The following is a 42,095-nucleotide window of genomic DNA, read 5'->3' on the forward strand; positions in this document are numbered from 1 at the left end:
CCCCCGCCCCCGCCCCCCCCCCCCCCGCCCGGCGCGCCGCGCCCCCCACAGTCTGGGCCCGGGGGCGCGGCCCCGCGCCCCGTTGGGCGCGCGCGCGCGGCGCCACGCCCGGCGTCTCGAAGCCGAACACCTGGCCGAGGAACGCGAGTTCGGCCTCCATGGTCCGAACCAGCGTCGATGCGCTGCGGAAGCCGTGCCCTTCGCCCTCGAACGCGAGATAGGCGTGCGGGACCCCGTTCGCGGCGAGGGCGTCCCGCACGGCCTCGGACTGCGACGGCGGCACGACGAGGTCGTCGAGGCCCTGCTCGATGAGCAAGGGCGTCCGGAGGCGATCGAGGTGCGACAGCGGCGACCGCTCGACGTACAGCGCCTCGGCTTCGGGAAGCGGCCCCACCATGCTGTCGAGGTAGCGGGCCTCGAAGTCGTGCGTGTCGTCGGCGAGCGTGCGGAGGTCGGCCACGCCGTAGCGGCTGATGCCTGCGCCGAACGCGTCGGAGTTCGTCAGTGCGCACAGCACCGTCCACCCGCCGGCCGACCCGCCGGCGATCGCAAGCCGGCGCTCGTCAGCCGTGCCCGCCTCCGCGAGGCCTCGCGCCGCGGCCACCACGTCGTCGACGTCGACGACGCCCCACTGCCCGAGCAGGCGCTCGCGGTACGCGCGGCCGTAGCCGCTCGACCCGCCGTAGTTGACGTCGAGCACGCCGATGCCGCGGCTGGTGAGATAGGCGATCTTCCCGGATGCTGCGCCCCCGACGTGATCGGTCGGTCCGCCGTGCACGAATACGACGTAGGGCGGCCGTTCGTCCTCGGGACCCACGACTCCAGGGTTCGTCGGCGGGTAGTCGAAGGCGTGCACCCGCCCGTGGGGCCCGGGCACGGTGACGGCGCGGGATCGCGGCATCCACTCGGCTCCCCACGGCGAAGCGCCGCCGACGATGAGCCGCGTCGCCGCGGGCTCGTCGACGTGGACCTCCCACAGTCCGGCGCCGCCGGAGCCGGCGCCCGAGAGCAGCACGCGTGCGCCGCGGGCGTCCTCGATCGAGAGGCGCGTGACGGCGTCGACGGGCAGTGCGCGGCTTCCGCCGGCGGTGTCGACGACCGCGAGCTCCTCCGCGCCGTTCGTGCGCACCGCGACGACACGGCCGTCGTCGAGCAGCGTGAACCACCGCGTGCCGAGCACCCACAGCGGACCGCCTGTATCGGCATCCACCGGCGCGACAATCTCGTGGCGGAGATCCGCCGTGAGCCGCAGGCGCCACAGGTTCCACCGGCCGCTGGGGTCGTCGGCGTACAGCAGGTCGTCCTCGCCGACCCACTGGGGCTGCAGGGGCGAGGACTGGCCGCCGGCGACCGTGGTCCATTCCGCGCCGTCTCCGCCCTCGAGCCGTCCGACGCGGAGCTCTGCGCGGTCCCACGCCATGTGGGGGTGGTCCCAGGCGATCCAGGCGAGTCGGGTCCCGTCGGGCGACAGCGCGGGGTGGGCGACGAAGTCGCTGCCACTCGCGAGAGACGCCGGACGCGCAGCATCCGGTCGCCTGCCGTTCAGGGCGACCTCCACGATGTCGCGTGCGGGTACGGCGCCGCCGCGGGTGTGGTCCTCGCGCACTGCGAGCAGCCTGCCGTGCTGCAGCGTGAGGCCGCCGAAGCGGACATCGCCGGCGTCGGGGGTGAGCGCGCGCGGCTCGCCGCCGGGCTCGAGTCGCCAGATGCGCTGGTCGGACTTCTCGACGAAGTACAGCACACCGTCGTCGTCGGCGGTCCAGGAGCCTCCGCCGTACTCGTGCACGCGCGATCGCGCGCTCCACGGTGCGGGCAGCACATCGACGACGGCCCCGGATGCCGCCCTCCGGCGCACCGCAGAACGGCCGCCTTCCTCGGGCACCGACTCTCCCCACCACACTTCCGGCTCATCCGCACCGACGAAGCGCGCACCCTCCAGACGCGGTGAGGCCGCCGAGACCTCCGCGGCGGAGATGGGAGAGGGCCAGCTGCCGTAGGGGAGAACGTCAGGTGTCGTCACGCACACCACGCTACGACGAAGCCGGCCGGCGCTGCGATCGAAACAGAACGTCACAGGCGGCACGGCGACCGCGACCTCCGCTACCGTGGACCCATCGTCGCCCGGTCGTCCACACGGACGCCCCGAACCTCGGGGCCCGGGCAGGAGCGACAGCCGAGCCCGGCACCCGCCCGCGAATGACACCCCTTCCGCCGTCCCGGTGGGTGGAGGTGCCGCGGCCGATCGGGCCTTCCCGTACGGCTCAGCCCTGTCCGCCGATCCCTGAGAAGCAGGCCATGTCGATCGACCTGAGCACTCCTCCCGTGCCGATCTCCTTCGAGGTGTATCCGCCGCGCTCCGACGCGGGCTTCGCCGCTCTCCACGAGACGATCCGTCACCTGGCTTCGGTCGATCCCCGCTTCATCTCCGTGACCTACGGCGCCGGCGGCTCCACCGGCGGTCGCTCGCTCGAGCTGCTGACCCACATCCTCCGCGAGACCCACGTCGAGCCTCTCGCGCATCTCACGTGCGTCGGGAACACCTACGCCGGTGCGAACACGCTGATTCGCGAATTCCTGGATGCCGGGATCACGAGCTTCCTCGCGCTCCGGGGCGATCCGCCGGCAGGCGTATCGGAGAACGACGTCTTCCTCGGCGATCTCGACAGCGCGGCGCAGCTCGTGCAGCTCATCGACTGCGTGCAGGCGGAGCGGGAGCCCTACAGCGAGGCGCCCATCCCCGGTGTGCCGGGTGCGGTGCGCCTCGCGGAGCGCCCCCGCGTCGACATCGCCGTGGCGGCGTTCCCCAACGGGCACCCGCGCTCGCGGCATCCGTTCGAGGACATCGACGCGCTGCTCGCGAAACAGGCCGCGGGCGCGACGCTCGCGATCACGCAGCTCTTCTTCCACGCCGACGACTACCTCGCCTTCGTGCAGCGGTCGCGGGAGGCCGGCGTCACCATCCCCATCCTCCCCGGCATCATGCCGATCACCTCGCCTACTCGACTGCTGCGCGTGCTCGAACTGACGGGAGAGCAGCGGCCGGCAGATCTCGCCATCGCGCTCGAGCTCGAGCCCACCGCCGCAGGGCAGCGCGAGGTGGGAGTGGCACACGCCGCACGCCTCGCGCGCGAGGTCGTGGACGGCGGCGCCCCCGGCGTCCACCTGTACGCGTTCAACAACCACGACACGGTCCTCGACGTGCTGCGTGACGCCGGGGTGCTCGCCTCGGCGACGCGAATGCCCGACGCCGTCCGCTGACACGGACGCCGCGAACCGTCGGATGCCCGACGGGTCTCTTCGGCGACCCCGAAAACCCCCACCCCGAGAAGAACGAAGCGAAAGAGAGAGCACGATGACCGAACCCCGCGCCACCTTCCCGCACGGCACGATCCTGGGCTATCCCCGCATCGGGCGCCGCCGCGAGCTCAAGCGTGCGGTCGAGGCGTACTGGTCGGGTACGACCGACGCCGAGACCCTCGAGCAGAGCGCCGCAGGGCTGCGCCGCGCGACGCGCGAGCGCCTCGCCGAGCTCGGCCTCGGCCGCGACGACTCGTCGATCCCGGAGTCGTTCTCGTTCTACGACCAGGTGCACGACGCGGCCGTCACCGTCGGGGCGCTGCCCGAGCGGTTCGCGCCGCTGCGCGCCGCCGACGGCGGCATCGGCCTGGACGCGTACTTCACGGCCGCGCGGGGCGCGGGCGAGGACGCCCCTCTGGAGATGACCAAGTGGTTCGACACCAACTACCACTACCTCGTCCCCGAGATCGGCCCCGAGACGGTCTTCGCCCTCTCGAGCGACCGGTTCGCGCGTCAGGTGGCCGAGGCGAAGGTCGACGGCTTCACCGTGCGCCCGGTGGTCGTCGGCCCGGTGACGCTGCTCGCTCTCGCGAAGGCGACGGATGCCGCGCCCGGGAGCTTCGACCCGCTTCAGCGCCTCGACGACCTGCTGCCGGTGTACGCCGAGCTTTTGACTGAACTGCGTGCCGCGGGCGCCGAATGGGTACAGCTCGACGAGCCCGCGCTCGTGAGCGAGAGCCTGCCGGCGGATCCGGCGGTGCTGGCGGATGCCGCGGCCCGCGCGTACGCCGCGTTGGGGGTTCGCGGGGACCGGCCTGCGATCCTCGTCGCCGCCGGCTACGCGCAGCTGTCGCCCGAGGCCTGGGCGGCGCTCGCGGCCGCTCCGATCGAGGCCGTCGCCATCGACCTCGCTCGGGGTGCGGTGCCCCAAGCCGTGCCGGGCCTGGCTCGCAAGACCCTCGTGGGCGGCGTCGTCGACGGACGGAACGTGTGGCGCGGCGACCTCGACGCCGCGTGGAAGCGGCTGCAGGAGCTGAGCGTCCTCGGCGCGTCCGAGATCAGTGCGGGCACCTCGACCTCGCTCCAGCACGTGCCGCACGACGTCGCGGACGAATCCGCGCTCGACCCGCGGCTCGCGTCGTGGCTTGCATTCGCCGACCAGAAGGTCGCGCAGGTGGTCGCACTCGCGACGGGGCTGGTCGACGGGCGTCCGGCCATCGCGGAGCCCCTGGCTGCAGCATCCGCCGCCCTCGTGGATCGGCAGAGCGCACCCGGCGTGCGCGACGGCGCGGTGCGCGAGCGGACCGTGGCGTTGAGCGCCGACGACTGGGAGCGCGGGGACTATGAGGTCCGAGTCGCCGCGCAGGACGCTGAGCTCGCGCTGCCCGTGCTGCCGACCACCACGATCGGGTCGTTCCCGCAGACCGGCGACATCCGCCGCGCGCGGGCGCGCCACGGTCGCGGCGAGCTGAGCGCCGACGAGTACGAGCGGTTCCTGCGCGATGAGATCGCGCGCGTGGTGACGCTCCAGGAGGACATAGGCCTCGACGTCCTCGTGCACGGCGAGGCCGAGCGCAACGACATGGTGCAGTACTTCGCCGAGAACCTCGACGGCTTCGCCGTCACCGAGAACGGCTGGGTGCAGTCGTACGGCTCGCGTGCCACCCGTCCGTCGATCCTCTGGGGCGACGTGGCGCGGCCCGCGCCGATCACGGTGGCATGGTCGACGTTCGCGCAGTCGCTCACCGACAAGCCCATGAAGGGCATGCTCACGGGTCCCGTGACGATCCTGGCGTGGTCTTTCGTGCGCGACGACCAGCCGCTCGGAGACACTGCGAACCAGGTCGCGCTGGCCCTGCGCGACGAGATCGCCGACCTCGAGCGCGCGGGCATCCGCGTCATCCAGGTCGACGAGCCGGCGCTGCGGGAGCTGCTCCCGCTGAAGGCGGCGGACCAGGCCGCGTACCTCGAGTGGTCGGTCGGCTCGTTCCGCCTCGCGACCGCGGGCGCGGCACCGGCGACGCAGGTGCACACGCACCTCTGCTACTCGGAGTTCGACGTGGTGATCGACGCCATCGCGGCGCTCGACGCCGACGTGACGTCGATCGAGGCGGCACGCAGCCGCGGCGAGGTGATCGGCGACATCGCGACGTCGGGCTTCGCCACCGGCATCGGGCCGGGGGTCTACGACATCCACTCGCCGCGGGTGCCGTCGGTCGAGGAGATCACCGACCTCCTCGACCGCACGGTCGCCGAGCTTCCGCTCCGCCGCGTCTGGGTCAACCCGGACTGCGGGCTCAAGACGCGCGGATACGACGAGACCGTCGCCTCACTCACGAACCTCGTCGAGGCGACCGGACTCGTGCGCGAGCGCGTGGCGGTCACCCTCTAGAGCGGGGCTTCTTCGCGGATGCCTCGGCCGGCGCGGTGACGTCGGCCGAGGCATCCACGGTCTCGGGGATGACCTCGGTGTCGTTCTCGTCGACGACGACCGTGTCGGCCTCGATCACGAGCGTGTCGGCGTTTCCGTCGGGGTCGGCGTCCTCAGGGACGTCGACGGCGGCCTGTGGGGCGACGGCCTCGTCGGGCCGCACCTGCAGGAGCTCGAGGATCCAGGTCAGGACCAGGGCGACCACGAGCACGAGGAAGACGTCGCCGGCCGAGAGCGGACGCAGGGCGAAGAGCCAGACGACCGCGAGCACGACGATGAGCGTGCGCACCAGCGTGCGGTAGCGGTACAGCCAGGTGCCGAAGCGTCCGGTGCGGAAGCCGTGGCTCGACAGCTGTCGGCGCGCCGAGGAGTTGAGGCTGCCGATCGCCTGCCGGGACCGCGCCGCCGGTGACCAGCGGCCGGCGAACCAGCCCAGGATCGCGATGACGACTCCGAGCAGCACGGCGATGGCGGCGGTCTGCTGCATCGCGCCGACGAGGCTCTGGTAGACCACGTCGAGGGCGGTGGCCGACAGCCCGAGCTGGACGGCGGTCTGCCCGACGACCGGGTAGCCGACGGCGAACGCCAGCGCCAGCGCGCCGCCGCCGAGTGCGAAGCCGATGCCCGAGCCGAGCACCGCGGTGCTGCGGCGGCGTGCGATCAGGATGCCGAGCACGTACAGGCCGATCGTGATGATCGGCAGCCACCAGCCGAGTGCGGTGGCGAGGGCGTACGTGGTCCGGATCGTGACGAGGGTGTCGCCGGTGCCGATGATGATGACCCTGTCGACGGCCGGAATCAGCTGGGCGATGCCGACGCCGCGGTCGATAAGGTTCTCCTTGACACGTTCGACGATCGCGCCGAGCTGGATGCCGAGACCGTCATCGCTCATGACGACGATGCCGCCGCCGTCCGACGTCGCCGCGGCGGTGAGCGCGCGGTGCGCGGCGCGCGTCGTGGCCGTCCAGGTATCGGCGAAGGCGTCCGATTCGACGACGCGCGTGACGGTCTGCCCCAGCAGGTTCTGGAGCCCCTCGGCAGCCGGCGCCTGCAGCAGCTGGAGGGCCTGCGAGGCGCGGGGCGGGAGTCCGAGCTGGTCGATCCCCTCGAAGACGTCGGCCGTGAGCTGTTCGAAGTCCACCTGCGCCTGCACGGCCTCGACGGTCTCGTCGATGATCATCTGCTGCACCGCGGGGTCGTCCGCGAGCGGCGCGAGCGTCTGCACGAACGCGGACTCGTCGACCAGCTCGAGTCGCGCCCAGGCGGTGACGATCGAGATCGGCACGAGGATCGACGCGATCACGATGCACAGTGCGGAGAAGAACGCCCGCCACCCGCTGCCGGCCGGACGATTCGCCGCCCTCCCGGTAGCCGGTGGGGGAGCGGCGCCCGCTCGGAGGAGGGCGTTCTCGGCCTCGAGCGCGTCCAGGCGGGCCTGGAGGTCGGGAACGTCTGGCGAGGGCGTCACGGCGGTCATTCCCCCCTTATAGCGCCTGCCCGTGACCCACCGCCACCCTCCTCGCCGGGCGGTGTCGAACTCCGGCTGAACGGCAGCAGGTGAAGCCTGGGCTGCGCGCACCGTGCCGGTGGCCTCAGACGGCGCGAAGGACCGCCACGACCTTGCCGAGCACGGTGGCGTCGTCGCCGAGGATCGGCTCGAACGCGGAGTTGCGGGGGAGCAGCCACGTGTGGCCGTCGCGCTGGCGGAACGTCTTGACGGTCGCCTCCCCGTCGAGCATCGCCGCGACGATCTCGCCGTTGTCGGCGGTCGCCTGCGACCGCACGACCACCCAGTCGCCGTCGCAGATCGCGGCGTCGATCATCGAATCGCCCGAGACCTTCAGCATGAACAGCTCGCCCTTGCCGACGAGCTGACGGGGGAGCGGGAAGATCTCCTCCACCTGCTGCTCGGCCGTGATCGGCACGCCCGCGGCGATGCGGCCGACCAGGGGGACGAGTGCGGCGTCGCCGACCGAGGGCGCGGTGTCGGCGGGGCTCTCGGTGGCGGTGCCCGGCAGATCGATGAGCACCTCCATCGCGCGGGTCTTGCCCGCGTCGCGACGCAGGTAGCCGCTCAGCTCGAGCTGGTTGAGCTGGTGCGTGACGCTCGAGAGGGACTTGAGGCCGACCGCGTCGCCGATCTCGCGCATGCTGGGCGGGTAGCCGTGGCGCGCGATGGAGCGCTGGATCACTTCGAGGATCGCGAGCTGCTTGTCGCTCAGGCTCTTGCGCCGGCGGGTCTGGGGCTTGTCTCGCCCGGCCGCGTCGCTCATCTTCCGGCTCCGTCCTGCGCTCGGCCGCCGAGCGCTGTTTCTTCGAATGTCGGAGGCCCGTGGTGGGGTTCTCGTATCGAAACCGTATCCGGATCCCGCGCGGGAGGCAGGCAACCTCTCCGCGTGTCGCGTTCGAGAGATCGACGTGGGAATCCGGTATTGACATCGTACAGACTCGAAGATAGCTTCGGAAGAGAGGTTCGCATTCTCCACTCCCGGCCGAGTGGAGAATGCGAATCTCTCCCCATCAGGAGGAGACGAGCATGACCGCGATCGACTTCACGACGTCCGTCCCATCGCCGGCCCGCGCCGCCGGTGCCGCCGCCCACCGCGCCTCGCGCGCGGTGGCGGGGCGATCCACGCGTCTCCGCCTGACGGTTCGTGGCCGACGCGTGCTGGCAGCGCTCGCAGCCCTTCCCGCGGTGATCGCGCTCACCGTCGCGGTGATGGGGGGCGGCGCAGCCCTCGCCTCCCGCGATGCCGGCGCTCCTGTCGGCTCGTTCCGCACCGTGACCGTCGCCGCCGGCGAATCGCTGTGGGCGATCGCCGAAGAGGTCGCGCCCGCTCACGACCCGCGCGACGTCGTCGACGCGATCGTCCGTCTCAACGCGCTCGACACGGTCCTCGTACAGGCGGGTCAGCGTCTCGCCATCCCGGCGGCCTACGACGACGGGCGCTGATCCCCGGCCGCTCACACCCCAGGCCCGCCGGTCGCGCCGCCGCGTCGCGGGATGTCACGCGGCGGGGTCCTCCCTCTGCGCGGGCCTACCATGGGAGGGGTGAGTGCACGTCTCGAAGACCTCCCCCTACGCGCCGATCTCCGCGGGCAGAAGCCCTATGGCGCGCCGCAGGCGCCGCTTCCGGTGGCCCTGAACGTCAACGAGAACACGCATCCGGTTCCGGCCGAGGTCGCCGATGACATCCTCGACTCGATCGCGCTCGCGCTGCGCGACGTCAACCGCTACCCCGACCGCGAGTTCACCGGGCTGCGCGAGGGCTTCGCCGACTACCTGGGCCACGGCCTCACCCGTGACCAGATCTGGGCGGCGAACGGCTCGAACGAGGTGCTCCAGCACATCCTGCAGGCGTTCGCGGGTCCAGGGCGCACCGCCTTCGGCTTCACGCCCACGTACTCCATGTACCCCCTGCTGACTCGCGGCACGGGCGCGGAGTGGATCTCGGGCACCCGATCCGATGACTACACGATCGACGCGGAGGACGCAGCATCCCAGATCTCGGATGCCTCGCCCGACGTGACGTTCCTCTGCTCGCCGAACAACCCGACCGGCACGCCGCTGGGCCTCGATGTGGTCGAGGCGGTGTACGAGGCCACCGACGGCGTCGTCATCGTCGACGAGGCGTACTTCGAGTTCGCCCCACACGACGAGCGTTCGGCGCTCACGCTGCTGCCCGGCCGCGAGCGCCTCGTCGTCTCGCGCACGATGAGCAAGGCGTTCGCGTTCGCCGGTGCGCGCGTCGGCTACCTGGCGGCGGATCCCGTCCTCGTGGACGCGCTGCGGCTGGTGCGCCTGCCGTACCACCTGAGCGCGCTGACCCAGGCTGCGGCGTCGGCGGCGCTGCGGCACGCTCCGATCATGCTGAGCATGGTGGACGAGATCGTCGCCCAGCGGGACCGCATCTCGGCCACGGTCGAGGCGCTCGGCTACACCGCCCACGAGTCGTGGACGAACTTCGTGCTGTTCGGCGGCGTCGCGGACCCGGCGGCGACCTGGCAGGCGCTCTACGACGAGGGCGTGCTCATCCGTGACGTCGGCATACCGTCGCACCTGCGGGTCACGGCGGGCACGGCGGACGAGACCACCGCGTTCCTCGACGCCCTCGCCTCGGTAGGATCGGCGGCATGAGCGCCGCACCACGCACCGCCTCGCTGCGCCGGTCCACGAGCGAGTCGACGGTCGAGCTCGAGCTCGACCTCGACGGCACCGGCCGCAGCCGCATCGACACCACGGTGCCGTTCTTCGACCACCTGCTGACCGCGTTCGCGAAGCACTCGCTCACGGACCTCACGGTCCGCGCGTCGGGCGACACCGACATCGACGCCCACCACACGGTGGAAGACATCTCGATCGTGCTCGGCCAGGCGATCCGCGAGGCGCTCGGCGACAAGTCGGGTATCTCCCGCTACGGGGACGCGCTCGTTCCGCTCGACGAGGCGCTCGCTCAGGCCGTGGTCGACATCAGCGGCCGCCCCTATCTGGTGCACACGGGCGAGCCCGCCGGGTTCGAGCACCACCTCATCGGCGGTCACTTCACGGGCTCGCTGGTGCGTCACACCTTCGAGGCGATCGCGTTCAACGCGGCGCTGACGGTCCACGTGCGCGTGCTCTCGGGCCGCGACCCGCACCACATCGCCGAGGCGGAGTACAAGGCGTTCGCTCGCGCGTTCCGGCAGGCGAAGGCGCTCGACCCGCTCGTCGAGGGCATCCCGAGCACGAAGGGCGCCCTGTGACCGCCAGCCCTCGCTCCGCGCAGGAGAAGCCGCTCGTCGCCGTCCTCGACTACGGGTCGGGCAACGTGCACTCGGCGGTCAAGGCGCTGATCGCGGCGGGTGCCGATGCGCGGCTGACCTCCGATCGCGGTCTCATCATGGACGCCGACGGATTGTTCGTGCCCGGCGTCGGCGCGTTCCGCGCAGTGGCCGAGGCGCTGCGCGCCAGCCGTGGCGACGAGCTCATCGAGCGCCGCCTCGCCGGCGGGCGTCCCGTGCTGGGCGTGTGCGTCGGCATGCAGATCTTCTTCGAGCGCGGCGTCGAGCGCGGCGTCGACACCGAGGGCATGGGCGAGTGGCCCGGCGTCGTCACCGAGCTCGACGCCCCCGTCCTGCCCCACATGGGCTGGAACACCGTCGAGCCCGGCGCGGGAACTCGCCTGTTCCGCGGCATCGAGAACGAGCGCTTCTACTTCGTCCACTCGTTCGGCGCGCAGAAGTGGCTGCTCGACGTGCAGCCTCCCTTCCCCGAGCCCGTCCTGACGTGGTGCGAGTACGGCACGCCGTTCCTCGCCGCGGTCGAGAACGGGCCGCTGTCGGCCACGCAGTTCCACCCGGAGAAGTCGGGGGATGCCGGCATCCGTCTCCTCACGAATTGGATCGACGGCCTCGGCGGGGCTACCCTCTGAGACCGTGCCGTCTGCGGGAGCGCGTGCTTCCGTGATCCGCCCCACAGCTTCCCCACGTCTGAGTCAGGATCCATGAACGATTTCGCGTCCACACCCAAGCTCGTCCTCCTGCCCGCCGTCGATGTGGCAGACGGCAAGGCCGTCCGCCTGACGCAGGGCGAGGCCGGCACCGAGACGAGCTACGGCGACCCCGTCGACGCGGCCCTCGACTTCGCGCGTCAGGGTGCCGAGTGGATCCACCTCGTCGACCTCGATGCGGCCTTCGGCCGCGGCAGCAACGCCGGTGTGCTGCGCAAGGTCATCAAGCAGGTCCGCGGCGTGCAGGTCGAGCTCTCGGGCGGCATCCGCGACGACCGCACGCTCGAGGCCGCGCTCGAGAGCGGCGCGGCGCGCATCAACCTCGGCACGGCCGCGCTGGAGAACCCCGAGTGGGCCGCCGACGTCATCGGCCGCTACGGCGACGCGATCGCCGTCGGCCTCGACGTGCGTGGCACGACGCTCGCCGCCCGGGGCTGGACGCGCGAGGGCGGCGACCTCTGGACGGTCCTCGATCGCCTCGAGTCGGCCGGCTGCAGCCGCTACGTCGTCACCGACGTCACCAAGGACGGCACCCTCCAGGGCCCGAACCTCGATCTCCTGCGCGAGCTCACCACCCGCACCCCTAAGCCGATCGTCGCCTCGGGCGGCGTGTCGAGCCTCGACGACATCGCGGCGCTGCGCGACCTCGTCCCGCTCGGCGTCGAGGGCGCGATCGTGGGCAAGGCGCTGTACGCCGGCGCGTTCACGCTCGCCGAGGCGCTGGATGTCGCCGGACACTGACCCGCACGCCGCTCATCACGGCCACGGGCACGGCGGCGACTCCGCCGGTGTGCCGTGGGAGGGGCGCAGCTTCCAGGCGAATCCGCACGCCTCCGACGACGGCTCCGCCGACCCGGCGCTGCTCGCCGCGCTCACCGCTTTCCGTGCGGGCACCGGCGGCCAGCGCGAGGTCGTCGACGCCTACCGTTCGGCGCGCCTGCTGATCCCGCTGGTCGCCGAGAAGGGCGACCACGGCATCGGGCCGCACGGCCTCGAGGTCGACAAGACGCAGGAGCTCTCCATCGTCACGGTGGCCGCCCCCGACGGCCGTCGCGTGCTGCCGGTGTTCACGTCGGTCGACACGATGAGGCGATGGGATGCTGCGGCCCGGCCGGTCCCGGCCGACGGCGTCCGCACCGCCCTGTCCGCGACGGCCGACGACACCGACCTCATCGTGGTCGACCCGGGCTCGGAGACCGAGTTCGTCATCCGTCGCCCCGCCGTGTGGGCGATCGGACAGGGGCAGCCGTGGGAGCCGAGCTTCCTCTCACCCGACGTGTACGCGGGCCTGCAGGCGAGCATCGGCGGCGAGCTGTCGGTCATCGACCTCGCGGTGGAGTCCGGCGACCCCGACGCGCGCCTGCGCGGCCCGGAGCTCGTGGTGCGCCTGCAGCTCATGGACGGCCTCGAGAAGGCCGAGCTCGACGCCGTGCTCGCACGCCTCGCGAAGCGCTGGGCCGCCGACGACCGCGTCGCCGTGCTCGTCGACTCCCTCACGGTCAAGCTCGTCCGCGCCTGACCCTCGAGCCTTGCGGCTCCCCGCCGGCGGGTGGATGATCGGCACCGCGGAGGTGTCCGATGGAGCACGGTGCGAGGAGTGACTACGGGCGGGCGCTCCATGCGGCGCACCGCCATGCGATGGCGTGGCTCGACTCACTCGACCAGCGCCCGATCCGCCCCGAGCTCGATGCCGACGCGATCCTCGACCGGTTCCCGGCCGACCTGCCCGACGAGGCCGGCGACGCGACCGCCGTCGTGGAAGAGCTCGTCGCCGCGGCGGGGCCGGGTCTCATGGCGATGGGGTCCTCGCGCTTCTACGGGCTCGTGACCGGTGGCACCTATCCCGCCGCACTCGCGGCCGACTGGCTGGTGTCGGCGTGGGACCAGAACACGGGGCCGCGCCAGGTCGCTGGGGCGACGGCGGCCGTGGAGGAGACCGCCGCGCGGTGGCTCCTCGACGTCCTCGGTCTCCCGCCCGACAGCGGAGTGGGCTTCTCGACGGGCGCGACGAACGCGAATCTGGCATGCCTCATCGCCGCCCGCGACGCCGTCATCCGCGAACGCGGGGGCGACCCGGCTCTCGGACTGCACGACGCACCGCCCGTCCGCTTCCTCGCGGGCGACGCCGTGCACACGTCGGTCGTGCTGGCAGGACGGATGTCGGGACTGGGCGCTCCGCGGACGGTCGGGGCGGACGCGCAGGGCCGAATAGACGTCGATGGCCTCGCCTCGGCGCTGCACGAGCACGGCGACGCTCCTGCGATCGTCGCCCTGCAGGCGGGCGAGGTGCACTCGGGCGCGTTCGACGACTTCGTCGCGGCGGTGGAGGTGGCGCATCTGGCGGGCGCCTGGGTGCACGTCGACGGCGCGTTCGGCCTGTGGGCCGCTGCCAGCCCGCGGTCGCGGCACCTCGTGGAGGGGCTCGCGGTCGCGGACTCGTGGGCGACCGACGCGCACAAGACGCTCAACGTCCCCTATGACTGCGGCGTCGCGATCGTCCGCGACGAGGCGGCGATGACGGCGGCGCTGGGAGCCCGCGCGGCGTACCTCCCCGCGATGCCGGGCGTCGCCGATCCCTACGACCACGTCACGGAGATGTCGCGCCGCGCACGCGGGGTGCCGGTGTGGGCGGCGCTGCGCTCCCTCGGACGACAGGGCGTCGCCGGGCTGGTCGACGGACTGACGGATGCTGCCACCGCCCTCGCCGCCGGATTCGAGGCGATCGCGGGGCTCGAGGTGCTGAACGACGTCGTTTTCACCCAGGTCTGCCTCGCGGCGCGCGACGACGCGGCGACGGCAGCGCTGGGGGAGTGGCTGCGCGCGGAGGGGACGGTGTGGGCCTCGTCCTCGACGTGGCACGGGCGCACGGTGGTGCGCTTCTCGGTGAGCAATCGTGGCACCGACGCCGAGGCCGTCCGTCGCACGGTCGACGCGGTGGCGCGCGGCGCCGCCGAGCTCGGCCTCGACGCGTGAGCCCGCGCGTGGGCTGCGGGCCTCAGCGGGTCAGGTGACCGGGCCGGTCCACTTCTCGCCCGGACCCTTGCCGATCGGGTCGGGGATGACGGAGGCCTCGCGGAACGCGAGCTGCACCGAGCGCAGCCCGTCGCGGAGGGAGCGGGCGTGCATGTCGCTGATCTCGGGAGCTCCGGCGGTGATGAGTCCTGCCAGGGCGTTGATGAGCTTTCGGGCCTCGTCGAGGTCCGTCTGCGTCGCGGGGTCGTCGGCCAGTCCGACCTTGACGGCGGCGGCGCTCATCAGATGGACGGCGGCCGTGGTGATGACCTCGACGGCCGGCACATCGGCGATGTCGCGCGAGGCGGAGGCGGCCGCCCGCTCCTGTTCCTCCCAGCGCGCCTGACGCTCAGCATCCACTGCCGTCGTGCTCGTCGGATCGCCGTCCTGGTCTCGAATCGTGTCCACGCCGTTCTCTCTGATAGACTGCTGCGGTCTCCGGTGCGTTCTGCACCGGATCGGAAAGTGGATCACATCCCACCCGCGCTTGCCGTTCCAGGCTACCGGGTCATGCACTCCGCCCCGACCGTTCCGCGGCCGGGGTAGCCGTCGGGGCGACCGGACGGGAACTCCATCACCGGAGAGGGTGCAGGAAGTCGGCGCTCGAAGCGTCTGACGGGTGGAGTGGATCTTCCTCCGCCCGCGATACGACAGCGTGTCGCGGTGGTCCAGCCCATATACCCAAGGAGTTCCGCATCAGCGATCCCCGCACCAACGACCGCATCCGCGTGCCCGAGGTCCGCCTCGTCGGCCCGAACGGAGAGCAGGTCGGCGTCGTCCGCATCGAGGTGGCGCTGCGCCTGGCCCAGGAGGCCGACCTCGATCTCGTCGAGGTGGCCCCGAACTCGAAGCCGCCCGTGGTCAAGATCATGGACTACGGCAAGTTCAAGTACGAGGCTGCGCAGAAGGCCAAGGAAGCGCGTCGCAATCAGGCGAACACCGTCCTCAAGGAGGTCCGGTTCCGTCTGAAGATCGAGGCCCACGACTACATCACCAAGCTCAAGCGCGCCGAGGGCTTCCTCCAGTCCGGCGACAAGGTCAAGGCGATGATCCTGTTCCGCGGTCGCGAGCAGTCGCGTCCCGAGCAGGGCGTGCGTCTGCTCCGCAAGTTCGCGGAGGACGTCGCCGAGTTCGGCACGGTCGAATCGAACCCCACGATCGACGGCCGCAACATGGTGATGGTGGTCGCGCCGCACAAGAACAAGTCCGAGGTGAAGACGGAGCAGAACGCTCAGCGCGCCGCGAACAAGGAAGCTGCCCGCTCCGCCCGCAGCGGCGGCGCGGCGCAGGCCGGTGCTGCGCCCGCAGCGGCCGAGGCCCCCGCGGCCGACGCCCCGGCCGCCGCCCCCGAGGCAGCCACGGCCGAGTAAGGCCCCACAGACTCCCGCACCGCGGGATACCGACTCCCGCCTGGGCGGGAAGTGAAACGAAGGAAGAAGAGATGCCGAAGCAGAAGACCCACTCGGGCGCCAAGAAGCGCTTCAAGGTCACCGGCAGCGGGAAGCTCATGAAGCAGCAGGCGAACCTCCGCCACAACTTCGAGGGCAAGCCCAGCCGCCGTACCCGCCGCCTGTCGCAGGAGCAGGTCCTCGCCCCGGGCGACGCCAAGGTCGCGAAGAAGCTCCTCGGCCGCTGACGCGCGCCGACGCAAGTTAGGAACATCAAGAAATGGCTAGAGTCAAGCGGGCCGTCAACGCCCACAAGAAGCGTCGCGTCATCCTCGAGCGCGCCTCGGGTTACCGTGGCCAGCGTTCGCGCCTGTACCGCAAGGCGAAGGAGCAGGTCACCCACTCGCTCGTCTACGCGTACCGCGACCGCCGCAAGCGCAAGGGCGACTTCCGCCGCCTGTGGATCCAGCGCATCAACGCCGCTGCCCGTCAGAACGGCATCACGTACAACCGCTTCATCCAGGGCCTCGGCCTCGCGGGCGTGCAGGTCGACCGCCGCATGCTCGCCGAGCTCGCGGTGAACGAGCCCAAGACGTTCGCGTCGCTCGTCCAGACCGCCAAGAAGGCGCTGCCCGAGAACGTCAACGCTCCGAAGAGCGCCTGACCAGCGGCATCCGTCGTCTCGACAGGGGCGTCCTCCTCACGGAGGGCGCCCCTTCCGCGTCTGCCCGCCAGATTTCGCGAAACTCCAGGTCGGCGCCGAGACAGCAGTCTCGCGTGGGAGTCTCGGCGCTCCGATGAAGTCTCGCGAAATCTGGCGGGAGAAACGCATGCCGGGATGGGGATGCCGCGACTCTAGACTGAGAGCCGTGCTCGAGAACCCTCGCTCTCCGCGTGTCCGCGCCGTCGCGAAGCTGACGAAGCGCAGCGCCCGCCAGGAGACCGGCCTGTTCCTGCTCGAGGGTCCGCAGGCCGCGCGCGAGGCGCTGGCGTACCGGCCCGACACCCTCGTCGAGATCTTCGCGACGCCTACCGCCCTCGAGAAGCACACCGATGTGCGCGATGCCGCGAAGGACGCCGGACTCGAAGTCGTCTACACGACGGAGGCGGTGCTCGACGCGATGGCCGACACCGTCACGCCGCAGGGGATCGTCGCGGTCGCCCGTCAGTCGCCGACATCGCTGCGCGACGTCTTCGCCGCCTCCCCTCGCCTCGTCGCGATCTGCGAGGAGGTGCGCGACCCCGGCAACCTCGGCACGATCATCCGTGCGGCCGACGCGGCCGGCGCGGACGCCGTCGTGCTCACCGGACGCACCGTCGACCCTTACAACCCCAAGGTGGTGCGCGCGACCACCGGTTCGCTCTTCCACGTGCCGGTCGCCGTCGGGGTCGATCTCGCGACGACCGTCGAGAAGGCGCACGCCGCGGGTGTGCGGGTGATCGCGGCCGATGTCGGGGGAGGGGATTTCCTCGCGTCGCGCGACGTGCTCGCCGAGCCCACGGCATGGCTCTTCGGCAACGAGGCGCGCGGTCTCGAGGAGGACGCGCTCGCGCTCGCCGACCTTTCGCTGCGGCTCCCGATCTACGGTGCGGCCGAGTCGCTGAACCTCGCGACCGCGGCGAGCGTCTGCCTGTACGAGACCGCGTTCGCCCAGCGCGCCGCCCGCTGACCGGCGCCCATTCCGGCCCTGTTACGGATCGGTAAAGGACGCCGCGCCCCACTGGCCTCGTGTCGCCGCGCACCCCTAGTGTGATGGACATGGCGACACCTGATGCACCGGCAGCGGCGCCGCGCACTTCGAACATCAACGTCCGTCGCGGCGAGCCGCTCGTGGTCGTCGACCACGTCGACAAGCACTTCGGCGATCTCCATGTCCTTCGCGACATCAACACCGTGGTCAACCGCGGCGAAGTGGTCGTCGTGATCGGTCCCTCGGGCTCGGGCAAGTCGACGCTGTGTCGCGCGATCAACCGGCTCGAGACGATCGACTCCGGCAGGATCACGATCGACGGCGTGCCCCTTCCCGAGGAGGGCAAGGCGCTGGCGACGCTGCGCGCGGACGTGGGCATGGTGTTCCAGTCCTTCAACCTCTTCGCACACAAGACCGTGCTCGAGAACGTCACTCTGGGCCCGATCCGGGTGCGAGGGATGAAGAAGAAGGCCGCAGACGAGAAGGCCATGCAGCTGCTCGACCGCGTCGGCGTGGCCAATCAGGCCAAGAAGATGCCGAACCAGCTCTCGGGCGGTCAGCAGCAGCGCGTCGCGATCGCCCGCTCGCTCGCGATGAACCCGAAGCTGATCCTCATGGACGAGCCCACGAGCGCGCTCGACCCCGAGATGATCAACGAGGTCCTCGATGTGATGGTCGGGCTGGCGCAGGAGGGCATGACGATGATCGTCGTCACCCACGAGATGGGGTTCGCGCGCAAGGCGGCCGACCGCGTGCTGTTCATGGCGGACGGCGCCATCGTCGAAGAGGCCACGCCCGACCAGTTCTTCACCAACCCGCAGAGCGACCGCGCGAAGGACTTCCTCTCCAAGATCCTCGAGCACTGAGAAACTCCCGCCGTCCCCACGGCCGGGATCCCAGAGGACCGTCACGAGCGGTCCCCGCACAGCAAAGGACGAAGACATGAAGCGAATGCGACTTCCGCTGATCGCGCTGGCCGCGGCCGGTGCGCTCGCGCTGTCGGCGTGCGCCTCCGGCGGAACGCCCGGTGGCGAGACGACGACGACGCCCGAGCCCGAGCCCACGTTCGAGGCAGGCACCACGATGGCCGAGCTGGCCGAGGCGGGCTCGATCACAATCGGCACGAAGTTCGACCAGCCGCTGTTCGGTCTGGTCAACCCGGACGGCACTCCCGAGGGCTTCGACGTCGAGATCGGCAAGATCATCGCGTCCGAGCTCGGCATCGCCGAAGAAGACATCGAGTGGGTCGAGACCGTCTCGGCCAACCGCGAGCCGTTCATCCAGAACGGCCAGGTCGACATCGTCATCGCCACCTACACGATCAACGACAAGCGCAAGGAAGTCGTCTCCTTCGCAGGCCCGTACTACATGGCCGGCCAGTCGATCCTCGTGCTCGCCGACAACGACGATATCGAGAGCGAAGACGACCTCGTCGGCCAGCCGGTCTGCTCGGTGACGGGCTCGACGCCGGCTGCCAAGCTCGCGGAGATCGGCGCCGAGCCGGTGCTGACCGACACGTACTCCAACTGCCTCGGACCCCTGCGGGACGGCACGGTGGTCGCCGTGTCCACCGACAACGTCATCCTCGCCGGCCTCGCTGCGCAGAACGAAGGCGAGTTCAAGGTCGTGGGCGAGCCGTTCACCGAGGAGCCCTACGGCATCGGTCTCGCGCTCGAAGACACCGACTTCCGCATGTGGATCAATGACGTGCTCGAAGAGTCGTACGAGGACGGCCGGTACGAAGAGGCCTGGAACGCGACGGCGGGCACCGTGCTCCCGTTCGTGGACCCGCCCGCGCCGGACCGCTACTGATCGACGGATGCCCCGGACCGGCGCATCAGCCGGTCCGGGGCATCCGCCCGACCCGCCCGGACGACGAGCAAGGAAGGAGAGCCCGTGGAGCAGCTCTGGTCGCTGATGCCCATCTTCCTCGACGGCTTCCGCGTCACCCTGATCCTCCTCGCGGTATCGGGGGTGCTCGCGCTGATCCTCGGCACGTTCATCGCCGCGATGCGCATCTCGCCCGTCGGCGCGCTGCGCGGGTTCGCGGCGTTCTGGACCGAGATCGCCCGCAACACCCCGCTCACGCTCGTCTTCTTCTTCACGGCGTTCGTGCTTCCCATGCTCGGAGTGAGGGCGCCTTACCTGATCCTCGCTTTCATCGCTCTCACGTACTACACATCGCCGTTCGTGGCGGAGGCGCTGCGATCGGGGATCAACGGCGTGCCGATCGGTCAAGCGGAGGCCGCGCGGAGCATCGGTCTGGGCTTCCGTCAGACGGTCTCGCTCGTCGTCCTGCCGCAGGCGTTCCGCATGACGATCCCACCCCTCATCAACGTCTTCATCGCGCTGACGAAGAACACGTCGGTCGCGGGCGGCTTCTTCGTCGTGGAACTGTTCGCGACCACGCGGCAGCTCGCCAACGACAACGGCAACATCGTGATTCCGATCCTGCTGACCGCCGCCGCGCTCTACCTCGTCGTGACCGTCCCGCTCGGGTTCCTCGCATCCCGACTCGAGAAGCGTTGGGTGGTGAAGCGATGACCGGCACGAGCGTCCTCTTCGATGCCCCGGGCCCGCGTGCCCGCAGGTTCTCTCTGATCCTGTCGATCGTCTCGCTGATCCTGATCGTGGCCATCGCCGTCTGGGTGGTCATGCTGCTCGCCGCGCCGCGCGAATCGGGCGGGATCACGCTTCCGGGAATGTTCGACCCGAGCCGGTGGAACATCTTCCTCGACCCCGAGGTGTGGGGCTCGATCGGCCGCGGCGTCATCGCGACGCTGCAGGCTGCCGCAGTCGCCGCCGTCGGGGCGATCATCCTCGGCATCGTCTTCTCACTCCTGCGCAGCTCGGCGATCGGGTGGGTGCGTATCCCCACGGCCTGGCTGCTGGAGTTCCTCCGTGGCATGCCGGTGCTGCTGATGATGCTCTTCATCCTGCTCGTGGCATCGACCGGCGCCTTCTGGGCCGTGGTGATCGCACTCGTGCTCTACAACGGCACGCTCATCGGAGAGGCGCTGCGTGCCGGACTGGCAGCGCTGCCGCGCGGCCAGCGTGAGGCCGCGCTGAGCATCGGCATGCGCGAGTTCCAGTCCAAGATGCTCGTCGAGTTCCCGCAGGCCTTCCGCCAGATGCTGCCGATCATCGTGGCCCAGCTGGTGGTGCTTCTGAAGGACACCTCGCTCGGCTTCATCGTCGGGTACAACGAGATCATCCGCACGATGATGAACAACCTCGCGAGCTTCTACGGCAACCGCTACCTGTTCTCGCTCTTCGTCGTCTGCCTCGTCATCTACCTGATCATCAACCTGAGCCTGTCGTGGTTCGCGCGCTGGCTGGCGCGTCGCACAGCCAGCGGCGGGCGCAAGGGCGGTCGCGGCCGAGTCGTCGAAGATCCGACGAACCCCGCCGCGCTGCTGCACGTGGAGGCCGAGGCGGACACTGCCGCAGAAGGACCGTCCGCCCGCTGACGGACCTGCCTGCTGCACGACGATCGGCGGGAGCGGGCGCCGCCCGTCGGTAGACTCGTCTCTCGTGTCCGACGCTCCTGAACCGCGCGCATCGAATTCGGCCGAGATCACGCCTGAGGCGGTGAACGCCGCCGTCGACGCCGCCCTCGAGGCCATTGCCGCCGCGGCCGACACCGCGGCGCTGAAGGCTGCACGCTCCGCCCACTCCGCCGAGGGCTCGCCGCTGGCGAAGCTCAACGCGCGGCTGCGCGACGTGCCCAACGACAAGAAGGCCGAGTTCGGCAAGCTCGTCGGCCAGGCGCGCGGCCGCGTGAACCAGGCGTTCGGCGCCCGCGAGGAGGAGCTCGCCGCTGCGGAGACGGCCGCGAAGCTCGAGGCCGAGCGCGTGGACATCACGGCACTCGCTGCCCGCGCGCGCGTGGGGGCGCGGCATCCGATCTCCCTCCTCCAGGAGCAGATCGCCGACATCTTCGTCGGCATGGGCTGGGAGATCGCGGAGGGCCCCGAGCTCGAGCACGAGTGGTTCAACTTCGACGCGCTGAACTTCGACGTCGACCACCCCGCGCGTCAGATGCAGGACACGTTCTTCGTCGACCCGGTCGACCGCCACCTCGTGATGCGCACGCACACGAGCCCGGTGCAGGTGCGCTCGATGCTCGAGCGCGATCTGCCGCTGTACGTGCTGTGCCCCGGTCGCGTGTACCGCACCGACGAGTTCGACGCGACGCACCTGCCGGTCTTCACGCAGTTCGAGGGGATCGTCGTCGACAAGGGCATCACGATGGCCCACCTCAAGGGCACCCTCGACCACGCCGCCAAGGTGCTGTTCGGCGCCGAGGCGAAGACGCGGTTCCGCGCGAACTTCTTCCCCTTCACCGAGCCGTCGGCCGAGCTCGACCTGTGGCACCCGACCTTCAAGGGCGGCGCCCGATGGATCGAGTGGGGCGGCTGCGGCATGATCAACCCCAACGTTCTGCGCGCGGCGGGGATCGACCCGGAGGAGTACTCGGGCTTCGCGTTCGGCATGGGCATCGAGCGCACGCTCATGTTCCGCAGCGACGTCCAGGACATGCGTGACATGGCCGAGGGCGATGTCCGCTTCAGCGAGCAGTTCGGAATGGTGGTCTGATGCGCGTCCCGCTCTCATGGCTTCGTGAGTACGTCGACGTCCCGGCGGAGGCCTCGCCCGAGGACGTCCTCGCGGCCCTCGTGCGGGTCGGATTCGAAGAGGAGGACGTCCACCGCTTCGACCTCCAGGGGCCGATCGTGGTCGGCGAGGTGCTCGACTTCGTCGAGGAGCCGCAGTCCAACGGCAAGACCATCCGGTGGTGCCACGTGCGCGTCGCGCCCGACGGCGAGACGGCGGCCGACGGCGGCGACGCGGTGCACGGTGTCGTGTGCGGTGCACGCAACTTCTTCGTCGGAGACAAGGTCGTCGTGACCCTGCCCGGCGCGGTGCTGCCCGGCCCGTTCCCGATCGCCGCGCGCAAGACCTACGGCCACGTCTCGGACGGCATGATCGCCTCCGCTCGCGAACTGGGTCTCGGCGAGGAGCACAGCGGCATCCTGCGCCTCGTCGAGCTCGGCATCGACGCTCCCGTCGGCACCGACGCGATCTCGCTCCTCGGGCTCGACGACGTCGCCGTCGAGATCAACGTGACGCCCGACCGCGGGTACGCGCTGTCGATCCGCGGCGTCGCGCGCGAGTACTCCCACTCGACCGGCGCCGCGTTCCGCGACCCGGCCGACCGCGCGTGGGAAGAGCTCGCGCCCGGGTCCGGGTTCCCCGTCAGCGCCGACGACCTCGCGCCGATCCGCGGACGCGCGGGGGTCACCGAGTTCGTGGCCCGTGTGGTGCGCGATGTCGACCCGACCAAGCCCACGCCCGCGTGGATGATCGCGCGCCTGTCGCTCGCCGGCATCCGCTCGCTCGGGATCCTGATCGACATCACCAACTACGTGATGCTCGAACTCGGCCAGCCGATCCACGGCTACGATCTCGACAAACTGCAGGGCGGCATCACGGTGCGCCGCGCGACGCGGGGCGAGAAGCTCGAGACCCTCGACGGCAAGGTCCGCACGCTCGACGTCGAAGACCTGCTCATCACCGACGAGTCCGGGCCGATCGGCCTCGCCGGCGTCATGGGCGGTGGTACGACCGAGATGGGCGACGCGACCCGAAACGTGCTCATCGAGGCGGCCACCTTCGATACGGTGTCGATTGCACGCACGGCCCGCCGGCACAAGCTGCCGAGCGAGGCATCCCGTCGCTTCGAGCGCGGTGTCGACCCGCTCGTGCCGTTCGTCGCCGCGCGCCGCGTGGCCGACCTGATGGTCGAGTATGCCGGCGGCACCAGCGACGACGAGTACGGAGCGGCGCTGTTCGCCGAGGTGTTCATCCCGGGCATCGACCTGCCGCCGACCTTCGTCCAGCACCTCATCGGCGTCGACTACACGCCGGGCCAGATCGAGGCCGCGCTGCGGCTCATCGGCTGCGAGGTCGTGGAGGCCGAGGACGACGCCGCCGGCTGGCAGGTCATCCCGCCCTCGTGGCGCCCCGACCTCACCGACAAGTGGACGCTCGCCGAGGAGGTCGCCCGCATCGAGGGCTACGACCGCATCCCGTCGGTGCTGCCCACCCCGCCGTCGGGCCGCGGCCTGACCGCCGCTCAGCAGGGGCGCCGCCGGGTGGCGAACGCGCTGGCGGCGGCCGGCTTCGTCGAGACCCCGTCGTTCGGCTTCACCACCGAGGAGCACAACGACCTCCACGGCTCGCCGTCGGGGGAGCACCTGCCGAGCGTCAAGCTCGCGAACCCCCTCGACGGGCAGGCGCCGTTCCTGCGCCGCTCGCTCATTCCCGGCCTCCTCCAGGTCGCGCACCGCAACGTGGCACGCGGGTTCACGGACCTCTCGCTCTTCGAGACGGGCGTCGTCTTCCTCCCGAAGGAGGGCGTGCAGTACGGCACATCGCACGTGCCGCCGCTGGCCGTCCGACCGGATGCCGCGACCCTGGCCGAGCTCGATGCCTCGATCCCGCCGCAGCACCGCCACGTCGCCGTGCTGCTCACGGGCAGCCTCGTCCCGAAACAGCCCGGAGTGACGCCGGCGACGGCGGAGCTCGCCGACGCGCTCGACGCCGTCCGCACGATCGCGGCCGCGGCGGGCGTGACGATCGACGTCGCGCAAGGCGAGCGTGCCGCTCTGCACCCGGGTCGCACCGGCGTGCTCTCCGTCGACGGCACCGCGATCGGCTACGTCGGCGAACTGCTTCCCGCGGTGGCCGAGGCATCCGATCTTCCGGGGCGCGTCATCGTCGCGGAGCTGGATCTCGACCTGGTGCTCTCGCTCGCGGGCGAGAAGGTCGTCGCCGCGTCGCTGTCGGGCTTCCCGGCCGCGACGCAGGACGTGTCGCTCGTGCTCGGCGCCGACGTTCCGGCCGCCGACGTGCGCGCCGCGCTCGTCACGGGCGCGGGAGAGCTCCTCGAATCGGTGCGCCTGGTCGACGACTACCGCGGACAGGGCGTGCCCGAGGGGCAGAAGAGCCTCACGTTCGCGCTGCGCTTCCGCGCCTCCGACCGCACGCTCACGGCCGCCGAGGCGACCGAGGCGAAGCTCGCCGGCATGGCTGTGGCGGCGGAGCGTTTCGGGGCGACGCTGCGCGAGTAGCATCCGAAGCGGAGGTGCCCGATGTCCGAGATCCTCCGCGACCGCCCCTGACATTCCGCCGGCGGCGATGAGGAAGCCCCGCGCGTCTGGTTGGGTGGACGCATGACGGACGTACTGGTGCTGGGCGGGACGGGCTGGCTGAGCGGGCGCATCGCCGAGCGGTGGGCGGATGCCGGAGCCTCCGTCACCTGTCTTGCCCGCGGCGGCCGCGACGCACGGTACGGCACGACGCTGGTCGTCGCCGACCGCAACGACCCCGACGCCTACGACGAGGTCGCCCGCCGCGAGTGGGACGAGATCGTCGACGTGTCGTCGAACCCCGACCACGTGGCCGCGGCGGTGGCGGCACTGGGGGAGCGCACCCGGCACTGGACGTACATCTCGACCGTGTCGGTCTACGCGGCCGACGATGTGCCGGGGGCGGACGAATCGGCCGAGCTGCTGGGCGCTCCCGCGCCGGATGCGGACGAGGACTACGGCCGCGCCAAGGTGCGGGCCGAGGCATCCGTCCGCTCGTCACTCGGATTCCGCGCCGCGATCGTGCGTCCGGGTCTCATCGTGGGCCCGGGCGACCCCACCGACCGGTTCGGGTACTGGGTCGGCCGCTTCGCCCTCGCCGGCGCGGGCGATGTGCTCGTCCCCGACACGGCCGATCGGGGAGCTCAGGTGATCGACGTCGACGACCTGGCGGAGTTCGTGCAGGCGATCGGGCACGAGCGCTGGACAGGTGTGGTGAACGCCGTGGGCGACCCGGTCGCCCTCGACCGGCTCTTCGCGGACGCCCGCGTGATCGCCGGGCACTCCGGAACCCTCGCCGCGGTCGACGACGACTGGCTGCAGCAGCACGGAGTCGCGTACTGGATGGGACCGCGCTCGCTGCCACTGTGGCTGCCCGCCGGCATGCCGGGGTTCTGGACCCGCTCCAACGCGGCGTACCGGCTGCTCGGGGGTCGGCTGCGTCCGCTGGGCGACACCCTCGCACGCACCCTGGCGGACGAGCGCGACCGCGGCCTCGACCGCGAGCGCCGGGCGGGCCTGACGCGCGCGGACGAGCTCGAGCTGCTCCGCCGGCTGCACGGCTGATTTGCGGATGCTGCGACCCGGCCGCTATCGTCGGCGCATGCCTTCGGCGACCCAGGGACTCTCGACGCTCGTTCCGAGCGCCGCTCCCGCGCGCCGACGCCGTCTGGGCGAGCGCCGACTGTAGGCGACCCCGCACGCCGTCCGTCATGGACCGTCGCGAGTGGGCGTCGCCGTCTCCGGCCCCTGCACCCAGACTCTAAGGTGGAATCCATGACATATTCGGTCGCCGTCTCCGGCGCATCCGGCTATGCGGGCGGCGAGATCCTGCGGATCCTCGCCGCGCATCCCGACGTCGAGATCCGCACCGTGACCGCGCACTCCAACGCGGGACAGCCGCTCATCCAGCACCAGCCCCACCTGCGCTCCCTCGCGCACCTGACCCTCGCCGAGACCTCGCCCGAGGTGCTCGCCGGCCACGACATCGTCTTCCTGGCGCTGCCGCACGGCCAGTCCGGGCAGTACACCGACGCCCTCGGCGACACGCCCCTCGTGATCGACGCGGGGGCCGACCACCGCCTCGAGTCCGTCGCCGACTGGGATCGCTTCTACGGCGGCGACTTCCACGAGCCGTGGGTCTACGGCGTTCCCGAGCTTCCGGTGGCGGGCGCGAAGCAACGCGATCGGCTGGTCGGGGCATCGCGTATCGCCGCCCCCGGCTGCAACGCGTCGACCGTGAGCCTGAGCCTCGCGCCGGGCGTCGCCGCGGGGGTCATCGATCCGTCCGACATCGTCACCGTGCTCGCGGTCGGGCCGTCCGGCGCCGGCAAGAGCCTGAAGACGAACCTGCTCGCGGCCGAGATTCTCGGCACCGCCAACCCCTACGCCGTGGGCGGCTCGCACCGGCACATCCCCGAGATCCGCCAGGCGCTCGCCGCCGCGCGCGCCTCGGCCGCCGCGCCCGACAGCACGGCCGACGAGGGGATCCGGGTCTCCTTCACCCCGGTGCTGGTGCCGATGTCGCGGGGCATCCTCGCGACCTCCACGGCCCCGATCGCGCCGGGCGCGACGGACGACGAGATCCGCGGCGCCTGGGAGTCCGCGTACGGCGACGAGACGTTCGTCCAGCTGCTGCCGGCCGGTCAGTTCCCGCGCACGGCCGACGTGCTCGGCGCGAACACGGCGCTGATGGGCCTCGCGATCGACCGTGCGGCGAACCGCGTGGTCGTCGTCACCGCGGTCGACAACCTCGTCAAGGGCACGGCCGGAGCCGCCGTGCAGTCCATGAACATCGCGCTGGGTCTCGCCGAAGGCACCGCGCTGACCGTGAACGGAGTCGCGCCGTGAGCGTCACCGCGCCCCAGGGATTCGAGGCGGCGGGCGTCGCCGTCGGTCTCAAGTCGACCGGCAAGCCCGACGTGGCCGTGGTCGTCAACCGCGGTCCGCTCAAGGTCGGCGCCGCGGTGTTCACCAGCAACCGCGCGAAGGCGAACCCCATCATCTGGTCGCAGGAGGTCATCCGCGACGGTGTGGTCGAGGCGATCGTGCTCAACTCCGGCGGGGCGAACTGCTTCACCGGGTCGTTCGGATTCCAGACCACGCACCAGACCGCCGAGAAGGCGGCGGAGCTGCTCGGCGTGAGCGCCGGCGACATCCTGATCTGCTCGACCGGCCTCATCGGCACCGGCGACGAGGTGTTCCGCGGCAAGGTCCTGGCGGGCACTGAGCAGGGCATCGCCGAGCTCTCCGGCGACGGCGGAGAAGCAGCATCCCTCGCGATCATGACCACGGATTCGAAGCCCAAGCGCTCCGTCGCGACCGGTGACGGCTGGTCGATCGGCGGCATGGCGAAGGGCGCCGGGATGCTGGCACCCGGGCTCGCGACGATGCTCGTGGTCATCACGACGGACGCCGTCCTCGATGCGGCGCAGGCCGACGCCGCGCTGCGGGCGGCCACAGGGCGCACCTTCGACCGGCTCGACTCCGACGGCTGCATGTCGACGAACGACCAGGTCACGCTCCTGGTGAGCGGCGCGTCGGGAGTCACCCCCGACCCCGGCGCGTTCGCCGCGACGCTCGCCGAGGTCTGCCAGGACCTCGCCCGGCAGCTGCAGGGCGACGCCGAGGGCGCGAGCCACGACATCACGATCGAGGTCATCAACGCCGCGTCGGAGGACGACGCGGTGGAGGTCGGCCGATCGGTCGCGCGCAACAACCTCTTCAAGGCCGCGATCTTCGGCAACGACCCGAACTGGGGCCGAGTGCTCGCCGCGATCGGCACGACCCAGGCCGCGTTCGACCCGTACGACGTCGACGTGTGGATGAACGGCGTGCGCGTGTGCAGCGCCGGCGGCCCCGACGCTCCGCGTGAGGCCGTCGACCTCGCGCCGCGCGCGACGCACCTCGTGATCGACCTCAAGGTCGGCGCGGCGACGGCGACGATCCTCACCAACGACCTGACGCACGACTACGTCCACGAGAACAGCGCCTACTCCTCATGACCGACCTGCAAGAGACCGATCCCGGCGAAGCCAGCGCGCGGGCCGTCACCCTCATCGAGTCGCTGCCCTGGCTCAAGCGCTTCCGCGACCAGATCGTGGTGGTCAAGTACGGCGGCAACGCCATGGTCTCGGAGGAGCTGCAGGACGCCTTCGCCGCCGACATCGCCTACCTCCGCTACGTCGGCGTGAAGCCCGTCGTGGTGCACGGCGGCGGGCCTCAGATCTCGTCGATGCTCGACCGGCTCGCCATCCCGAGCGAGTTCAAGGGCGGCTACCGCGTCACCTCGACCGAGGCGATCTCGGTCGTGCGCATGGTGCTCACCGGCCAGATCAACCCGCAGCTCGTGTCGAAGATCAACGCGCACGGACCCGTCGCGACCGGGCTCAGCGGCGAGGACGCCGGCCTGTTCGGCGGACGCCGTCGCGGCGTGGTGATCGAGGGCGTCGAGCACGACCTCGGGCGCGTCGGCGACGTCGTGGAAGTCGATCCGCAGCCGGTGCTCGACCAGATCGAGGCGGGCCGCATCCCCGTCGTCTCGAGCATCGCTCCCGACCTCGACCACCCGGGACACTCGCTGAACGTGAACGCGGATGCCGCAGCATCCGCTCTCGCCGTCGCGCTCGGCGCCGCGAAGCTCGTGGTGCTGACCGACGTCGCGGGACTCTACGCCGACTGGCCCAACCGCGACTCGCTCGTGTCGCACCTGACCTCGACGGAGCTGAAGGCGATGCTGCCGACGCTCGAGTCGGGCATGATCCCGAAGATGACGGCGTGCCTCGAGGCCGTCGAGGGCGGCGTCGAGACCGCCGCGATCATCGACGGGCGGGTGCCGCACTCGGTGCTCGTGGAGATCTTCACCAGCAAGGGAATCGGAACAGAGGTGGTGCTCGGATGACGTGGCAGGACGATGCGGGGCGCGACCTCGTCAAGAGCTTCGGTGCTCGCATGCAGATGTTCGTACGTGGCGAGGGCTCGTACCTGTGGGACGCCGACGGCAAGCGCTACCTCGACTTCCTCGCGGGGATCGCGGTCGACTCGCTCGGCCACGCCCACCCGGTGTTCGTCGACGCGATCGCGACCCAGGCGGCCACGCTCGCGCACGTGTCGAACTACTTCGCCACGCCGCCGCAGCTGGCTCTCGCGGCGACGCTGAAGCGCCTCGCCGGCACCGGAGACTCAGGCCGTGTGTACTTCGGCAACTCCGGCGCCGAGGCGAACGAGGCCGCGTTCAAGCTCGCCCGCCTCCACGGCGGCACGGACCGCCCGCGCATCCTCGCCCTCACCGACGCCTTCCACGGCCGCACCATGGGCACGCTCGCCCTCACCGGCAAGCCGTACATGCAGGAGCCGTTCCTCCCGATGACGCCGGGCGTCGAGTTCATCGACTCCACGGTCGAGGCGCTCGAGGCGGCGATCGACGACCGGGTGGCCGCGCTGTTCGTCGAACCCGTCAAGGGCGAGGCGGGCGTGCTGCCGCTGCCCGAGGGCTACCTCGCAGCGGGGCGCGAGATCACCGAGCGCCACGGGGCGCTGCTCATCATCGACGAGATCCAGACCGGCGCCGGCCGTACGGGGGAGTGGTTCGCCTTCCAGCACGAGGGCATCACCCCCGACGCGATCACGGTCGCCAAGGGCATCGGCGGCGGCTTCCCGATCGGCGCGCTCATCACCTTCGGCGCCGCGAGCGAGCTGTTCTACCCGGGCACCCACGGCTCGACCTTCGGCGGCAATGCGCTCGGCACCGCCGTCGCCAACGCGGTCCTCGGCGAGATCGAGCGCGCCGAGCTGGTACGCAACGCGGCAGAGCGCGGGGAGCAGCTGCGCGCTGCGATCGCGGGCATCGACTCGAAGCTGATCGACGGATGCCGCGGCTCGGGCCTGCTGATCGGCATCGGGCTGCAGCATCCTGTCTCCAAGGCACTCGTGGCCGCGGCGCAGGAGCACGGTCTCGTCATCAACGCCCCGAACGACGAGACCATCCGCCTCGTCCCCGCCCTCACGATCGGCGACGTCGAGATCGACGAGTTCGTCGAGCTCTTCACCGCGTCGTTGCGCACGGTCGAGGACGCGCTCGTGCTCGAGACCCCCACGGAGGTTCCCGCATGACCCGCCACCTGCTGCGCGACGACGATCTGACGCAGGCCGAGCAGGACGAGATCCTCGACCTCGCGGTCTCGCTCAAGAAGGACCGCTGGAAGCTCAAGCCGCTCGAGGGCCCGCAGACGGTCGCCGTCATCTTCGACAAGTCGTCGACCCGCACGCGCGTCTCGTTCGCGGTGGGCATCGCCGACCTCGGCGGCTCGCCGCTCATCATCTCGACGGCGAACAGCCAGCTCGGCGGCAAGGAGACACCGGCCGACACGGCACGCGTGCTCGAGCGCCAGGTCGCGGCCATCGTGTGGCGCACGTACGCGCAGGCCGGCCTCGAGCAGATGGCGGAGGGCACGCGCGTGCCCGTCGTCAACGCGCTGAGCGACGACTTCCACCCCTGTCAGCTGCTCGCCGACCTGCTCACCATCAAGGAGCACAAGGGCGAACTGGCCGGGCTCACGCTCTCCTTCTTCGGCGACGGCAAGTCGAACATGGCCCACTCGTACGTGCTCGCGGGCGTCACCGCGGGCATGCACGTGCGTGTCGCATCGCCCGAGGCCTACGCTCCTCGCGACGACGTGATCGCCGACGCCGATCGCCGTGCGGCCGAGACCGGCGGCTCGGTCACCCTCTACACCGACCCCAACGAGGCGGCGGCCGGTGCCGACGTCATCGTCACCGACACGTGGGTGTCGATGGGCAAGGAGGAGGAGAAGCTCGAGCGCCTGCGCGACCTCGGCTCGTACAAGGTGACGGAGGAGCTGATGGGCCTCGCCAAGGACGACGCGATCTTCATCCACTGCCTGCCCGCTGACCGCGGCTACGAGGTCGACGCCGAGGTGATCGACGGTCCGCAGAGCGTCGTGTGGGACGAGGCCGAGAACCGCCTCCACGCCCAGAAGGCCCTGCTCGTCTGGCTCCTCCGTCAGGACTGAGAGCGCCGAGGCGGGAACGGGCCGGTCGTTGAGCGAGCGAAGCGAGACGAAGCGCCCTGAGCCGCGCACCGACGGCTGGCTCGCCACCCGGTGGGAGCGCCTGAACGGTCCCGGCCGCATCGGCGGAGTCGACCTCGCGCGCGGTCTCGCGGTGCTCGGGATGTTCGCCGCGCACCTGCTCTGGATCACCCAGTCCTTCGACTGGTTCGAGCCGGCCACGTGGATCGCCGTCGTGTCAGGCCGGTCGTCGATCCTGTTCGCGACGCTCGCCGGCGTTTCGATCGGGCTCGCGACCGGGGGCCGGTCGCCGTTCGCGGCCTCGGCGATGGCGACAGCGCGCGGCCGGCTCGCGGTGCGCGCCGGATTGCTGTGGGTGCTCGGCATCCTGCTCATCGCGACCGAGGTGCCGGTGTACGTGATCCTGCCCGCGTACGCCCTGATGTTCCTCCTCGCGCTCCCGTTGACGTCGCTGCCGGCGCGCGTGCTGCTGCCGCTGGCCGGCGCGCTGGCGCTGCTCATGCCCTTCGTGCAGGTGCTCCTCGACGCGGCCCCGGTGTGGAGCACGGCGCTCGGCTCCGAGATGTCGCTGGGGCTCGGCTGGCACTACCCGTTCACAACGTGGATCGCATTCGTCGTGGCCGGGCTCGGCGTCGCCCGCGCCGGCGTGACGGCGCTGCGGGTGCAGATGTGGCTGGTCGTCGCCGGCAGCGCGCTCGCGGTGCTCGGCTACGGACTCGGGGCCGCCACCGGTTCCGACCCCGAAGCCGAGACCGCGTCGTACCTCGGCGCGCTGTGGACCGCGCGGCCCCACTCGACCGGCCTGCTGGAGGTCGTCGGGTCGGGGGGCTTCGCGCTCGCCGTGCTGGGCGCGTCCCTGCTCGCCTGCCGGACCGTGTTGGTCTGGGTCGTGCTGCCCTTGCGCGCCGTGGGGGCGATGCCGCTCACCGCATACACGCTGCAGCTCCTGGTGTGGGCCGGCGTCGCCGCCGCCGTGCTCGATCGGGTCGGGGACCTCACCGGGTTCCGCGAGCTGCTGCCGTTCTGGCCGCTCACCATCGGCACGATCCTGCTCTGCACCGCCTGGGCGCTTCTCGTCGGCCGCGGCCCTCTCGAGACGCTGCTCGACCGCGCGTCGCGCTTCGCCGTCCCGGGGGACCGCTCCCGCTGACCGGGCCGGGTCGGCCGCTGTGGTCGTCGGCGAATCGCTTGGCGTCACTGCGGGCCGACGGGATGTGGCGTGTCGGGGCTCCTTCCCGGGGCACGAGCAAGTGTCGGGTTGGCCGCTCTGGTCGTTCGATGCGCCGGTTGCGGCAAGGAGGGCCGACTCGACGTCGTCCGCAACCGTGGTGTGATCATCAGCGGCCCCAGGCAGCGCGGACGAGCGCCGCGCGGACGCGCGAGACGGCGACCGCGGGAGTGGGCTTCATCTGCGCCGAGGTGATCCGGACCACCTCCCACCCCTCGGCGGCGCACGCCGCGTGCTTGACGATGTCCCGCTCCCATTGCGCGGGGTCACTGCGGTGGTGATCGCCTTCGTACTCGATGAGCACCCGATACTTCGAATACGCGAGCTCCGTATAGCCGATCGGCGTGCCGTCCGAGGCGATCACGTCGACGTCGAGCTCGGGCTCTGGCAGGCCGGCGCGAGTGAGCGCGAGCCGCATCTCGGTCTCGCGAGCCGATGAGCTGCCCACGCGGACATACGACAGCGCCTCCCGGAGTCTGGCCGCCCCCGGCCGCGGCTGGGCGGCGACGGCTTCGAGGTCGGCGAGTCCCGCGTGAGCATCGGACGGCTTGCCGCGTCGCATGCCGCGCGCTCGAGGGACTCGCACGATGGCGTCTCCCACGGCGATGAGCTCGTCCACCGTGAGCAGCTCGGCGAGGTGCGCCCAGGTGGTCGCGGCATCCGTCACCCGGAAGCCGTCCCGCTGGGTCACGGCCGTGACTGTCGCGCGGAACTGTCGCGCGCGCACTCCGGCCGCCTTGGACGACCGGTGCGGATGGAACACGCCGACATCGAGGCGGCGCGGACGCACCGCTGCCGTCCCGGTGGAACTCGAAGTCGCAGCATCCGTTCCCGATATCGGCTCCGCGCGCAGGAGACGGAGGGGGAGCGGGAACTTCCAGATCACCGCCGCGGTGACCGACCACAGGAAGGCATGGGAGGGAGCGATCGTCTTGTACGCGCGCGCCAGACGCAGGATCGCGGCGCGGAGCAGCCTGGCCTCGCGCGCCGCGGCGCCCTCGTCGGGCATCGATGGCTCCGGCTCGGGCGTACGAGCGCGAGCACCCCGGAACGGCTTGTCGAGATCGTTGTTGCGTAGCCGCCGCGACGAGACTCCCGCACCCCTCGCGCTCGCGACGGAGAAGCTGTCGCCCAGCGACGAGGGCAGAGGACGGGGCTTGCGCGGCACATCGTCATCGTTCAGGAGCCCGAGTGGCGCCGGGCGGCGGCGGCACGCATCTGTGGACGGCGAACCACCGTGGTCTGGTGTGGAGGGGGCGATGACGCATGCTCGAGTCGGCCGCTGTGGTCGCTGTGAGCCGCGGACGCGGCGTCTAGGGCCGACCCGATGCGGGAGCGAGCCGGTTCCGGGTCAGCACCGGCGCACCGGGTTGGCCGTTGAGGTCGTGAATGTGGCCGGACGCGGCGCGTAGGGCCGAGTCGACGCGCACCACGGTGAGCGCCACGGAGGCGCGCCCCGCCGCCCGCACCCTCGCTGACACAGCGACGGTGGGGCCGGTGCGCGTCGGTAGGCTGGACGAGTGAGTGAATCGAAGGGCGACGGCACCAACGAAGGCGCACTGTGGGGAGCCCGTTTCGCGACGGGACCGTCCCCGGAGCTGGCCGAACTGAGCCGATCGACCCATTTCGACTGGGATCTCGCGCTCTACGACATCGCCGGCTCGCACGCCCACGCCAAGGCGCTCGCCGCAGCGGGCTATCTCACCCCCGACGAAGAGCGTGCGATGCATGCGGGCCTCGACGAGCTCTCACGAGGCGTGACCGACGGCACGCTGCGGCCCGCAGCATCCGATGAAGACGTCCACGGAGCCCTCGAGCAGGCGCTCATCGGCGTGGTCGGTGCCGAGCTGGGCGGCAAGCTGCGCGCCGGCCGCAGTCGCAACGACCAGATCGCGACGCTGGTGCGTATGTATCTGCTCGACCACTCGCGCACGATCGCGCGGGAGATCCTGCGCCTCGTCGATGCGCTCGTGGCGCAGGCCGACGCGAACCCCGACGCGATCATGCCCGGCCGCACCCACCTCCAGCATGCGCAGCCCGTGCTCCTCGCGCACCACCTGCAGGCTCACGCGTGGCCGCTGGTGCGCGACCTCGAGCGACTGCGCGACTGGTCGGCGCGCGCGGCGGTGTCGCCGTACGGCGGGGGCGCGCTCGCGGGGTCGACGCTCGGACTCGACCCGCAGCTCGTCGCGCGCGAGCTCGGGCTCGACCGTCCCGCCGAGAACTCCCTGGACGGCACGTCCTCGCGCGACGTGGTCGCCGAGTTCGCTTTCGTCACCGCGATGATCGGCATCGACGTCTCGCGCTTCGCCGAGGAGATCATCCTCTGGAACACGCGCGAGTTCGGCTTCGTGACGCTCGACGACGGCTATTCGACCGGCTCGAGCATCATGCCGCAGAAGAAGAACCCCGACATCGCCGAGCTCGCCCGCGGCAAGGCGGGCCGGCTCATCGGCAACCTCAGCGGACTCCTCGCGACCCTGAAGGCGCTCCCGCTCGCGTACAACCGCGACCTGCAGGAGGACAAGGAGCCGGTGTTCGACTCGGTGCGCACCCTCGAGACGGTGCTGCCCGCGTTCGCCGGCATGGTCGCGACGCTCCGGTTCCACACCGAGCGCATGGCCGCGCTGGCGCCCCAGGGGTTCTCGCTCGCGACCGACGTCGCTGAGTGGCTCGTGAAGCGCGGTGTGCCGTTCCGCGACGCGCACGAGATCTCAGGCCACCTCGTGCGCGTCTGCGAGGAGAACGGACTCGAGCTGCACGAGGTCTCCGACGCCCAGCTCGCCGCGGTCTCGTCGCACCTCACGCCCCAGGTCCGCGAGGTGCTGAGCGTCGAGGGCTCGGTCGCGAGCCGCACCGGCGCCGGCGGCACGGCCCCCGTCCGGGTCGCCGAGCAGCGCGCCGAGCTGGTCCAGCGCGTGCAGGACGCCGCGCACGCCCTCGGTCTCTAGCCGGCCGGCGCGGCGATCACCAGATCGCCAGGCGCACCAGGCCCGCGACGACGCACGCCCACACGAGACTCGCGAGCGTGCCGATGATGAAGCGCTCGCGCGCCTCGGCGGTCGCGAGCTCCGAGAAGCGGCCGATGCCCTTGAGCGCGACGACCACGGCGATCGCCTCGGGGAATCCCGCGACGATGCCGAGCGTGACGGCCACGCGTTCGAGGTAGCCGATCGTGGTGCCGCCACGCATCACCTCGCGCACGGCGCCTTCGCCGGCGACGCCGCCCGGTGCCACCGGGGCGCGCAGGAGGATGCCGCCGTTGTCTCCCTCTTCGACACGGCCGTGGCTCGCGATCTCGAGGATGCGCCGGGTGACCGGGTTGCCGCCGAGCACGCTGAGGGCGGTTCCGAGCAGTGCGATGCCCAGTCCGAGGAGGAGCGGCACGTTGACCGGCGAGACCGTCACCGCAAGCAGGCACAGGACGACGAGCACGCCCGCCACGACGAGCGGAATGGTCGTGGGCGTGCGGAGGCTGATCACCACCAGCACGAGCGCGCCGCACAGCGCGAGGAACAGGAAGATCGTGAGCGCGGCGACGAGGATCACGTCCGGGGAGACCATGGCGTCAGTCTGGCACGGGCCCCGGACTCAGCCGTGCGAGCACGCGGACGAGCGCGGGCACCGCTGCTTCCTCGGTCCGCAGCCCCGCTGCCTTCACACGGAGGCTGACCGCTCCCTCCGAGATGCCGAGGCGCGCCGCTGCCTCGCGCTGCGTGATCCCCTCGGCCAGCAGGTCGTAGACCTCCCAGCCCTCGGCGGTGCGCCGATCGCGCAGTTCGACCAGGAGGCGGACGAGCGCCTCGGCGTCGGCCTCGCCCTCCGGTGCGGTGATCGCGACGCGCGTGGTGGCCTTCTTCGCTCGATCGACCGCGTCGCGCGCGTTCACGAAGGCCTCGCCGCGGGCAGCCCGGACGCTGTCGGGCAGCGGTGACTCGACGTCGCCGACGCCGACGCCCACGCTCCACTGCCCCGAGCGGGTCAGGTCGAGGACGATCGCGAGCAGCGCATCGGCGTCGGCGACCGCCACCTGCACCTCATCGCCGGCGGTGCGCTCGGGAGCGAGCGCGAGCCCGTTGCCTCCGTGGGTGCGGACGGACGCCAGCGCAGTCGGCACGAGGTCGGCGCCGCTGCGGCTGTCGCGCTGGTCGGTGGTGATCACGAACATAGGTCATCCCTTATGCGTGAGGGCTTAAGTAGTGAGAAGTTTAGGTTGGGTGCTTCAGGGAAGCAAGCTTGCAAACTAAAGGTAGGCAAAATTAAGTCCAGAGGCTGTAGGTGGCGCTCTGCCGGTACGAGCCTCGAGCGCCCGTCGCGCGGACGGGACGTGGCATCCGTCGCTGATAGCCTGGCGGGCGTGTCTGAAACCGTCGTGAGCGCGACCGCGCCCGCGATCGACCCGACGTTCGAGAACGTGTGGGACGAGATCGTGTGGCGTGGGCTCGTGCATGTGTCCACCGATCAGGAGGCGCTGCGCGCCCTTCTCGCCGGGGACCCGATCACGTATTACTGCGGCTTCGACCCGACCGCGCCGAGTCTGCACCTCGGCAACCTCGTGCAGCTGCTCACGATGCGTCGCCTGCAGCTCGCCGGCCACAAGCCGCTCGGACTCGTCGGCGGCTCGACCGGCCTGGTCGGCGACCCGCGGCCGTCGGCGGAGCGCACCCTCAACACGCCCGAGACGGTGGCCGAATGGGTCGGCTACCTTCGCTCACAGGTCGAGCGGTTCCTGAGCTTCGACGGCGACAACGCCGCCCGCATCGTCAACAACCTCGACTGGACCGCGCCGATGAGCGCGATCGACTTCCTGCGCGAGATCGGCAAGCACTACCGCGTCGGAACGATGCTCAAGAAGGACGCGGTCGCGGCGCGCCTGAACTCCGAGGCGGGCATCAGCTACACCGAGTTCAGCTACCAGATCCTGCAGGGCATGGACTACCTGGAGCTCTACCGCCAGTACGGCTGCGTGCTGCAGACCGGCGGCAGCGACCAGTGGGGCAACCTCACCAGCGGCGCGGACCTCATCCACCGCGTCGAGGGCGTCTCGGTGCACGCGATCGGCACGCCGCTGATCACGAACAGCGACGGCACGAAGTTCGGCAAGAGCGAGGGCAACGCGATCTGGCTCGACGCCGCGATGTGCAGCCCGTACCGGATGTACCAGTTCTGGCTCAACACCGATGACGCGGACGTGATCCAGCGCCTGAAGATCTTCACGTTCCTGACGCGCGCCGAGATCGAGGAGTACGAGCGCCTCGTCGCCGACGAGCCGTTCCGGCGCGCCGCGCAGAAGCGCCTGGCTCTCGAGGTCACGGCTTTCGTGCACGGGACGGATGCTGCCGCCGCCGTGATCGCGGCGTCCGAGGCTCTCTTCGGCCAAGGCGACCTCACCGCGCTCGACGCGACCACGCTGCGCCACGCGCTCGAGGAGCTGCCCAACGCCACTGTCGCCGCCGGCACAAGCGTCGTGCAGGCGCTCGTCGACACCGGCCTCGTCTCGAGTCTGTCGGAGGGTCGGCGGGCGATCGCCCAGGGCGGGGTCTCGCTCGACGGCGCGAAGGTCGACGACGAGTCGGCGACCGTGTCGGGTGGACTGCCCGGCGGCGTCTCGGTGCTCCGGCGCGGCAAGAAGACGCTTGCGGGCGTGTTCGTCGGCTGACGCCGCATGACGAGCGGCGTGGCCCTGCGAATGGACGGCTGACCGATGCCGTTCACGCCGAGCCACGCCGTCGTCGCGCTGCCGTTCGTGCGCACGCCACTGGTGCCCGCGGCGATCGCGATCGGTGCGATGGCACCGGATCTGCCCTTGTTCGTCCGCGGGCTGCCGCTGCACTACGGCGTGACGCACGCGTTCGGGTGGCTTCCCGCCACGATCGTGCTGGCGCTCGTGCTGCTGCTGGTCTGGCGGCTCGTGCTGCGCCCGGCCGTGCGCGAGCTCTCGCCGAGATGGCTGGCGGCGCGGCTGCCGGGGGAGTGGGACGCCGGCGCCGGCCGCGCCCTCCGGGAGACGCTCGCGATCGCGGGATCGCCCGCGCGGGTGTCGTGGAGCGGGATGCTGCTGCTCGTCCTCTCGCTCGCGATCGGGGTCGCCACCCACATCGTGTGGGATCTGTTCACCCACGAAGGCCGATGGGGGACGACGGCGATCCCGGCACTCGAGTCCGACTGGGGACCCCTGCCGGGCTTCAAGTGGCTGCAGCACGGCTCCAGTGCGATCGGGCTCGCGATCATCGGGATCTGGATGCTGGTGTGGCTGGTGCGCCGCGACCCCGAGGCATCCGTTCCCTGTGTCCTGCCCCCGTGGGTCCGGTGGGCGTGGTGGGTGTCGCTGCCGGTGACGCTGATCGCGGCGTGGCTGTGGGGGCTCGCCGTCTTCGGCCCGCTCGATGCGGAGTTCACGGTCGCTCATCTCGCCTACCGTGTGCTTCCGCCGGCCTGCGCCGTGTGGGGTGCGGTCACCGTCGCGCTGTGCGTCGTGGTCCAGCTGCTCCGACGCCGGGCGGCCGGGAAGGCCTGACCCTGGCGTCCCGGGAACGCCTGCAGGTTTCCTGACGGCAGCGGCACCCGCCGGGTGCCCCGTCGAAAGGACTCTCATGCGTACTTCGCTGCGTGTGGCGGGATGGGGAACCCTGGGTTTCGGGCTCGCCTTCTTCGCCACCTTCGCCATCAACGCCCTGATCAACGTCGTGCTCGTGGACTACCCCGAGCACCCGCTGGCCTCCGATATGGCCGCCGACCACTGGGGCGGGGCGGTCTTCCTCGTGAACTGGACCCTGTGCGGAGTCGCACTGGGGGTCGCGGCTGTCGGACTCGCGGCCTCGGCGCTGCGTCCCGACGGGATCCCCGCGCGCGTGTCGGCCCTCTTCGGTGCTGTCGCCACGGCGGGATGGCTTCTGAGCGGCGCCTCCGGCATGGCGCAGCGCACCTCCCTGCTCAACGCCAACATCGCGGGCGCCGGCGCGGATCCGGCGGCTGAACGCGCGATCGTCGAAGGACTCTTCGTCGGGGTGCACAGTGGCGGGATCCTGTTCGCCGCGGCGGCGGTGCCCTGGCTCGCGATCGCCGCCGTGGGTGCCGCGCGCCGGATCTCCAAGACCGTGTCGGTGCTGCTCTGGATCGCCGCGCTCGCGTCGTTCGCGGGATTCGTGGCGCTCGGCGCGCAGTACGGGTTCCTGATCGTCATGGCGGACTTCGTCCTCGTCGGGGTGATCCTGCTCCGTCGCGCCCGGCGGATGCCCGAGCCAGCGGGCGCCGCCGTGCCTGTCGGGGCCTCGGCCGGTGGGGCATGATGACGCCATGGACCTCGCGGTCGCCATCCTGATCCAGGTGGTGAACTGGCCGCTCGCCGTGCTCGTGGCGTGGCGGGCGGCTGCCCGACGTGTGCCCGTCGTCGTGGGTGCGACGGTCGCGGCCCTGCTGGCTGCAGCCGCGGTGGTCGCCTGGGATCCGACCGCAGAGGCCCTGTTCGCGAGGCTGGCGGTCGCGGCCGTCCAGGCGAGCCTCGTCCTGCTGCTGGCGATCTACCCGGACGGCCGTCCGGTGCCGCGCTGGATCCTGGTTCCGGCGGCCGCGGAGATCGCGATCCAGGTGGGCAACCTGATCAGCGGACTGACGTGGGAGCAGCAGGCGTGGTGGCCCGCGCACTTCGCGCTGACCTGGGGAATCCTGCTGTTCGGCGGCCAGCTGCACCGGTACCTCTCGCGCTCCTCGGTGGACGGGCGCGAACGAGTGCAGTGGCCGCTTCTGGGGCTCATCGTGATGATCCTCGCGTTCACGCTGTGGTCCATCGCCGCGGCGGCGGGCGCGGTTCCGTACGATGCGACGTGGTTCGCGAACCTGCTGCTCGCGATCCCCGCACCCGCGTTCGCGATCGGGTTGCTCGCACCTCGGATCGTGCGGGTGGACCGGATGCTGCGATTCGTCCTCCACTGGGGACTGTGGGCCCTCGCGATCACGACGCTCGCGTGGGCGTTGGCCCAGGCGATGACGGGGCTCCCACCCACCGCCCGTGCCTGGACGACGGCGATCGTCACGAGCATCGTCGCGGTCCCGGCTGCCCTCGGCACCCGGCGGCTCGCCGATCTCGTGGTGTACGGCCGGCGCGCGGATGCGCTGCGGACACTGGAGGAGCTCGGCGGCCGGCTCGAGGCATCCCTGGATCCCCGACAGGTGCCGGCGGCGATCGTCGCCACCGTGACCGAGGCGCTGGGGCTCGGCGGCGCGGCCCTGCGCGGGAACCCGCTCCTGGAGGCCACGACAGGGGACCTGGCCACCGCCGGCGCGACCGCCTCGTTCCCCGTGCGCTACCAGGGCGAGCTGCTGGCGACACTCGACGTCGCACCCCGCAGGGGTGACCGTCAGCTCACGGCGCAGGATCGCGCGGTGATCGAACAGGTGTGCCGGCAGGCGGCGCCGGCGTTGCACGGGGCCCGTGTCATGGGGGAGCTGATCGACGCGCGTACGCGGGTCGTACATGCGCGGGAGGAGGAGCGCAAGCGACTCCGGCGCGACCTCCACGACGAGCTCGCGCCGACATTCGCGGGGCTGGGGCTGTCGGCGGCGGCCGTCGAGGCCCTCGCCCGTGCCGGTGACGACCGCGCGAGGAAGGCCGCTGCCGAGCTCGTGAGCGGACTCCACTCCGCGACGCGCCAGCTGCGGGACGTCGCGTACGACCTTCGCCCGCCGGTCCTCGACGACCGCGGGCTGATCGCGGCCATCGAGGACCGGGTGGTGACCTCCGAGGCGGTGCCGGCTGTACGGCTCGAGGCGCCCGGAGAGAGACTCGAACTGCCCGCCGCCGTCGAGCTGGCCGCCCTCCGGATCGTCCAAGAGGCGGTCATGAACACGCGGCGGCACGCCGCGGCGACAGTGTGCACCGTCCGGCTCGTGAGGGATCGCCGCGATCTCGTCGTCGCCGTGACGGATGACGGCGTCGGCCTGCCGACGCGCCGCCGCGAAGGGGTCGGCCTTCGCTCGATGCGCGAGCGCGCGGAGGAGCTCGGAGGCGAGTTCCGCATCTCGACCGCTCGCGCCGGCGGCACTCTGGTGCACGTGCGGCTGCCGCTCGGCGCGAGCGCCGGCGGGCGCGAGGCGGCGCCGGACGGAACGGTGGCCGTGCCATGACGCGTGTGCTGGTCGTTGACGACCACCCGGTCTACCGGAGGGGGATCGTCTCGCTTCTGGAGGCCTCCGGCTACGACGTCGTCGGCGAGGCGGGCAGCGCTGCGGAGGCCGTCGGACGGGTGCGCCAGTCGGCTCCGGATGCTGTGCTGATGGATCTCGGGCTGCCCGACGGCTCGGGGATCGATGCGACCGCGCGCATCGTCGGAGAGAGCCCGCACACCCGCGTCGTCGTGGTGACGATGTTCGACGACGACGGATCGGTGCGCCGGGCCCTCGCCGCGGGGGCAGCGGGGTACGTGGTCAAGGATGCGACGCCGGCCGAGATCCTCGCGGCACTGGCGGCCGCTCTGGAAGGGGCGACGGTGCTGGGCTCGGGCATCGCACGCGTGACGGATGCTGCGATCCGCACCAGTCCCGCGGCGGATGCGTTCGCTCTCACCGGGCGGGAACGCGACGTGCTCGCTCTGGTGTCGCGCGGGCTGACGAACGCGCAGATCGCCGAACGCCTGGGGATCGCGGGGAAGACCGTCGCGAACGTCGTCTCGACCCTGCTGGCGAAGTGCGGAGCGTCGGATCGTCTCGCGCTCGCGGAGATCGCTCGCGCGATCGAGGAATGAGCGGGGCATCGCGCGGCCGAGGACGCTAGCGCGCGGGTTGGGGGCTGGTTCCGCGTGTTTGCGGGGTTGTGGGGGTGCGACACGCCCGGGATGTGGGGTGGATTCGACGTGGGGGTG

Annotated in this window: 38 protein-coding genes and 1 pseudogene; 32 read left to right on the forward strand and 7 right to left on the reverse strand. The window is 71.4% G+C overall.

The features are described 5' to 3' along the window. Window positions 1-2,020, reverse strand: a pseudogene (locus tag ACFQ7C_RS16275) (prolyl oligopeptidase family serine peptidase); the annotation flags it as partial. 275 nt (window positions 2,021-2,295) lie between these two features. Here ACFQ7C_RS16275 and ACFQ7C_RS16280 point away from each other — a divergent pair. Then, the gene (locus tag ACFQ7C_RS16280; RefSeq protein WP_378903454.1) at window positions 2,296-3,258 is read left to right on the forward strand and encodes a methylenetetrahydrofolate reductase; all 963 of its coding nucleotides are present in this window, start codon (window positions 2,296-2,298) and stop codon (window positions 3,256-3,258) included. Window positions 3,259-3,352: 94 nt separating this feature from the next. Further along, on the forward strand, window positions 3,353-5,689 hold the full coding sequence (gene metE / locus ACFQ7C_RS16285) for a 5-methyltetrahydropteroyltriglutamate--homocysteine S-methyltransferase (RefSeq protein ID WP_378903456.1): 2,337 nt from the start codon (window positions 3,353-3,355) through the stop codon (window positions 5,687-5,689). Here the strand turns inward: metE and ACFQ7C_RS16290 are convergent. Further along, the gene (locus tag ACFQ7C_RS16290) at window positions 5,679-7,205 is read right to left on the reverse strand and encodes a hypothetical protein (protein ID WP_378903459.1); all 1,527 of its coding nucleotides are present in this window, start codon (window positions 7,203-7,205) and stop codon (window positions 5,679-5,681) included. The genes metE and ACFQ7C_RS16290 overlap by 11 nt on opposite strands. Before the next feature lie 115 nt (window positions 7,206-7,320). Next, the gene (lexA, locus tag ACFQ7C_RS16295; RefSeq protein ID WP_378903462.1) at window positions 7,321-8,001 is read right to left on the reverse strand and encodes a transcriptional repressor LexA; all 681 of its coding nucleotides are present in this window, start codon (window positions 7,999-8,001) and stop codon (window positions 7,321-7,323) included. Window positions 8,002-8,264: 263 nt separating this feature from the next. Between lexA and ACFQ7C_RS16300 the strand changes: the two genes are divergently transcribed. The 7 genes from ACFQ7C_RS16300 to ACFQ7C_RS16330 all read left to right on the forward strand — a co-directional run bounded on the left by ACFQ7C_RS16300 (window position 8,265) and on the right by ACFQ7C_RS16330 (window position 14,190). After that, a complete protein-coding gene (locus ACFQ7C_RS16300; RefSeq protein ID WP_378903465.1) occupies window positions 8,265-8,681 on the forward strand; it encodes a LysM peptidoglycan-binding domain-containing protein in 417 nt (138 codons plus the stop codon). 90 nt (window positions 8,682-8,771) lie between these two features. Beyond that, window positions 8,772-9,866, forward strand: coding sequence for a histidinol-phosphate transaminase (locus tag ACFQ7C_RS16305; RefSeq protein WP_378903468.1), 1,095 nt, complete (start codon window positions 8,772-8,774; stop codon window positions 9,864-9,866). Beyond that, complete coding sequence (gene hisB / locus ACFQ7C_RS16310) at window positions 9,863-10,471, forward strand: imidazoleglycerol-phosphate dehydratase HisB (RefSeq protein WP_378903471.1); 609 nt, start codon at window positions 9,863-9,865, stop codon at window positions 10,469-10,471. Before ACFQ7C_RS16305 ends, hisB begins: the two co-directional genes overlap by 4 nt. Then, entirely contained in the window at window positions 10,468-11,139 is a 672-nt protein-coding gene (hisH, locus tag ACFQ7C_RS16315; protein ID WP_378903474.1) for an imidazole glycerol phosphate synthase subunit HisH, read from the forward strand. Before hisB ends, hisH begins: the two co-directional genes overlap by 4 nt. A gap of 72 nt (window positions 11,140-11,211) precedes the next feature. Beyond that, on the forward strand, window positions 11,212-11,958 hold the full coding sequence (priA, locus tag ACFQ7C_RS16320) for a bifunctional 1-(5-phosphoribosyl)-5-((5-phosphoribosylamino)methylideneamino)imidazole-4-carboxamide isomerase/phosphoribosylanthranilate isomerase PriA (protein WP_378903477.1): 747 nt from the start codon (window positions 11,212-11,214) through the stop codon (window positions 11,956-11,958). Continuing rightward, the gene (locus ACFQ7C_RS16325) at window positions 11,942-12,736 is read left to right on the forward strand and encodes an SseB family protein (protein ID WP_378903479.1); all 795 of its coding nucleotides are present in this window, start codon (window positions 11,942-11,944) and stop codon (window positions 12,734-12,736) included. Before priA ends, ACFQ7C_RS16325 begins: the two co-directional genes overlap by 17 nt. A 119-nt stretch (window positions 12,737-12,855) precedes the next feature. Next, window positions 12,856-14,190: a pyridoxal phosphate-dependent decarboxylase family protein gene (locus ACFQ7C_RS16330; RefSeq protein WP_378903481.1), complete on the forward strand. Its 1,335-nt coding sequence runs from the start codon at window positions 12,856-12,858 to the stop codon at window positions 14,188-14,190. A 30-nt stretch (window positions 14,191-14,220) separates the two neighbouring features. On the opposite strand, the gene ACFQ7C_RS16335 is transcribed toward ACFQ7C_RS16330, so the two are convergent. Next, window positions 14,221-14,637: a DUF1844 domain-containing protein gene (locus ACFQ7C_RS16335; RefSeq protein WP_378903483.1), complete on the reverse strand. Its 417-nt coding sequence runs from the start codon at window positions 14,635-14,637 to the stop codon at window positions 14,221-14,223. Window positions 14,638-14,957: 320 nt separating this feature from the next. On the opposite strand from ACFQ7C_RS16335, the gene infC reads away from it, so the two are divergent. The 17 genes from infC to ACFQ7C_RS16420 all read left to right on the forward strand — a co-directional run bounded on the left by infC (window position 14,958) and on the right by ACFQ7C_RS16420 (window position 32,160). After that, the gene (gene infC, locus ACFQ7C_RS16340) at window positions 14,958-15,599 is read left to right on the forward strand and encodes a translation initiation factor IF-3 (RefSeq protein WP_378903485.1); all 642 of its coding nucleotides are present in this window, start codon (window positions 14,958-14,960) and stop codon (window positions 15,597-15,599) included. A gap of 71 nt (window positions 15,600-15,670) precedes the next feature. Next, complete coding sequence (rpmI, locus tag ACFQ7C_RS16345; RefSeq protein WP_045297246.1) at window positions 15,671-15,865, forward strand: 50S ribosomal protein L35; 195 nt, start codon at window positions 15,671-15,673, stop codon at window positions 15,863-15,865. A 32-nt stretch (window positions 15,866-15,897) separates the two neighbouring features. Then, window positions 15,898-16,281, forward strand: coding sequence for a 50S ribosomal protein L20 (gene rplT / locus ACFQ7C_RS16350; protein WP_045297244.1), 384 nt, complete (start codon window positions 15,898-15,900; stop codon window positions 16,279-16,281). Between the two features lie 205 nt (window positions 16,282-16,486). Beyond that, window positions 16,487-17,287, forward strand: coding sequence for a TrmH family RNA methyltransferase (locus tag ACFQ7C_RS16355; protein WP_378903489.1), 801 nt, complete (start codon window positions 16,487-16,489; stop codon window positions 17,285-17,287). Between the two features lie 89 nt (window positions 17,288-17,376). Next, window positions 17,377-18,174 (forward strand): amino acid ABC transporter ATP-binding protein, encoded by a 798-nt coding sequence (locus ACFQ7C_RS16360; RefSeq protein WP_378903492.1) that lies wholly within the window; start codon window positions 17,377-17,379, stop codon window positions 18,172-18,174. A 76-nt stretch (window positions 18,175-18,250) separates the two neighbouring features. After that, window positions 18,251-19,120, forward strand: a complete 870-nt coding sequence (locus tag ACFQ7C_RS16365) for a glutamate ABC transporter substrate-binding protein (protein ID WP_378903495.1) — start codon at window positions 18,251-18,253, stop codon at window positions 19,118-19,120. 84 nt (window positions 19,121-19,204) lie between these two features. Continuing rightward, window positions 19,205-19,852 carry an amino acid ABC transporter permease gene (locus tag ACFQ7C_RS16370; protein ID WP_378903498.1) on the forward strand — a complete coding sequence of 216 codons (648 nt, stop codon included), beginning with the start codon at window positions 19,205-19,207 and terminating at the stop codon, window positions 19,850-19,852. Beyond that, on the forward strand, window positions 19,849-20,778 hold the full coding sequence (locus ACFQ7C_RS16375; RefSeq protein WP_378903501.1) for an amino acid ABC transporter permease: 930 nt from the start codon (window positions 19,849-19,851) through the stop codon (window positions 20,776-20,778). Before ACFQ7C_RS16370 ends, ACFQ7C_RS16375 begins: the two co-directional genes overlap by 4 nt. 64 nt (window positions 20,779-20,842) lie before the next feature. Next, on the forward strand, window positions 20,843-21,907 hold the full coding sequence (gene pheS, locus ACFQ7C_RS16380) for a phenylalanine--tRNA ligase subunit alpha (RefSeq protein WP_378903504.1): 1,065 nt from the start codon (window positions 20,843-20,845) through the stop codon (window positions 21,905-21,907). Further along, complete coding sequence (gene pheT, locus ACFQ7C_RS16385) at window positions 21,907-24,444, forward strand: phenylalanine--tRNA ligase subunit beta (RefSeq protein WP_378903507.1); 2,538 nt, start codon at window positions 21,907-21,909, stop codon at window positions 24,442-24,444. Before pheS ends, pheT begins: the two co-directional genes overlap by 1 nt. Before the next feature lie 102 nt (window positions 24,445-24,546). Next, window positions 24,547-25,527: an NAD-dependent epimerase/dehydratase family protein gene (locus ACFQ7C_RS16390; RefSeq protein WP_378903510.1), complete on the forward strand. Its 981-nt coding sequence runs from the start codon at window positions 24,547-24,549 to the stop codon at window positions 25,525-25,527. Between the two features lie 210 nt (window positions 25,528-25,737). After that, window positions 25,738-26,811 (forward strand): N-acetyl-gamma-glutamyl-phosphate reductase, encoded by a 1,074-nt coding sequence (gene argC / locus ACFQ7C_RS16395; protein WP_378903513.1) that lies wholly within the window; start codon window positions 25,738-25,740, stop codon window positions 26,809-26,811. After that, window positions 26,808-27,965 (forward strand): bifunctional glutamate N-acetyltransferase/amino-acid acetyltransferase ArgJ, encoded by a 1,158-nt coding sequence (gene argJ / locus ACFQ7C_RS16400; RefSeq protein ID WP_378903516.1) that lies wholly within the window; start codon window positions 26,808-26,810, stop codon window positions 27,963-27,965. The genes argC and argJ overlap by 4 nt, the downstream gene beginning before the upstream one ends. Continuing rightward, entirely contained in the window at window positions 27,962-28,861 is a 900-nt protein-coding gene (argB, locus tag ACFQ7C_RS16405; RefSeq protein WP_378903519.1) for an acetylglutamate kinase, read from the forward strand. The genes argJ and argB overlap by 4 nt, the downstream gene beginning before the upstream one ends. After that, complete coding sequence (locus ACFQ7C_RS16410) at window positions 28,858-30,072, forward strand: acetylornithine transaminase (protein WP_378903522.1); 1,215 nt, start codon at window positions 28,858-28,860, stop codon at window positions 30,070-30,072. The genes argB and ACFQ7C_RS16410 overlap by 4 nt, the downstream gene beginning before the upstream one ends. Beyond that, a complete protein-coding gene (argF, locus tag ACFQ7C_RS16415) occupies window positions 30,069-30,992 on the forward strand; it encodes an ornithine carbamoyltransferase (protein ID WP_378903525.1) in 924 nt (307 codons plus the stop codon). The genes ACFQ7C_RS16410 and argF overlap by 4 nt, the downstream gene beginning before the upstream one ends. Window positions 30,993-31,020: 28 nt before the next feature. Beyond that, the gene (locus ACFQ7C_RS16420; RefSeq protein WP_378903528.1) at window positions 31,021-32,160 is read left to right on the forward strand and encodes a heparan-alpha-glucosaminide N-acetyltransferase domain-containing protein; all 1,140 of its coding nucleotides are present in this window, start codon (window positions 31,021-31,023) and stop codon (window positions 32,158-32,160) included. 187 nt (window positions 32,161-32,347) lie between these two features. On the opposite strand, the gene ACFQ7C_RS16425 is transcribed toward ACFQ7C_RS16420, so the two are convergent. Next, complete coding sequence (locus ACFQ7C_RS16425) at window positions 32,348-33,247, reverse strand: hypothetical protein (protein ID WP_378903531.1); 900 nt, start codon at window positions 33,245-33,247, stop codon at window positions 32,348-32,350. Between the two features lie 511 nt (window positions 33,248-33,758). Here ACFQ7C_RS16425 and argH point away from each other — a divergent pair. Then, a complete protein-coding gene (argH, locus tag ACFQ7C_RS16430) occupies window positions 33,759-35,189 on the forward strand; it encodes an argininosuccinate lyase (protein WP_378903534.1) in 1,431 nt (476 codons plus the stop codon). A 16-nt stretch (window positions 35,190-35,205) separates the two neighbouring features. Here the strand turns inward: argH and ACFQ7C_RS16435 are convergent, their stop codons facing one another. Continuing rightward, window positions 35,206-35,802 (reverse strand): hypothetical protein, encoded by a 597-nt coding sequence (locus tag ACFQ7C_RS16435; protein ID WP_378903537.1) that lies wholly within the window; start codon window positions 35,800-35,802, stop codon window positions 35,206-35,208. Window positions 35,803-35,806: 4 nt separating this feature from the next. Beyond that, on the reverse strand, window positions 35,807-36,406 hold the full coding sequence (locus ACFQ7C_RS16440; RefSeq protein WP_378903540.1) for a DNA-binding protein: 600 nt from the start codon (window positions 36,404-36,406) through the stop codon (window positions 35,807-35,809). Window positions 36,407-36,595: 189 nt separating this feature from the next. Between ACFQ7C_RS16440 and tyrS the strand changes: the two genes are divergently transcribed. The 5 genes from tyrS to ACFQ7C_RS16465 all read left to right on the forward strand — a co-directional run bounded on the left by tyrS (window position 36,596) and on the right by ACFQ7C_RS16465 (window position 41,978). Continuing rightward, a complete protein-coding gene (tyrS, locus tag ACFQ7C_RS16445; RefSeq protein WP_378903543.1) occupies window positions 36,596-37,897 on the forward strand; it encodes a tyrosine--tRNA ligase in 1,302 nt (433 codons plus the stop codon). A 45-nt stretch (window positions 37,898-37,942) separates the two neighbouring features. Beyond that, on the forward strand, window positions 37,943-38,755 hold the full coding sequence (locus ACFQ7C_RS16450) for a DUF4184 family protein (protein WP_378903546.1): 813 nt from the start codon (window positions 37,943-37,945) through the stop codon (window positions 38,753-38,755). A gap of 76 nt (window positions 38,756-38,831) precedes the next feature. After that, window positions 38,832-39,527 carry a hypothetical protein gene (locus ACFQ7C_RS16455; protein ID WP_378903549.1) on the forward strand — a complete coding sequence of 232 codons (696 nt, stop codon included), beginning with the start codon at window positions 38,832-38,834 and terminating at the stop codon, window positions 39,525-39,527. Between the two features lie 7 nt (window positions 39,528-39,534). Continuing rightward, window positions 39,535-41,361 (forward strand): sensor histidine kinase, encoded by a 1,827-nt coding sequence (locus ACFQ7C_RS16460; RefSeq protein WP_378903552.1) that lies wholly within the window; start codon window positions 39,535-39,537, stop codon window positions 41,359-41,361. Continuing rightward, window positions 41,358-41,978: a response regulator transcription factor gene (locus ACFQ7C_RS16465; protein ID WP_378903555.1), complete on the forward strand. Its 621-nt coding sequence runs from the start codon at window positions 41,358-41,360 to the stop codon at window positions 41,976-41,978. The genes ACFQ7C_RS16460 and ACFQ7C_RS16465 overlap by 4 nt, the downstream gene beginning before the upstream one ends. Window positions 41,979-42,095: the final 117 nt, after the last annotated feature.

It is taken from the genome of Microbacterium sp. NPDC056569 (assembly GCF_042793475.1).
Lineage (GTDB): Bacteria > Actinomycetota > Actinomycetes > Actinomycetales > Microbacteriaceae > Microbacterium.

Coding starts and splice junctions, on each gene's coding strand:
- ACFQ7C_RS16280 (WP_378903454.1), top strand. CDS start 2,296: ATGTCGATCGACCTGAGCACTCCTCCCGTGCCGATCTCCTTCGAGGTG.
- metE (WP_378903456.1), top strand. CDS start 3,353: ATGACCGAACCCCGCGCCACCTTCCCGCACGGCACGATCCTGGGCTAT.
- ACFQ7C_RS16290 (WP_378903459.1), bottom strand. CDS start 7,205: ATGACCGCCGTGACGCCCTCGCCAGACGTTCCCGACCTCCAGGCCCGC.
- lexA (WP_378903462.1), bottom strand. CDS start 8,001: ATGAGCGACGCGGCCGGGCGAGACAAGCCCCAGACCCGCCGGCGCAAG.
- ACFQ7C_RS16300 (WP_378903465.1), top strand. CDS start 8,265: ATGACCGCGATCGACTTCACGACGTCCGTCCCATCGCCGGCCCGCGCC.
- ACFQ7C_RS16305 (WP_378903468.1), top strand. CDS start 8,772: ATGGGAGGGGTGAGTGCACGTCTCGAAGACCTCCCCCTACGCGCCGAT.
- hisB (WP_378903471.1), top strand. CDS start 9,863: ATGAGCGCCGCACCACGCACCGCCTCGCTGCGCCGGTCCACGAGCGAG.
- priA (WP_378903477.1), top strand. CDS start 11,212: ATGAACGATTTCGCGTCCACACCCAAGCTCGTCCTCCTGCCCGCCGTC.
- ACFQ7C_RS16325 (WP_378903479.1), top strand. CDS start 11,942: ATGTCGCCGGACACTGACCCGCACGCCGCTCATCACGGCCACGGGCAC.
- ACFQ7C_RS16330 (WP_378903481.1), top strand. CDS start 12,856: ATGGCGTGGCTCGACTCACTCGACCAGCGCCCGATCCGCCCCGAGCTC.
- rpmI (WP_045297246.1), top strand. CDS start 15,671: ATGCCGAAGCAGAAGACCCACTCGGGCGCCAAGAAGCGCTTCAAGGTC.
- rplT (WP_045297244.1), top strand. CDS start 15,898: ATGGCTAGAGTCAAGCGGGCCGTCAACGCCCACAAGAAGCGTCGCGTC.
- ACFQ7C_RS16360 (WP_378903492.1), top strand. CDS start 17,377: ATGGCGACACCTGATGCACCGGCAGCGGCGCCGCGCACTTCGAACATC.
- ACFQ7C_RS16365 (WP_378903495.1), top strand. CDS start 18,251: ATGAAGCGAATGCGACTTCCGCTGATCGCGCTGGCCGCGGCCGGTGCG.
- ACFQ7C_RS16375 (WP_378903501.1), top strand. CDS start 19,849: ATGACCGGCACGAGCGTCCTCTTCGATGCCCCGGGCCCGCGTGCCCGC.
- pheT (WP_378903507.1), top strand. CDS start 21,907: ATGCGCGTCCCGCTCTCATGGCTTCGTGAGTACGTCGACGTCCCGGCG.
- ACFQ7C_RS16390 (WP_378903510.1), top strand. CDS start 24,547: ATGACGGACGTACTGGTGCTGGGCGGGACGGGCTGGCTGAGCGGGCGC.
- argC (WP_378903513.1), top strand. CDS start 25,738: ATGACATATTCGGTCGCCGTCTCCGGCGCATCCGGCTATGCGGGCGGC.
- argB (WP_378903519.1), top strand. CDS start 27,962: ATGACCGACCTGCAAGAGACCGATCCCGGCGAAGCCAGCGCGCGGGCC.
- ACFQ7C_RS16410 (WP_378903522.1), top strand. CDS start 28,858: ATGACGTGGCAGGACGATGCGGGGCGCGACCTCGTCAAGAGCTTCGGT.
- argF (WP_378903525.1), top strand. CDS start 30,069: ATGACCCGCCACCTGCTGCGCGACGACGATCTGACGCAGGCCGAGCAG.
- ACFQ7C_RS16425 (WP_378903531.1), bottom strand. CDS start 33,247: ATGCCCGACGAGGGCGCCGCGGCGCGCGAGGCCAGGCTGCTCCGCGCC.
- ACFQ7C_RS16435 (WP_378903537.1), bottom strand. CDS start 35,802: ATGGTCTCCCCGGACGTGATCCTCGTCGCCGCGCTCACGATCTTCCTG.
- ACFQ7C_RS16440 (WP_378903540.1), bottom strand. CDS start 36,406: ATGTTCGTGATCACCACCGACCAGCGCGACAGCCGCAGCGGCGCCGAC.
- ACFQ7C_RS16450 (WP_378903546.1), top strand. CDS start 37,943: ATGCCGTTCACGCCGAGCCACGCCGTCGTCGCGCTGCCGTTCGTGCGC.
- ACFQ7C_RS16455 (WP_378903549.1), top strand. CDS start 38,832: ATGCGTACTTCGCTGCGTGTGGCGGGATGGGGAACCCTGGGTTTCGGG.
- ACFQ7C_RS16460 (WP_378903552.1), top strand. CDS start 39,535: ATGGACCTCGCGGTCGCCATCCTGATCCAGGTGGTGAACTGGCCGCTC.
- ACFQ7C_RS16465 (WP_378903555.1), top strand. CDS start 41,358: ATGACGCGTGTGCTGGTCGTTGACGACCACCCGGTCTACCGGAGGGGG.